The sequence below is a fragment of the Pseudarthrobacter cremeus genome, from assembly GCF_051857465.1.
Taxonomy (GTDB): Bacteria; Actinomycetota; Actinomycetes; order Actinomycetales; family Micrococcaceae; genus Arthrobacter.
Genome location: NZ_JBPZHC010000004.1, coordinates 1 through 57,671, shown reverse-complemented (window position 1 = coordinate 57,671; position 57,671 = coordinate 1). Strand labels below are relative to the sequence as shown.

Genomic DNA, 57,671 nt, shown 5'->3' with positions numbered 1-57,671 from the left:
GCGGCTCTCGCCGTCGGGAACCTGGAGTTCCTGGACCGGGTCGTGCGCCCCGGCCGAGGGTTGCCAGGCATCCCGGATGGTGGCCCGCAGGCGCCGCGGGCCGTTGTTGAACACGGTGAGGACGGAGACGGCTGACCCGTGCAGCGTGACATTGCCGGGGTCGGCACGCCGGACGGCAACCGTTCGAGGTGAAGCTGCCAGGGCGGCGTCCAGGCAAAGCAATGCGGCGAGGGCAGAGAGCACGGTCAGGACCGATCCCCAGCCTGGCAGCAGCAGGACAGGCACCAGCCCCACGAGGGCGAGCAACACGAAGCGTCCGGAGAGTGCCATGGCGGAGGCGGATCAGCGGGGGACGGGTACGGAGGCCAGGATGCTGCCCAGGACGTCGTCCACGCGGACACCGTCCATCTGGGCATCAGGCTGAAGGGCCACCCGGTGGCGCAGGCACGGCAGCGCGAGGGCCTTGACGTCGTCGGGGGTGACAAAACTTCGCCCTGACAGCCAGGCCCAGGCCCGGGACGTATTCAGCAGGGCCGTTGCGCCGCGGGGCGAGACGCCGAGCTGGAACGACGGTGCCTGCCGGGTGGCACGCACCAGGTCCACGATGTAGCCGATGATTTCCGGTTCGACGGCGACAGCCGCCACGGCCCGCCGCGCCCGTTCGAGGTCGTCGGCACCGGCCACGGGCCGGACGCCGGCCGCGTCCAGATCCCGCGGGTTGAAGCCGGCCGCATGCCGCCGGATCACCTCCACCTCGTCCGTCCGGCCGGGCAGGGGCATGGTCAGCTTGAGCAGGAAGCGGTCCAGCTGGGCCTCGGGCAGGGGATAGGTCCCCTCGTATTCAACGGGGTTCTGGGTGGCCGCCACCAGGAAAGGTGCCGGCAGCGGCCGGGACACACCGTCCACAGAGACCTGCCGCTCTTCCATCGCCTCCAGGAGGGAGGCCTGGGTCTTTGGCGGTGTGCGGTTGATCTCGTCAGCGAGCAGGATGTTCGTGAAGACCGGACCCTCCCGGAAGCTGAAAACCGAGGTGTGGGAGTCATAGACCAGGGAACCGGTAATGTCCCCGGGCATCAGGTCCGGTGTGAACTGCACCCGCTTGGTGTCCAGGCTCAGCGCAGCCGAAAGGGCGCGGACCAGCAAGGTCTTGGCGACGCCGGGCACGCCCTCGAGCAGCACATGCCCGTCGGAAAGCAGCGCTATGAGCATCCCCGTGACCGTTGCGTCCTGGCCCACCACGGCCTTTGCCACCTCGTGGCGGACGTCCAACAGTGCCTGGCGTGCAGGATCGTGCTCCCGTCCGGCCGTCTGGACCCGCGCGTCCGGAAATTGCCGCTCCGAATCGAGGATTTGCTGGGCACGGTGCTGTTCGTTCATCGGGTCCTGACCTCGTTCTCTAGTTTCTCCAGTGCCTGTGACCATTGCACCAGCCTTGCTTCATTCTTTGGCCGCTCGTTGACCAGGGCACTGATCTCGGCGGCCGGCCGGCCCAGCTGCCGGGCTGCTGCCATGGTGACGTCGTCGGCGGTGGCACCGGCGCCCAGCCGCAGAGCCTTGGCCAGCCTTACCAGCGTGCCCGCACGCAGGTTGTCCCGGGCCCGGTCAAGCGCGTGCGCATCCTGGTAAAGCCGCGCGCGGCCTTCGGCAGTTTCCGCCGCCTTGACCACCACCGGCAACGGTTCAAAAACAAGGGGACCCAGCCGCCGCCCACGCCACACCATGGCGAGAACGGCCACGAAGATCAGCCAGGGTCCCAGAAAGGCCACCCAATCGGGGGCGAGTTCGTCAAGAGTCTGCGGCGACTCCGATGCACCCGCGTCGGCGAGCCCCGGCAGGTACCAGACCAGATCGCGGGACGCGCCCAGCGTCCGCAGGACCAGCGCCGCGTGGCCGTTCTCTGCCAGCGCGCGGTTGCTGATGGCGGCGGCACTGCCCAGGACGGTCAGGGCACCACCGTCGGTGGAGGCAAGCAGCCCGGCGGTGCTGCCGGGTGGGCGGTAGCAGACCGTGCCGCCGTCGTACACGAAGCCGGCTTCACCCGAAACCGGCCCGGCCGCCGTCGCATCGGGAAGGCCGCAGCCGGGTTCGAGCAGCGGTGACGAATCCGGCACCACTCCTGCCTGGCGGATTCCGGCGTCGAGCGCCGTCAGGGTGCCCAGCCGGGGCGTCACCAGCACCACCCGTTCGGCTGCCGACGTCAGGGGGGCAAGCTGGGAGCCGTCCAGGAATCCGCCCCGGTCGTACAGAAGGAGCGTGGCTCCCGGCCTGTCGTCAAGTGCCTGAATGGCCTGATCGAAAGAACCCACGTCCTTCACGGACACTCCGTGTGAACCCAGGATCCGGCTTACCGCCTTCGCGCCGTCAGGACCCGCGTTATGCACCGACAAGGGGAAGGCGTCGCCCCGGGGAGCGAGCTGGCCGGCAATGATCACGGCCAGTCCGGCGGCGGCGGCCACTCCGGTGGCTGCCCAGCCACGGTGCCGCCGGACCCAGGAGCCCGCGCCCGCGCCCCGGCCAGTGCCCGCGCCCGCCTGAAGGGCCTGCGTCATCGCGAAGCCTCCGCATCATCGCTGCCGGCCATGCCGAAATCGGCAGGAACATTTTGGCTTTCCGGTTTGAGCGATCCCAACACCGTGTCCAGTTCCAGCATCGCGGCGTAGGCACTGCGGTCAGCGGACTCGTTGCCGTAACGGATTCCGTCGAACATCCGCGCAGCCTGGCCAAGACGCCGGGCCTCCGGGCTGAAGGGCGTGGCCAGTTCCCGTGCCACCTCGTCCGCGGTCCGGCCGGGCCTGGGGTCCAGGACATTCCTCTCTTCGGCGGTTCGCACCAGCGCCCGGAAGCAGTCGACGACGGCGGCATTCCAGTTCCCTGCGGAAGCTGCGGCCGCCGCCCGCCCGCGGTACGCCGTGGCAGTGACTGTTGGATCGGCGTCGAACATGTCCACGGACCGTTTGGCCTTTGCATTGAGGCGCGGGCGGGCAAGAATGATCGCCGTACCGATGAGGACGGCGATGGCCACGCCGATCCAGGGAGCCGCCACCGGGGTATCGGCCGCGGACCCGCCGTCCAGGGAGCGAAGCCAGTCCAGGAAACCTTGCCAGGCATCCTCCAGCCAGTCAGGGGAGGCGTCACGATATTCGGGCTTGGCCAGTTCTTCCTGGGCCCAACGGCGGGCCTCGTCCCGGCCGGGCAACACCGGGGGCTCAGCGGCCATTCGGCCATGCCCCGTATGGCGGCCGTGGACCATTCGCCACGCCCGGTCCTTGACCGTTCCCCGGTCCTTGACCGTTTCCCGGTCCTTGACCGTTTCCCGGTCCTGCCCGATATACCGGCAGGCCGCGGCCAGGAACGCCGTCGGGGTCCGCGCCCGATTCGAGCTGCCGCAGCAGGGCTATGTCCAGGCCGTCCCACCGCATCCTGAGATCCAGGTACAGCAGCGCCATGACCGAGGTCTGGAAGGCGAATCCCACGGCGCCGACGAGTGCGCCGATAACCGCCGTGGCCACGCCCGTGACGATCGCTGTCATCAATGCCTGCCCGGACCCGCCGTGAGGTGAAACCACCGTGGTGTAGAAACTGGAGAGAAGGGACACGGGAATCATGACCACCTGGGCAATGATTCCCACCATGAAGCTCACCACCAGGGTGATGCCCAGGAGCCGCCACCAGTTGTTGCGGGTGAGCTGCCAGGAGCGGCCCAGGCTGTCCAGCGCTCCGAGTTCCTCAACGACAACCACGGCCGGCGCAACCATCAGTTTGATGTAGATCCAGATGAAAAGCAGGATGTACAAGAAGCCAAGGGGGACAAGCACCAGAGCCCCCGCCGCGCCAACAGTTCTGATCAGCAGCACGGCCAAGGCCATGAAGAGGAGCACCGCGATCAGGCCGCCGGCGAACAACAGGGCGGCGAGGCGGATCAGGGGCCAGATGCGGGAGCGCGCCAGCCTCCACATCTGTCCGAAGCCGGTGGAGCGGTTAAGGACGGCCCGGGCCACTGGAACAACCATGGCACCCTGAAGCACGGCAGACAGGAAGAGCGTCAATACGGAAACCAGCAGGATTCCTCCGGCGAAGGACAGGACAAACGCGATGAGATCCTGATCTGTCAGCCCTGCCGCCCAGGTTTCGATCGACGCCGCCGACGTGGCCGTGAACGTTGTGAGGACCGCAGCCACCACGGCCGCAATGGACTGCACCAGCAGCGCGGCCCCGAGCATAGCCTTGGCATTGCCCCGGATGGCCTGGAACGAGCCGTCCAGGATTTCGCCGAACATCAAGGGGCGAAGCGGGACTATGCCGGGCTTGGGCGGCGCCACGTATCCGCGCTGGTTGTAAGGCGGGACGCCGGAGGGGTTCGGCGGCGGCGGTGCCCATGCGGGCTGGCCGCCCGACGGTGTACCCCAGACCGGCGCACCGCCCCACGGCGCCTCTGCAGGGCCACCGGACGGATTCTGCGGCGGAGGTCCCCAGGCGGGCTGTGGCCATGAAGGCTGTCCAGACGACGGCTGTCCCCATGAAGGCTGTCCCCACGGAGGCCGGCCGTCGCCCTGCGACGGCCGCATGTTCGGATCCTGGTGTGACAACCTGTTCCTTCCCCCGTTGCGGCACTGTCCGCGTCCTGTCAGCCTATAGTTCCGGCGTCGGGCGTCATAGTGTTTCGCCATGCCGTACAAGGCGTTGAGCAGGACAAAGCCTGTTCAATAAGGGAACATATAACTATGAAGGCACGCATTCTGGTAGTTGACGATGACGAGGCGCTGGCCGAGATGATTGGAATTGTTCTCCGCAATGACGGCTTTGAGCCGGTCTTCTGCGCTGACGGCGGCCAGGCGCTTGACATCTTCCGTTCGTCCAAGCCGGACCTCGTGCTGCTTGACCTCATGCTTCCCGGGGTGGACGGCATTGAGGTCTGCCGGCAGATCCGGTCCGAATCCGACGTGCCCATCGTGATGCTTACCGCCAAGTCAGACACCTCCGACGTCGTCCGCGGGCTCGAATCCGGGGCTGACGACTACGTGCCTAAGCCCTTCAAGCCTGCCGAACTTGTGGCCCGTGTACGTGCGCGCCTGCGCCCAGGCGACCAGAAGGCCCCCGAAACACTGCGGATCGCCGACATCACCATTGACGTGGCCGGCCACACCGTGAAACGGGCCGACGAGCGCATTTCCCTGACTCCTCTTGAATTCGACCTCCTGGTGGCCCTGGCCCGGAAGCCGTGGCAGGTGTTCACGCGGGAACTGCTGCTGGAGCAGGTGTGGGGCTACCGCCATGCGGCGGACACCCGGCTGGTCAACGTCCACGTACAACGCCTCCGGTCCAAGATAGAACGTGATCCGGAAGCCCCGGAAGTAGTATTGACGGTTCGTGGTGTCGGCTACAAAGCAGGTTCCTGAGCCTTCAGGACCGGGCGACGACCGTGAGCCGGGCGCGGCCGCAGTAAAGGGCCCCGAACATTCCGATGCCCTGGCCGCCGAACTGGCACGGCTGCCGTTCCGGGCAAGGATCTGGCGGCGCCGCAGCCTGATTGTGGGCCTGCGGGTGGCACGCCTTGTGCGGATTGGACTGAGCCGCTTTTTCCCGGCCGTCCGCTATCTGGTCCGGTCCGTGCAGCGCCGCTGGCGGCGGTCCCTGCAGTTCCGGACCGTATTGACCACCCTGCTGCTGGCCGTGACCTCGTTCGGGGCTGTGGGGGCGTACTTGTCGAACCAGATTGCCAACAACCTCTTCCAGGAGCGGCTGACCCAGGCTGAATCCGAGACACGTTACAACGTCAAGCAGGTCCAGGACACGTTCGACGGCGCCCAGGTCACGGACCAGTCCAGCGTGATCACCCTCGTCTACGACACCCTGAACGCGGTGGAGGGCCGGGGATCCGTCATCCAGCGCCGGTACGTCTTTGAGGCGATGCCGGAGCAGACCAAGCCACGGAACAGGTGGGTCGAGTCCAGGGCGTCGGACCAGTTGACGGTCAGTGTCATCCCGCCTGAACTCCGGAAGGCGGTCCAGGAGTCGGGCAAGGACCAGTACTGGGCATCCACCGTTATCCCGGTGGGGACCGAAGACCGGCCGGGCATCGCGGTGGGCAACAAGGTGACGTTCAACGGGACCGTGTATGAGCTTTACCTGATCTACGACCTCAACACCGCCCAGAAGACCCTGGACGAAATCCAGGGCGTCCTGCTGGCCGGCGGCGCGGTGCTGGTACTGATGATCGGCGCCATCGCCTGGTACGTCACGCGGAACGTGGTCAGCCCGGTCAGCCATGCTGCCCTGGTGTCGGAGAAGCTCGCGGCCGGCCAGCTGCAGGAGCGGATGGTGGTCAAAGGGGAGGACGAGGTTGCCCGCCTTGGCGCCTCGTTCAACCACATGGCTGCCAGCCTCCAGGAGCAGATCACCCAGCTGGCTACGCTGTCCCAGATGCAGCAGCGGTTTGTCTCCGATGTCTCCCACGAACTTCGCACACCGTTGACCACGGTCCGGATGGCCGCTGAAGTCCTTTACGACGCCCGCCATGACTTCGATCCCATCAACAAACGCTCGGCGGAACTCCTCTATAACCAGGTGGAAAGGTTCCAGTCCCTCCTGGCCGACCTTCTGGAAATCTCCCGCTTCGACGCCGGTGTGGCCATGCTTGACGCAGAGCCCGAGGACATCCTCCAGGTGATCAATCACGTCATTGACGGGGCGGCTCCCGTCGCCGCCGAGTACGGGTCCGAGATCATCCTCCGGGCGCCCGCCGAAGGCATCGTGGCGGAAATGGACGCCAGGAGGATCGACAGGATCCTGCGGAACCTCATTCTGAACGCGGTTGAGCACGGCGAAGGAAAACCGGTAACCGTCACTGTCGCGGCCAACCAGGGCGCGGTGGGCATCGCTGTCCGCGACCAGGGGATCGGCATGACTCCGGCCGAGGCTGCCCGGGTTTTTGACCGGTTCTGGCGCGCCGATCCTGCGCGGGCCCGGACCACCGGCGGCAGCGGCCTGGGTCTGTCCATCGCCATGGAGGACACCAAGCTCCACAACGGGTGGCTGCAGGCGTGGGGGAAGAAGGGCAGCGGATCCAATTTCCGGCTGACCATACCGTTGCGGCAGGGCGGGGAAATCGACCGCTCGCCCGTCCAGCTGGAACCGGAGGACATCTTCCTGCCCGGCGTGCCGCAAGAGAACAAAATGGTGGTGCTGGACCCCGGGCCGGCGGTGCCCGTCAGCGTTTCGGCCTCAAGAGGTGGCACCCGGACCGGGACGGCCGCGACATCGAAGGAGTCTCCATGACCGGACCTCAAGTGCGGGGACCGCTGAAGGCCGTTGTGCTGCTCGTCGTCGTCCTGCTCCTTGCTTCCTGCGCGCGCATCCCTACTTCCGGACCCGTCGGAAAAAGCGCAGAGGGCAGCGCAGGCAACCTTAATGCCCCGGTCTTCCTCCCGGCGGCGCCGCAGCCCGGGGCGACCCCGGAGAGCATCATCGATTACTTTTACCGCGCGGGTACCGGATATGAGGGCGACTACGCTGTGGCCCGGGAGTACCTGACCCAGGCGGCGTCAGTGGCGTGGAAGCCGGACCAGCGTGCCCTGGTGTACCGCGAAGCGCAGGTGGTAGGCACCGGCGTCGAAAATGTCTACAACTACCAGCTGGACGTTGCCTACACGGTGGACGTTGACGGAATCGCCACCCAGACCCCGGCCGGCACCATCGAAAACATTCCTGCCACCGTGACGCAGGTGGACGGCGAATGGCGGATTTCCGCCATTCCGGACGGGACCGCGATCCCGGAGGAAACCTTCAAGGTCATCTACGGCGCGTACCCCATCTACTTTTACGATCCCAGCTTCACCTATGCCGTGCCTGACGTCAGGTGGTTCATCAAGAACAAGACCGTCAAGGCGATGACCAGCGCCCTTCTCGCCGGCCCAGCCCCGTATCTCAGGGGCGCCGTGGTGAGCGCCTTCCCTTCCGGGATCAAACTTGCGCGCGAGTCGGTGCCCGTTGTTTCCGGGGCGGCGCAGGTGGACCTCAGCGCCAAGGAACTGACAGAGGCATCCACGGAGGACCGGCTCCGGATGCAGACCCAGCTGGCCCTGACGTTCCGCAGCCAGCCCGACGTCGTCAATGTCGAGCTGCGCGCCAACCAGGACCTCGTGCGGGTCGAGGACAACGGCTCGGTGCTGCCACCGGTGCGGGACAAGAACGTGCCCGGGCGGCAGATCGCCGTCAGCGGCAATGAGCTGGTGCGGTACGAGAACAACAGGGTGTCCCCGCTTCCGGAAATGCAGCCTGTTTCCTCGCTCGCGCCCCGTTACCCGGCTGAATCCCCGGTATCGCAGAGCGTCGCATTCCTCAACGAGAGCAGGACGACGCTCTACAGCATGTTGCCGGGACAGCCCGCGCGGGCGCTGACCACACGCAGCACCATCACTCACCCCTCCTTCAGCCTCTTTGACTGGGTGTGGGCCGCCGGGCCCGGCGCCAACGGAGGCACGGAGGTGGTGGCCTACCGTCCTGTCGGCGTGGCCGAGGGCGCGGCGGTTCCCACGGTGACGCTCTCGCCGTCCTGGCTGGCCGGACGGATCGTCAAGGATTTGAGGATCTCCCGCGAAGGCGTCCGGGCTTTGGTAGTTTCGGAGCAGAACGGCAAATCCAAGGTGCAGATTGCAGGGATCATCAGGAATGCCGACGGCACGCCCAAGGAACTGACGCCGCCAATGACGCTGGTGACGGCAGGTGACCCTGACCAGGGAGTCTGGGTCAACGACACCACCGTTGCCGTGATGAAGGGTTCGGCGGCTGAAAATGTCACTCCGGAGCTGCTGTCCCTGACCTCCGGGCAACCGCAGCAGCTTGCGCCATGGCCGGGGCTGGTCTGGCTCAGTGCGGGCAACGGCGTGGAAGAGATCTACGGCCAGTCGGCGGAAGGGGTCTTCCAGCGACTGGGCAACGGCTGGTCACCCCAGCTCAAGGGTCCCATCGATCCCTCGTTCGCCGGGTAGGACGTCGTGGTCCACGGCTCAAAACGTCGAACCCGGTTTCCACATAGTGCCTGCCCGGCCTTGCCGGGCGGATCAGGCAGGGCGACTCTGGTGGCGTGAGCAACGAACAGCAAGCGGTCCGCCCGTCCCGCAGTGAGGCATCTGTGGATCCGGACCTCCAGCCACCTTCCCTGGTATCCGCCAGGCACCGCAGTGGACACCGGCCGCGTTGGCTCAGGGGGGTTGAGAACCTGGCTGCCGCCGGCTCCGAACTATTGGCACTCGCCGTCCCGGTGGACTGCGTCTGCTGCGGTGCCGAGGACCTGGCGTTGTGCGTCGCCTGCGAACGCCAGGTCCGGCTCCTCACCCGGCACCCCTTCAGGGCCGAGGAGCAGGCACCGGCACTCATGAATGTCGACGGGGGCATCCTCCTCCCGGTAGTGGCCGCCGGGGTTTATCGCGAGGAGCTTGCCCAGGCCGTGCTCTCCTTCAAGAGCCACGGCCAGCACCAGCTCAAGTCCGTGCTGTCCAGGGGGCTGGAAAGGGGAATCGCCGCAGCAACTGCGGGCGTCGACGGCGTCTGCCTGGTGCCGGTGCCAAGCAGCGCCACTGCCTTCGTGAAGAGGGGCTTCAGCCCCGTCCACCTGCTGCTGGCGGCGCTGGGGCGGGGCACCACCGGTGCCCATGCTCCGGTGGTTGATGTCATCCGGAAGTCCCGCCGTCGCGCGGCCCTGGAAAAGCTGCCAGGGGGACAGAAGGGACTTGGCCGCGGAGCGAGGGCGCGGCGGGTCAGGGGCTCCATGACAGTGCCCGGGTACAAGCGCTCCCGGGTGGCGGGCCGCAGGTGCATCATCGTCGATGACGTCCTCACCACAGGCGCAACACTAGCGGAGGCGGCCCGCGCCCTCCACCTCAGCGGTGCCGTAGTAACGGGCGCTGTGGTGCTCGCGGCGACACGCCCGCCCGATTCAGCCGGCGGCGGATCTACATCCCCGCCAGCCCGCGCGAAGGTGCCCGTCTTAGAAAAAAATAAACGAATAAAGGATGAATAACGGGGGGCTATGAACTAACGTCGGTGGTGGGTACCAAGAACAAGTTGTACCTTTCGATAGCGGCTCGGAAAGGGGCTTGACTGTCAATCAGATCGGCTCCTGGGATGTTCCGCCGTCGTGTCACCGAAGTCATTTGGAGGGCACCATGGAGTTTATGATCAGCGGACGAAATCTGACGGTCTCAGACCGCTTCCGCGAATACGCCGGTGAAAAGATCTCGAAGATCGAGTCACTGGGCGACAAGGTCCAGCGCGTTGACGCGAAGGTTTCCAAGGAAACGAATGCACGCCAGACCGGTGACCAGCTCACCGTTGAAGTGACAGTTCTGGGCCGGGGACCTGTAATCCGTGCCGAAGCCAGCGCCGCAGATAAATTCGCTGCGTTCGATCTTGCCTACAACAAGCTCCTTGAGCGTCTCCGCCGCGCCAAGGACCGCAAGAAGGTCCACCACGGGCGGCATACACCCAAGGCCGTTAGGGAAGCCACAGCCGAACTGGAGCCCGCCAGCGCCAACGAACCCATCTACGTTGAGGCGAGCCATCGCCAGGAGCCGCAGGAATCGCCTGTTGAGCGCTCGCCCTATGAGGTTGAGAACGACATCCCTGCCGGAGATTCCCCGGTGCTGATCCGGCGCAAAGTCTTCCCCGCCGCCTCACTGACCCTCGATGACGCAGTGGACAACATGGAGCTTGTCGGCCACGATTTCTATCTCTTTGTGGACAAAGCCACGAATACACCCTCCGTCGTCTACCGCCGCCGTGGCTGGACCTACGGCGTGATCACCCTGGACCACGAGTGCGAACCAGGGGAAACGGCAATCGAAGAGAAAATCCTCGCCTACCGCTCCGGTGACGAGGCCTCACAGGTTCAAGGCGCCTGACGACCACAGGAAAGGACTGCAGTGCCAGCAACGCTGAGCCTTAACCAGGCCCGGCGGGTCGCCCTGGCAGCGCAGGGACTGGACAAAGGACGGCCCACCGGCCCCGTGACCTCACGGACGGTGGGCCGCACCTTTGCCCGGCTCCAGCTTGTCCAGATCGATTCCGTCAATGTGCTGTCCCGCAGCCACTTCCTGCCCTTCTACTCCCGGCTTGGCAACTACGACCGCTCGATCCTGCAGCGGATGTCCGGCTCACACCCCAGGCGCATGATGGAGTACTGGGCCCATGAAGCGAGCTTCATCAGGCCGGAGCACTTCCAGGACCTCCTTTTGTGGCAAAAACGGAAGTGGGTAGGAGCTTCCGCCATGGACCCGGAGGTCTTCGAAGCGGTGTCAGGCAAAGTCCTGGACACCCTTGCCCGCGGACGGGCCATGACGGCGGCCGAACTGACCGCCAGTATCGGGCATGTGGAGGCCAAACGGGATGCAAACTGGGGATGGAACTGGAATGCCGTTAAAAGGGTTCTGGAACACCTGTTCGAGGAAGGGCTCATTTCTTCAGCATCGAGAACCGACCAGTTCGAGCGAAGGTACGCGCTGACAGCCCGGGTGCTGCCGGACCCGGCGGCTTATACGGAAACCCCGGACCCGGTTCAGGCCATGAACCGGCTCATCGACGCCGCTGCCCGGGCCCATGGGATCGGAACGGTGAAGTGCTTCGCAGATTATTTCCGGACACCAGTCAAGGCCGCCGCACAGTCCGTTGAGTATCTGACCAGGACCGGCCGGCTGGAGCCGGTCACTGTCGCCGGCTGGGACAGGAAGGTGTTTCTGCATACCGATGCCAAAATGCCTCGCCGGGCCACGGGGCGGGCTTTGCTCAGCCCTTTTGATTCCCTGGTCTTTGAGCGGCGCAGGCTCGAAGAGCTCTTCGGGTTCCACTACCGGATCGAGATCTATACCCCGGAGCACCGCCGCCGCTTCGGGTACTACGTTCTGCCTTTCCTCCTGGGCGAAGCCTTCGTGGCCCGCGTTGACCTCAAAGCCGACCGGGCAGCCGGAAAACTGCTGGTCAGGTCCGCCTACGCTGAGCCGGATGCGCCGCCAGGTACCGCCGTCGAACTTGCCGCCGAGCTGGAACTGATGGCTGAATGGCTGGGGCTGGCGGACATCGTGGTCACCCCGGCCGGCGACCTGGCCCGGTCCCTCGCGGCCGCCCTGCGCCGGCCGCCATGGTCCGCTCCGCTCTCAGGGAACACCGGCCGCGTGGCCTGTGTCTCTCCCGTAGACTAAAAACGCCAGAATCGGCGGCATAAGACTGGGAGTATCTTCACGTGGCATCACTTATCGAAAAACTTCTCCGCACGGGCGACAAGAGAACCCTGCGGCAATTGCGGACTTATGCCGACTCGATCAATGCACTGGAAGACTCTTTTAAGACCTTCACGGATGCCGAACTCCGCGAGGAAACCGATCATCTCCGCGCCCGCTATCAGGGCGGGGAGCAGTTGGACGATCTCCTCCCGGAAGCCTTCGCCGCCGTGCGTGAGGCCTCGTCCCGCACGCTGGGGATGCGGCACTTTGACGTCCAGCTGATGGGCGGCGCCGCCCTGCACCTGGGCAACATCGCCGAAATGAAGACCGGTGAAGGAAAGACCCTCGTCGCCACGGCCCCGGCGTACCTCAATGCCCTCACGGGAAACGGTGTCCATGTCATCACGGTGAACGACTACCTGGCCGAGTACCAGTCGGACCTCATGGGCCGCGTCTACCGTTTCCTCGGCCTGACCAGCGGCTGCATCCTTTCCAACCAGGATCCCGCAGTGCGCCGCCAGCAGTACGCCGCGGACATCACCTACGGCACGAACAACGAGTTCGGCTTCGACTACCTGCGCGACAACATGGCATGGGACAAGTCGGAGCTGGTCCAGCGCGGCCACCACTTCGCCATCGTTGACGAAGTCGACTCCATCCTTATCGACGAGGCCCGCACGCCGCTGATCATTTCAGGCCCTGCCCAGGGTGATACCAACCGCTGGTACAGCGAATTCGCCAAGGTTGTGCAGCGCCTGAAGGCCGGTGAGGACTACGAAGCCGACGAGAAGAAGCGCACGGTCGGTGTCCTTGAGAGCGGCATCGAAAAAGTCGAGGACTACCTGGGCATCCAGAACCTCTACGAGTCCGCCAACACTCCTCTCATCGGATTCCTGAACAACGCCATCAAGGCCAAGGAACTGTTCAAGCGGGACAAGGACTACGTCATCCTCGACGGCGAGGTGCTGATCGTTGACGAACACACCGGCCGCATCCTTGCCGGGCGCCGGTACAACGAAGGCATGCACCAGGCCATCGAGGCCAAGGAAGCTGTGGAGATCAAGGCCGAAAACCAGACCCTGGCCACGGTGACGCTCCAGAACTACTTCCGCATGTACTCCAAGCTGTCGGGCATGACCGGTACGGCCGAGACTGAGGCCGCCGAGTTCATGGGCACGTACAAGCTTGGAGTGGTGGCTATCCCCACCAACCGGGACATGCAGCGGATCGACCAGTCCGACCTCGTGTTCAAGAACGAAAAAGTCAAGTTCGACGCCGTCGTGAAGGACATTGCCGAGCGTCACGAAAAGGGCCAGCCTATCCTGGTGGGCACCACCAGCGTTGAAAAGAGCGAATACCTCTCCGGGCTGCTCGCCAAGGAAGGCATCAGGCACGAAGTCCTGAACGCCAAGAACCACGCCCGTGAAGCGGCCATAGTTGCGCAGGCCGGCCGCAAGGGTGCGGTCACGGTTGCCACCAACATGGCTGGCCGAGGCACTGACATCATGCTGGGCGGCAACGCCGAGTTCACTGCGGTGGCCGAACTGGCCAAGCGGGGTCTGGATCCGGAAGAGAATTCCGAGGAATACGAGGCCGCGTGGCCTGCTGCTTTGGAGGCGGCGAAGCAGTCCGTGAAGGACGAGCACGAGCAGGTGCTCGAACTTGGCGGCCTGTACGTGCTGGGAACTGAACGGCACGAATCCCGCCGCATCGACAACCAGCTCCGCGGCCGTTCCGGACGCCAGGGCGACCCCGGCGAATCGCGCTTCTATCTCTCCCTGACCGATGACCTCATGCGGCTCTTCAACTCCGGTGCCGCCGAGCGGCTGATGAACAGTTCCGTTCCGGATGATGTGGCACTCGAGTCCAAGCTGGTTTCCCGGGCCATCGCGTCCGCGCAGGGCCAGGTCGAGGGGCGGAACGCCGAGCAGCGCAAGAACGTCCTGAAGTACGACGACGTGCTGAACCGCCAGCGCGAAGCCATCTACGGTGACCGGCGCCGGATCCTCGAAGGCGACGACCTGCACGAGAAAGTGCAGTTCTTTATCGAGGACACCATCACCGCACTCATCGACTCGGCCACGGCCGAGGGCAACGGGGATGACTGGGACTACACCCAGCTGTGGACCAACCTGAAGACCCTGTATCCCGTCAGCGTGACACCCGAAGAGATCATCGACGAAGCCGGCGGCAAGTCCAGGCTCACCGTTGAATTCCTCAAAGAGGAGCTGCTCTCCGACGCCCGCGTGGTTTACCAGGCCCGCGAAGAGGTTATCGGTTCCGAGAGCATGCGTGAGCTTGAACGCCGCGTGGTGCTGTCCGTCATCGGACGCAAATGGCAGGAACACCTTTACGAGATGGACTACCTGAAGGAAGGCATTGGCCTTCGGGCCATGGCCCAGCGCGACCCGCTGGTGGAATACCAGCGTGAAGGCTTCACCATGTTCCAGTCCATGATGGAAGCCATCCGTGAGGAAAGCGTGGGCTTCCTCTACAACCTTGAGGTAGAAGTGACTCCCGCCCAGGACGTGGTGGTGGCCGATGCCGCCGGTGGGCACACCGAGCACCTCGAACCGCAGATCCGCGCTGCCGGGCTCGAAGCGCCGGAGAAGCCGGCCCAGCTGCAGTACACGGCCCCGGGCGAAGACGGAGCCTCGCAGACCCGGGTGGAGGGCCGCTCCTCATCCAGGTCCGGCAACCCCGCCAAGGCCGCAGCGCAGGATGCCACGAAGCGTCCGCCGGCAAAGAAGAAGCGCCGCTGACCGGCGGTTTCGGGGGCCGGTCGGCCCTCAGCGACAGGGAACCCTGAAAGGTAGAGAACCCTGACTGACAGAGAAGTGCCCGGCGCGTCAGCTCCGGGCACTTCACCTTTTTTGTGCACGGACTTCCGTGTCAGCCAATCATGAATTCGGTTACCCGCCAGACCTGCTTGCTCCGCTCAAGCCGGACAGCCACTGCCCGGGCCCGCACATCGTCAACCACCACGGCGCTTGCCTCGTAAATGCCTGGGGCCACCTCGCACGCCCGGACAGAGCGGACCGTGGAGTTCTTATGCAATCTGGCCAACAACGGCGAGGCGGTACGGGATTGTTCGCGTCGGATGAGGGCTGCACGGTGCTGGAGCGCCGCCAGGCAGCGCGGATCCAGGCGCCGGGCGAGCTGGTGGACCGGACGGATCCCGGCCAGGACCTCCATGGCTGCCTGCACGGTGCTTCGGGTGATGGCCAGGATTTCGGAGTTCTCGTCTGCCGCCCGCAGCGGCGGGCCGGGCGCCGTTGTTGCCGGGAGGGGGACACAGCGGACTGCGGCCGCGGGGCCTGGGTTGGCCATGGTGGCTGAGCGGATTGGTGTGACGGCGTTCATGTGATTCCCCTTGAATGTGCGGACCTGCGGACGAGCGGATGTGCGGATGACGGGTGTGCGAATGAGCGCATGTGCTGTTCGCGCGTCCGCGGATAACCTGGAGCAGAGGCGTGGATGACCCAGTAGCGTATGACCGTTGACATGCCGGCTACGCCGTTGAGGGTGATTTCAGGATCTGTCCTGGCAACAGGACGTGGGGACTCTCCCCGATCTGGGCTTTGTTGGCTTCATACCAGCGCGGCCACTGGAGAGCGACGTCTACATCTGTTGCCGATGGACCTAACTGGCGGGATGCGATATCCCAAAGCGTGTCGCCTGCCAGTACCGTGACTTCCCGCGGCGGTGCCGGCAGGCCTTGCGCCGCGCGGACGGGCTGCGCCGCCAGCAGCCCGGGATCGGTGACCGGAGCGCTGGGACGCCATTCAGGGCGTACGGCTGGCGCCGGAACTGCCGAAGACTGCGGTTCGGCAGGATGCGTTTGCCTGGCTGCGGCCTGCGTATCCGGGATACCTGTTAGCGCGGCAGCCTCCGAGTCAGAGGTGGGTGCCCATTGCGCCTGGACGGCTACCTCCTGCGCTGGTAGCCAGGCCGGCCCGGCTGGCGGAATTGCCGCTTGAGCAAGCGGAGCGGACAGCAGTTGCACCGAGAAGGCGGCGAGAGCGAGTCGGCGCATAAAGGCCGGACAAAATCTGCCTGCCTTTGCTGCGGCCCGCTTTCGGCCGTATTTCTCCAGTACGGCCACAGTTGCGGCCAGCAGAACGGACATCATCCACCAGGTCACAATGGCAAGCCCGGCACAAACGGCTACGGCCCCGAGCAGGTCATCGATGTCTGGCCCTTGCCGGCGGGCGGCGGACTGTTGCCAGCGCTCCATCAAGCCCATGCCCGTGAGAAGCAAAAGTGATCCAAGTACCAGAACGGACACAGTCATGGCCGCATCAGCCCTGAGCCCCCGTGCGGTTGTAGTGGCCATACTGTTCCATCTCCCGTTTGATGCAGTTTGATGCTGTTTGATACATCTAAAGTCAGTTTGACCGAGGCGAACTCGTTTTGTCCATAGATTGGAAAGAACTCTTTTGCGATTGACCGCCAAGGAAGCGGCCGCTTACGCTTGGCCCCATGCGTTGGGATGCTCTGTTCAGTGACATGGAAGCGCAGTTTGCCGAGGGCAGCACGCTGGAGGTCGAAGCCGAGATCTCGGAGCGGGCAAGAATAGAAGCGTCGTCCGTTGCCCTGGCTGACAGGCTTCGGGGCTCAGTGAACAGCCATGTTGCCGTCCACCTGCTCTGCGGGAGGATCTTCGAGGGAACCCTGAGCCACGCCGCGGCAGATGCCCTGGTTCTTACTGAGGTGCGCCACCAAATCCTGATTCCGTACGGCGCCGTTGCACGCTATACGGGGCTGGGGCGCATCTCCCTCGCCGAGCCTTCACAGGTGCGGCGGCGGATCGGGTTATCGTCGGCGTTGCGTGGCCTCGCCCGGGACCGGTCTGAGTTGGTGGTGACGCTCCGTGGCGGGCCCGAAGGAGACCGCGGACTCAGCGGTGTCATCGACAGGGTGGGCAGTGACTTCTTTGATGTGGCGCTGGTCAGTCCTGGGGAAGCCCGGCGCGCATCGCAGGTCCGGCAGGTTGCGACCATACCGTTTGAGTCGCTGGGTGCCATCCGGTCACGGACCGGCACCGAGTTGTAGCAGTTATGGGGATGTGCCCGGCTGCCCAGGCGTGCTCAGGCCTGCTTTGCTTTCGCTTCCTGAATCATCCGGCTGGCCTCGGCGTAGCGCTCCTCGATGTATTGCTCCAGCATTTTTTCCTCAACCCGCCATTGTCCCCTGCCACCAACCTGGATGGCTTTGAGTTCGCCGCTGCGGACCAGTGCGTAGGCTGCCGGCGAGTTGATCTGGAGTTGTTCGGCAACGTCCGCAAGTGTGAGGAATCTGGGCATGCATTCATTTTGCCACCGAAGAAGCCATCTGGTGCTGTTATCCACAGTTTGACGTTGTTTGGGCTTTTGACTTTTGTTCCGGGGTGCATGCCGCAACAATGAGGTGTCCGGGATGCAGCAAGCTGTCCGGCGCGAGTCAGGGGGAGAAACGCATGAGCCATGATGCTGCAACCGCGGGAGCCAGGCTGAGGCCGCCGTCATGGAAGGATCCACGGCTGCTGGTCGGAGTATTGCTGGTCCTGGCATCAGTTGTGGGAGTGATCTCCCTTGTCGGCAGTGCTGACCAGACCACTGAGGTCTATGCGGCCAAAGACTCCATTGCCGTGGGCGAGAAGCTGACCACCGAAAACGTTGTCCGGGCGAAAGTCCGGCTCGGAGAAACTGAAGAGCACTACGTCACTGTCGAGGCAGGGCTTCCGGAAGGGCTGGTAGCAGTCCAGCGAATCGGAAAAAGCCAGCTGGTGCCCAAGGAAAGCCTCGCCAGTGTTGACGTCCTGGACCGCAAGCCGGTTGCGGTGACGATCGAGGAAAAACTCCCGCCGCAAGCCGTGGCCGGAACGCGTGTAGACGTCTGGGTTGCGTCCCCCGACGCACGGAACGGCTTCAGTGAGCCGAAACTGCTGCTCCCAGGCGCCGAAATCGCGCAGGTGACTGAAGGCTCCACTGCCTTGGGGTCATCCCGCAGCACAGTGCTGATGGTCCTCGTCGCGAACAGCCAGATGCCGGCCCTGTTGGGAGCCCAGGCGAACCAGGCCAAGATTTCTGTGGTGTGGAACCCGGGCGGCGGGCCGTCATGAGCATCCCCGTGGTGACTGTCGGGCAGGCCCAGGAGGACGTCGTCGGCGGTTTGGAAAGGCTGCACGGTCCTGTGACGGTGGTCAGACGGTGCACTGAACTGACCGAACTTCTGGCCGCCTGCCAAAGCGGTCTTGCCAGGGCGGCGGTAGTGGCCGACGGCTGCGAAGGCCTCACCGCTTCCCTTGTTGACAGGCTCGGCGCCGTCGGCGTGGCGATCATCGCACTCACGGACAATGCCGAGGAAGCTGCCCGGCTGCGGGGGATCGGCGTGGCGTCCGCCTTGGCCGGAGTCGAATCGGCCGCACTGGCTGGCAGGATTGCCGAGGCGGTTGCCCAACTGACCGGCACCACGCGGGACGTTGGCTATGGCAGCGGCGTGGGTGATACCGGTGCTGCGCTGCGCCCGCTGCCCGCGGAACAAGCGGATGTGCCTCCAGCCTCCGGTACCGGGAGGATCATTGCTGTCTGGGGTCCGGCCGGTTCCCCCGGAAGAACTTTTGTCGCCGCGAATGTTGCAGGGGAGCTGGCGGCAGAAGGCAAGTCCGTGCTCCTCGTTGACGCGGACAGCTACGGAGCCAGCATCGCGGCGGTCCTTGGGCTGCTCGATGAATCGGCCGGCCTTGCCCAGGCTTGCAGGCTGGCGGACCAGGGGTTGCTGGATGCCGATGCCCTGCTGAAGGTGGCCACACCAGTGACTACAAAACTGGGAACCTTCCGCGTCCTGACCGGCATCACGCGCGCCGACAGGTGGACTGAGCTGCGGGCCGCCGCCCTGTCGCTGGTGCTGGACCGCGCGAAGGAGATTGCCGACGTCGTGGTGGTGGATTCGGGGTTCTGCCTGGAAGCAGATGAGGAACTCAGCTTCGACACCATGGCACCGCGCCGGAACGCCGCCACCCTCCGGAGCCTGGAAGTGGCGGACACAGTCTTCGCCGTGGGGGCCGCTGATCCGGTGGGCGTTCCCCGGCTTGTCCGCGGGCTCGCTGACCTTGAAACGGCAGTACCCCACGTGTCGCCTGTTGTAGTGCTGAACAAGGTGCGGGCCTCGGCGGTGGGCAGATCGCCGGAACGTCAGCTGCGGGACGCCTGGCAGCGGTACGGCCCGTCGTCAGCCATCACTGCCTTCCTTCCGGCGGACAGCGCTGTGGCCGACGCAGCCCTGCTCGGCGGGTCATTGCTGCTGGAAACGGCCCCGGATTCGAAGCTGAGGCGGGCCATAGCTGATTTGGTTTGTGCACCTGTCCAGCGATCTTCCCGATCCTCTGTATTTTCTTCCACACCGAGGCGCCGCTCGAAGGATTAGGCTCACCATAGGAGCTGCAACGGGGCAGCAAAAAACTTCTTATGGAGGCGTTTGTCAATGTCGTCTGGATCCAGCGTGGAGGATCAGTCCCTGGCCATTGAAGACCGGGAGGGTTTCCTGGCGGACTATTACGAGCATCTGGCAGAGGAGGACGCCCGGAGCTATTCCCCGGATGTGCTGGCCACCCGGGCGGAAAGGCACCGCCAGGTTGCAGCAGGCCGGTTGCCGGGCCAGGCGAAGGTTTCCATCGTCAACGAGGCCGACAGCAGCGTCGTATACGTCGTCACCGACGATATGCCTTTCCTTGTTGACTCGGTCAATGCGGAGCTGGTCCGCCAGAAGGCAGCCATCCGCCTCGTCCTTCACCCCTTGTTTGTCGTGACCCGGAACCGGGAAACGGGGCAGCTGGTCAAAGTCGACCGCGTTCCTTCCCACATCGGCATCTCCAGCGGCGACACCGCGGCGATGCCCATCATGTCCCACCTGATCGCGCAGGGCGAGAATGCCTCCCACATGGAGTCGTGGATCGCTGTGGAGATCAACCGTGTTTCCCAGGGTACGCAGGCCTCAATTCTGGACGGCCTGGACCGGATCCTCGGCGATGTCCGCGCCGCCGTCGAAGACTGGCCCAAAATGCGGAACAAGGCCCTGCAAATTTCCGCCAGCCTGGACCAGGTTGCCAACCCCGCCCAGATCGCCGAACTCAGGCAGGCGCAGGAACTTCTGCGCTGGCTGGACGATGGCAACTTCACCTTCCTCGGCTACCGCGAGTACGACCTCATCACCGTGGACGGCGAGGACGTGCTGGAACTGCGCGAAGACAGCGGACTTGGCCTGCTCCGCGCCAAGCCGGACTCGCCGCACGTACAGCATCTGACGGAAGTGGGCCGCCGGAAGGCGCGGGAGAAGCGGGCGCTGGTGATTACCAAGGCGAACTCCCGGTCCACCGTCCACCGCGCGGCGTACCTGGACTACATAGGCGTCAAGAGCTTTGATTCGGCGGGCAACGTCAATGGCGAGCGCCGCTTCATCGGCCTGTTCGCTACGAGTGCCTACACAGGGTCCGTCCGTGACATCCCCGTCGTCCGGGAGAAAGTGGCGGCAGTCCTGGGCAGCGCAGGCTTCCCGCCGGACTCCCACTCCGGCAAGGACCTTTTGGGCATTCTCGAGACATACCCGCGTGACGAGCTGTTCCAGATCGAAACCGAAGATCTGGCCGCTACGGCTACCGGCATCCAGAAGCTGCAGGAGCGGCGGCGTACGCGGCTCTTCCTCCGCCCGGACATCTACGGCCGCTTTATGTCGGCCCTGGTGTATTTGCCGCGCGACCGGTACACCACCAACGTCCGGCTCCGCATCGAGGAAGAACTGCGGTCCACCTTCCAGGCCGAGTCCATCGACTACGAGGCCAGGATGACTGAATCCGCGCTTGCCCGACTCTTCTTCCGGATCCGCCTGCCCAAGGGTGCGGACGTCAGCCCTGTCAACACCGACGAACTCGAAAAACGGCTCGTCCGGGCCTCCCGCTCGTGGAGCGAGGGCATCGCCGAGGTCCTGCGGGAACGCGGCGCTGATGAGCATGCCAAAGAGCTCGCCAGCCTTTGGTCCGAAGCCTTTCCTGCCGGCTACCGTGTTGACTACGAGGTGGAGGACGCGCTCGAGGACATCACCCGGTTCGAGAAGTACGGGGCCCAGGCGGAGCGCGCAGACGGTGCAGCCCAGGAACGGCCCGGAGTCAACGTGTACCTGCCCCGGGGAGCGGGCGAGGTCCTGGAGGAGGACGCCCGCGTCAAGCTGTACATGCTGGAGCCCAAGAGCCTGAGCCAGATCCTGCCGTATTTCCACAACATGGGACTGGAGGTGCTGGATGAGCGGCCCTTCGAAATCGAGACTGCTGACCGGCGCGACTTCTTCCTTTATGACCTCGGGCTGAAGTACCCCGCGGGCATTGATCCTTTGGCCACGGGCCAGCTCCTGGCTGACTCGTTCGGCGCGGCGATCTCCGGCGCGGTGGAGTCGGACAGCTTTGACCGGCTGGTGCTGCGTGAGGGCATGCAATGGCGCCAGATCACGATTCTGCGGGCCTACGCGCGGTACATGCGTCAGATGGGGAACACCAACTCCGTGGGATTCATGGCCGACACGCTGCTCGCGAATCCCCAGGTCACCAAAGCCCTGACCGCACTGTTCGCTGCGCGGTTCGACCCGGAACTGGGCAACGACGAGCGCGTTGCAGCGCAGGCCAAGGTCCGCGCCGAACTGTCAGCTGCTATCGAGGAGGTGGAGACGCTCGACGCCGACCGCGTGCTGCGGACCTTCGCCAACCTGATCGAGGCCACCCTTCGCACCAACTACTACCAAAACAAGCCGCACCTGAGCTTCAAACTCGATCCTTCACGGATTGAGGGGCTCCCGTTCCCGCGCCCGAAGTTCGAAATCTGGGTCTATTCGCCCCGGGTCGAGGGCGTCCACCTCCGCTTCGGCAAGGTGGCGCGCGGCGGCCTTCGCTGGTCAGACCGCCGCGAAGACTTCCGGACGGAGATCCTTGGCCTGGTAAAGGCCCAGACCGTCAAGAATGCGGTCATTGTGCCCACCGGGGCGAAGGGCGGTTTCTTCGCCAAGCGGCTGCCTGACCCCACGGTGGACCGTTCGGCCTGGATGGCTGAAGGCATTGAAAGCTACAAGACGTTCATCCGCGGACTGCTGGACCTCACTGACAACCTCGTCACTGAAGCTGCCGGGGAGACTGTTGTTCCGCCGTCGGACGTTGTCAGGCACGACGACGACGACTCCTACCTCGTGGTCGCGGCCGACAAGGGGACGGCGACGTTCTCCGACATCGCCAACGGGCTCGCCGAAGAGTACGGATTCTGGCTCGGCGATGCCTTCGCTTCCGGCGGTTCGGTGGGCTACGACCACAAAGCCATGGGCATCACCGCCCGCGGCGCCTGGGAGTCGGTCAAACGCCACTTCAGCGAGCTCGACGTAGACACCCAGACCCAGCCCTTCACAGTGGTGGGCGTGGGCGACATGTCCGGTGACGTGTTCGGCAACGGCATGCTGCTCTCACGGCACATCCGTCTGCTGGCAGCCTTTGACCACCGGCATATTTTCCTTGATCCTGCCCCTGATGAGGAAGCATCATTCGGGGAACGGCAGCGGCTGTTTGACCTGCCCCGGTCCTCGTGGGATGACTACAACAAATCCCTGATCAGCGAAGGCGGCGGCGTCTATCCCCGCCAGGCCAAAGCCATTCCGGTCTCGCCGCAGGTCCGGAATGCCCTCGGCCTCCCCGAGGCAACCACGGAGTTGAGCCCGCCCGAACTGCTCCGCGCCATCCTGCTGGCCCCGGCGGATCTGCTGTACAACGGCGGAATCGGGACCTACGTCAAGGCGAGCACCGAAACCCACGCGTCCGTGGGCGACAAGGCGAACGATGCCATCCGCGTGGACGGCAAGGACCTGCGCGTCAAAGTTGTTGGCGAGGGCGGAAACCTCGGCATGACTCAACGGGGCCGCATCGAAGCCGCGCTCCAGGGTGTCATCCTGAACACCGATGCGATCGACAACTCTGCGGGTGTGGACTGCTCGGACCATGAAGTCAATATCAAGATCTTCGTGGACCGGATGGTTGCGGCCGGCAAGCTGTCCGCGGAGGAACGGGCAGGCTTCCTTGCATCCATGACGGATGAGGTGGGGCGGCTGGTCCTGGAGGACAACGTGGACCAGAACATCCTGCTCCTCAATGACCGGATGCGGGTGGCAGAGTGGAGCCCCAGCTACGAGCGCCTGATGGACTGGCTGGAGAAGTCGGCGGACCTGAAGCGTGACCTCGAAGCGCTGCCCAGCACCGAAACCCTGCGGGAGCGGCTTGGCCAGGGCCAGGGCCTGACATCGCCTGAGCTTTCGGTGCTGGCGGCCTACGCGAAGATCGAGCTCGCGACGGCGCTGCGGGAGAGCGACCTTGCCGACGATCCGTGGTTCCGCGGGACCCTGCGCGCCTACTTCCCGAAGCAGTTGCGTGAACGGTTCGACGCCGAACTGGACACGCACCCGCTGCGGCGCGAGATCATCGCCACGGTGGTGGCCAACGACATGATCAACATGGGCGGGATCACGTTCGCATTCCGCACCATGGAGGAGACTTCCGCCACGGAGGTGGCGGTAGCCAAAGCTTTCGTGGCACTTCGCGAAATCTACGAACTGGACACCATGGTGGGCGAGCTGAACGGACTGCCGGCATCGTTCCCCACCGAACACTGGAGCACTGTCCACCTGGACATCCGCCGCCTGCTGGACCGCGCCGTCCGCTGGCTGCTGAGCCAGGGCGGCACGTCGCGCCCCATCGCCGAGACCATCGAAGAGTTCAAGCCGCTGATGGATCCGATGCGGGCACGGCTGCTGGACTACCTGCGGGGCGATGACCGTGAGCGGGTGGCCGGCTGGCTGGAGAAGGCACGCGGGTGGGAACTTCCGGAGGACCTGGCGCTCCGCTGGGCTGAACTCTTTGAGAGCTTCGTCCTGCTGGACATTGCCAAGATCGGTCACGCCCGCAAGGAACCTGTGGAGGAGATCGCGGCCGTCTATTACACAGTGTTCAACCGCTTCCACATCGACTCCCTGCTGGAACGGATCACCGGCCTGCCGCGGCAGGACCGGTGGCAGGCTCTGGCGAGGGCAGCGCTGCGGGATGACCTCTATTCCACCGTTTCGGACATGACGACGGCGGTGCTTGAGTCGACGCCGTCGGACGGCTCTGCGGAGGACAGGCTGAAGGACTGGGAGGCCCAGAATGCGGAGCAGTTGGGACGGGCGAAGACCATGTTCGACGAGGTCAACTCCCTCGAGTCCGACGACATGGCCTCACTGTCGGTAGCATTGAGGCTCTTGAGGTCAATCGTCCGACGCTAGGAATCTGGCGTCGCAACTGGAGGTGCAGTGGCAATCTTTACGGACCCCATCAGGGAACATGCTGATTTCGGGCCGGGCGATGCCGAATGGCTGCACCTCCTGGTTGGCGACTGGCAGATGGTGGCGGACCTGGCGTTCGCTGACCTGGCCCTTTGGTTCCCGCACCCGGATTACGGGTATGTGGCGCTGGCGCACGTGAGGCCGTCGACAACCCACACCGTCTTCCATGGCGACTTCGTGGGGGAGCCGATCCGGTCGGACCTGAAGCCGCTGGTGGACAAGGCCTGGGGGAGCCGTGCGATAGAGAGGTCCAGCGAGACCAACTGGAGCACCGACATGGCGTTGCGTGTGGAGGCGGTTCCGATGGTCCGCAACGGCCGAACCCTGGCCGTGGTGACAACCCATATGGATCTGTCCAGTTCGCGGATGCCCTCCCGGCTCGAACTGACCTACCGGCAGTGCGCCTACGACCTCCTCCGGATGGGAACACTGGGGCTGTGGCCGGACTTTGCGTCGCCCACGGGTTCGCGCCGGGGCGCTCCGCGTGTTGGTGACGGGCTCATCAGACTCGATGCTGAGGGAATCGTGCAGTACGCGAGCCCCAACGGTGTGTCCGCATTCCGGCGCCTGGGCGACGGCGAGTCCCTGGAAGGCCGTTCACTGGCCGAAGTGACTGCCAGCCTGCTGCGGGACCGGCGCATGGTGGATGAGACCCTTCCCCTGGTTGTCACCGGGCGTATGCCCTGGCGCAGTGAGATCGAGTCGCGCGGCGTGAGCCTTTCGCTGCGCGCCATCCCGCTGCGGGACGAGCAGCAGCGCTTCGGCGCGCTGGTGCTGTGCCGCGACGTCTCCGAACTCCGGCGCAGGGAGATGGAACTCGTCACCAAGGACGCCACCATCCGCGAAATCCACCACCGGGTGAAAAACAACCTGCAGACAGTCGCCGCCCTGCTGCGCATGCAGTCCCGGCGCATGGTCAGCGATGAGGCCAAGCAGGGCCTTGAGCAGGCCATGCGCCGGGTGGCCACCATCGCGCTGGTCCACGAAACGCTGTCACAGGGCCTGGCGCAGAGCGTGGACTTTGATGAGCTCATCGGCCGCCAGTTCAGGCTGTCCGCCGAGGTGGCCTCGCCTTCGCAGCAGGTCAAGACCGAGCGTTCCGGGCTTTTTGGGGAACTGCCCAGCGACTTCGCCACGCCGCTGGCCCTGGTCATCAACGAGCTCGTGACCAACGCCGTCGAGCATGGCCTGGAAGGGCGCACCGGGACCGTGTGGCTGATGGCGGACCGTTCCGAGGAGGAGGACGGCGAGGAACTGTTGACCGTCACGGTCGCCGACGACGGGGTGGGGCTGCCTGATACGCCGCACGTCGAGGGGCTGGGGCTCCAGATTGTCCGCACCCTTGTCACCAGTGAGCTGGGCGGTTCCATCCAGTGGCGGCCCCGCGAGGGCGGCGGCACTGCTGTCCAGATCCGGCTCAGCCTGGCGACGAGGTAGGTCCCGGCGGGGTCGCTCCTGGGGGCCTCTGGTTCGCGGCCTGACCGCGACTTCCGGTGACCAGGGGCGGCGCTCGACGCCGCTCAGGCGCTTAAAGGGCAATGGCCGCGATTCCTCAAAGGATCGCGGCCATCACCGTCTGAATACGTTGGCGCCTCATCGGCGCCGGTTTGTCCTTGCTGTTGCCTAGGAGCTGTTGCCTAGGAGGCGCGGCGTGCGCGTGCTGCGCGGCGCTTAAGGGCGCGCCGCTCATCTTCGCTCATGCCGCCCCATACGCCGGCGTCCTGGCCGGACTCCAAAGCCCACTGGAGGCACGTGTCAACAACCGGGCAGCGGCGGCAAACACTCTTGGCTTCCTCGATCTGGAGGAGTGCCGGCCCCGTATTTCCGACAGGGAAAAACAGTTCCGGGTCCTTGTCGAGGCACGCCGCGCGGTTACGCCAATCCATGCTGATCAGTTGCTCCATTTCTGGGAAAAGCTCTTGTGAAATTATTCACGAGTGGCTACAAAGGAAAGGGGCCCTACGGGGCCCCCTTGTCATCTGAGTCAAGCCTGTCATGTTAACGCTGTGTAAACAAGGGGTAATACGGCTTGAAATCCCCGGATTGCTGAGCGATGCATCACATGTCTGCTGCCGACCCGCACCACTGTCCGACTATGTCCGGTAGGGTGCCAGTGTGTCAAGACCCCCCGTGAACCCTTCAGATCTGTCGCCCGAGCCTGATCCCGGCCGGCCTGGTCGTCCGGCCGGCACCGGAGCGTCGGCTGGATCCGGACAGGTGCCCGCGGTGAGGCGTCCGCGCGGCATTGCGGTGATAGCGCTGATTGTTGCCGCAGAGGCCACCGCCTTGTTCGTTGCCGCTGCCTGGTATGGCTACGAACTCCTGACCGGCGCGCCGGTTCTGTCCTTTGCCGGTGCCATCTTCACCTGGGGTCTGCTGCTCGCTTTTTCAGCCTGGCTGTATGCGGTCGCCAACTTCCTCTTCCGGGGGCGCCGCTGGACGCGGGCGGCCGCCCTGGTTGCCCAACTGTTTGTGCTGACCATCGGCTTTCCCACTCTCACCGGTGGTTTTGTACTGGCAGGGATTGCCATGCTGGTCCCTGCTGTGACGGCCCTGGTTCTCCTGTTCGACAAACGCGTCATCAGCTATGCCTCCCAGACCGGCGGCTTGCCGCCGGCGCTGTAGCCACCGCTGCCTGTCGGGCGGCCGGTGCTGCGGCCTCATCCGGTGGTAGCCAGCCCAGCTGGACAGGCATGGCGCGGCCGTTATGGATCAACACGCTGCGTCCCGGGGGAGGGTTTGGTTCCGCTTCGAACCGAATCCCAAAGAGGTCTCCGTCCAGGAAGGTCCTGGGCGCGATCAGCACTCCCGTGCCTGAGTTGCGGGCCTGCAGCGCCAAGGGAATCCGCTGCGAGAGAATCGGGCTGAACCCGGCCGTGAAAACCATGGTGACGCCGAGCGAATTCAGGTCAGCCAGATCGCGGTTCACTTCCTGCGGCAGCAGGTCGGCGTCGTCAATCAGGGCCACAGACCGCCGGTCAATTTCGCCGGCAGCCACCTGTCGCAGGACGTTGGGCCAGTAGACCGCGGGTTCGGCTGCCTCCTCACGCCCGAGCCAAGGTCCTGAACAGGGGTTGAGGCCAGGCAGGAGCCGGAGAAAGGATGACTTTCCGGAGGAGGGGCCGCCCAGTATGGCAAGTACCCCGCCGGACTGCAGCCTGACGGATACCGGCTCCAGTTCGTCGCCGCCGACACCGATCCGGACGAGGCGGTGCCCCGGGGTGGGCTTGGACAGGGTTGGCGCCGCCGGTATCTGACGCGCCCGGACCGTCTCCGGCAGTGGCTCTACGCGAAAGGGCCGGCTCAGCAGGAAAGGTTCCTGCGCTTGGCGGGCCGGGAATGCCGGAGCTTCGGGGCGGCGTGGCGCGTAGAACTGACAAACGGCGGTGTCGCTGGCAGAAAGCGACCCGGCGGCCACCAAGGCCCCTACCGCGATGCCCCGCCCGGGTGCCGACAAGGTAGATGGCAGTTTCGGCCAGGCAAGTCGACTGTCTTCGCTGGACGCGGCCGGGAAGTACACCCGGTTGGGAAGGGCTGCGAAGAATCTGGAAGTGACCAGTTCGCGCTGCCCTGAGATGACGACGGTGATGCCGGCCCGGACGCCGTCGCGGATCAGGTCATGGAGGAGTTCCTCGGCCCACCCCAACGGCCCGGCACGAAAGGCCGAGACCCAGGAACCCCAACCAGCGACAGCAAGTACGAGAGGGGTGTCGGGTGTATCGGGCGAGCGTCCGAGACGCCTGGACTGCTCCTGCGCCAGACGCTGCAGGATGCGGACGGCGCGCCGAAGCTCATGGAGACCGGCCCTGGCACCCACCCGGCAATGGGAAGCAAGGTCCTTGAACGAGCCGTCCGGGTCGAGAATGTACAGGTGTGATTCCACGGGGTGTGACGCCAGGCCCACTACTGCCAGCCGGATCGCCTCCGGCACTCCCGACTCGGCTGCGCCGACAAGCGCCAGGTGTCCGTTCCGGGCAGGTTCCCAGTTCAGGGGTGCTGTCCGTTGTTCAGAGGGGAGATCCATCAGTCCGAGGCTGACGGACCAGGCGTCGCTGTCCTCGCCTCCGGCTGCAGCAGCGGCAGCGTTAGCGGCAACCTCATGTGCACCCGCCGCAGAATCGGCGGCAGTCCGGGGGACAGGGGAGCCCTCGGGCTCGGGAAGAATAAGGGGGAGCGGCGAAGCTACTGGCCTCCGGATGGCTCCGCCGTCCAAAGATTTCCACAGTACGGACATTGCAGCCACCAGCGGAGCGGTTGCCATGGCGGGAGTCTGTTGTGTGCCAACAGCCGCGGAACGCGTTGGTTCCGTAGGAGCGCCAATGTACTCTACGGCCAACCGAACCGAGGTTCCGGAGGGTCCGGCAACCACGGCTCCTGCTGTCAGCGAACCGGCTTGGAACTCCAGCGGATCTTCCGTCCCGCGCGCCAGAAAGGCCCTGCCAGGCGTGTCCACGCTGATGCCGGCGGCGGCTTTGGAATTGATGATGTCCATGGACTCCATCTCGGACTGGACGCGCAGCGCGATGCTGGTGGTCACGTTGGCACGGATGTCCGCCGTCAACGCCCCTTGGGGGCGTTGCGTTGCCATGATGAGGTGAATCCCGAGCGAACGGCCGATTGCCGCGATCCTCATGAGCTCACCGAGGGCCTCGGGCGCATCCTCCACCAGCATGCGGAATTCGTCTATGACAATCACGAGGTGGGGGAATGGTGGGCGAGCAGCTGCTGAGGATCGGTAGGACGACAGATCAGGTGCTCGATCGTTGGCGAGGGCTTCCTCGCGGTATCTGATTTCGGCACGGAGGGACTGCAGGGTCCGGTCCAGCTCGTGGCTCGCGAGATCTGTGAGCATTCCCACGCAGTGCGGCAGCCCGGTCAATGGCCCGAGTCCCGAGCCTCCTTTGAAGTCGACGAAGAGCAAGTTGATACGATCCGGCGGGTAGCTGAGGGCCAGGGCAACAGTGAGGCTTCGCAGAAGTTCGGACTTGCCTGAACCGGTAGTGCCGGCGACCAGCAGGTGGGGCCCGTCGGCTTCAAGGTCGAGTGTGCGTGCACCGCCCGGGGCCACGCCGATGGGGACTGCAAGGCCCGGGCGGTTGCAGTTCTCTGACCACCTTTTCGAAGTTTCCGGAGTTGAGTGGGAGAGCAGGTCCTCAAGCCTGCACGACGCGGGGATGGTTTGGGCGGAGCGGCCGGGCTCAGTGGCATCATGCGCCAACCGACTGCACAACGTGTTGAAGACGTCCAAGGGAACCAGATCCGGCGCGAACCGGACGTCTTCATCACCTGCACGGAAAAGGGATTCCCTCTCACCGAGTTCAACGTCGGCCGGCATCGGGGCGCCGGTGCTGCTCATGAAACGAACGACTTGCCACGCCCCGGCCTGGGCCTTCCTGATGATCTGGTCATCAGACACTGCCGTGTCCAGGAGAATCAACACCGCACGACCCGGGCCGGGACCGCGCTGCAGCATGGTCTCCAGCCCGATTGCTGTGCTGGACAGTGTGAAGTCCTTCAAGTAGCGGGCGCCGAGGGGAAGCTTGTCCACGCCGCCATGAACCAGCACCCGCGTGCCGCGGCCCGAAGGGTAGCCGGCGAGCTGGATGACGAAGGACCGGACGAGTCCATCGACGGATGCCTGCGGCCCCCGGATTGTGGTCACCGGCCTGTCCGGGTTGAGGGCCAACGGAAGCATGCCGCCGGACGGAATGGGCCGGCCCGGATCAGGCGGCTCGAACCGTAGGTTGGCCGGCTGCACGGCCTGGCCCAGGCGCAGCCACATACCGTTGCCCTCGCCAGCACCGGTCGCGCGCATCCGCGCAAGACCGCCCCGGTTGCCACCGCCCCGGACTCTGACTGCGGCGGCCAGGTCGGACAGCGGCGGGGCGGCCCGCCGTCGTCGTTCCTGATCGGTGGCCACGGCGGCGCGGACCGCAGCAGCGAGTTCGCGGCGTTGCCGGCGCCCGGACACAAGAGGCACCACGATGGAGACCGCTGAGACGGCGGTGAAGGCGAGGAACATCCACATGCCGGTGACGACGGCCAGCCCGACCCCGATGACGAGCGGCAATACAGCCGTTACCAGCAGCGCCGTACGGTTGGCAGGATCGTCGCGCCGGCTGACAATCAGCGGCTCGTCGACAGCCAGCCCGGCTTCATCCAATGTGTTCCCGGGCTGTTCGAGGAAGACCAAAGACATGGTCGAATTGCCGCAGCGAATGGTGGATCCGGTCGAAATGATGGCGCTTCGCACGCGCTCGCCGTCCACCTCGGTGCCATTGGCGCTGTCCAGATCCACAATCGAGATAGCGGACTCGGTCACCACCAGGCTGGCATGTTCCCGGGAAAGATCCGCGTCGGGAATGAGGATCTCACCGTGGCTTCGGCCAATGGTGTACGTGCCCCGCCGGAGTGGCACAACGATGCCGGCCCCCGCGCCGCTCTGGACCGCCAGGGCAAGTGAGGCAGGAGGTTCCGGGGTGCGCTGCCTCGGCCTGAGGCCGCCATCCGACGCGGCGCCGTCAACAAGAACGGCTCCGTTGACGAGCGGACGCCGTCCGAAAGTGAGTGAAACCACATCCTGGCCGTCGACGCACACCCGCCCTGTCCCGAAACGCGCGGCCAGTTGTGCCTGCAGTTCCGTTCCGGGCTGCCCTTCCGGGCCCTCGATGGTCAGTTCCGCCGGTGGCTCCTGCAGAGCAGCGCCGGGGCTCCGGACGAGCGTGCAGTGCAACAACATGGTCTTCAGTTCCTCACGATCAGCTTTTCTCCAAGCTAGCCATCAGGTGGGCGTGTGTCGTGGGAGAGGTGTCCCTATGTGGATAAGGACGCGTGCTGGGATGGCGCCTGGGAGTGGGAGATAGGCCACCCGATTGGACGGTCACGACAGGGTCTCGGGTAGGCTTGACCCGCAGACTATGCGCGATCTTGCGCTGCCCGCATTCGAACCAGGAGATTTTGTGACCGCTGACCTCGTCATCGTAGGGTCTGGCTTTTTCGGCCTGACAATCGCAGAACAGGCCGCCACTGAACTCGGCCTGAAGGTAGCCGTCCTCGACCGCCGCCACCATATTGGTGGGAACGCGTACAGCGAAAAGGAAGAGCAGACCGGGATCGAGGTCCACCGCTATGGCGCACACCTGTTCCACACGTCCAACGAGCGTGTGTGGGACTACGTGAACCGGTTTACCACCTTCACGAACTACGTCCACAAGGTGTATGGCGTGCACAAGGGTGAGGTCTTCTCCCTGCCGATCAACCTTGCGACGATCAACCAGTTCTTCCGCGCCAACATGACCCCGGATGAGGCAAAGGCGCTGATCCAGGAGCAGGCCGGCGAACTGGCGGGGACGGATCCGCAGAACCTGAACGACAAGGGCATCCAGCTCATCGGCCGCCCGCTCTACGAGGCGTTCATCAAGCACTACACCGGCAAGCAGTGGCAGACCGATCCCAAGGATCTGCCCGCGGGGATCATCTCCCGGCTACCGGTGCGCTACAACTACGACAACCGGTACTTCAACGACAAGTACGAGGGCCTGCCCACCAACGGCTACACCGCGTGGATCGAGAAGATGGCGGAGGACCCAAACATCGAGGTCCGGCTCAACACCGACTTCTTTGAGGAGTCGCATGAGTACAGCAAGAACAAGGTTGTCGGCAACATCCCGGTCATCTACACGGGTCCCGTGGACCGCTACTTCGACTTCGCCGAAGGCGACCTTTCCTGGCGCACCATCGACTTCGAAGAAGAAGTGCTCGACGTCGGCGACTTCCAGGGAACATCGGTGGTCAACTACAACGATTCCGATGTTGCGTACACACGCATCATTGAACCCCGCCACTTCCACCCGGAGCGCGAGTACCAGACAGAGAAAACCGTTATCATGCGCGAGTTCTCCCGGGCCGCGGAGAAGGGCGATGAGCCGTATTACCCGATCAACACATCCGCGGACAGGGAGCGCCTGCTCAAGTACCGCGACTTGGCAGCAGCAGAGCAGGACGTCTTGTTCGGCGGCCGGCTCGGCACGTACAAGTACCTTGATATGCATATGGCCATCGGTTCTGCCCTGACCATGTTTGACAACCAGATTCGGCCGCACTTTGAAGCCGGAGCAAAGCTTGTAAGCGGAGGGGTGGACGCATGAGTGGAGACTTGCTTGCCGCACCCGACAGCGGCGGTGGGCTCATTGACGTCATTCGCCGCCGTGGTCTGCTCCGACTAATTGTCCGCAAAGAACTTAAAGTCAGGTACCGAAGTTCGGTTCTGGGCCTGCTTTGGTCCTACGTCCGCCCCGGTGTGCAATTTGTAGTCTTCTACTTCGCACTTGGTGTGTTCTTGGGGCTGAACAAACAGCCGAACTTCGTCATCTACATGTTCTCGGGGATTATCCTTGTGAACTTCTTCTCCGAAGCATTCGGCCAGGCCACGCGCTCTGTTGTGGCCAACGGTGCCTTGGTGAAAAAGATCTATCTTCCCCGCGAACTCTTTCCAGTTGCGTCCGTGTGGGTTGCCGTCGTGCATTTTCTCCCACAATTCCTGATATTAGTGGTGGCGTGTTTATTCTTCGGCTGGACGCCGAGCGTGATTCAGCTGATTGGTGCCGTGGGGGCTTTTGTCATGGTGACGATTCTATCGTTGGGATTAGGCCTTCTGTTTGCAGCAGCAAACGTGATGTTCCGGGATTCGGAGAATATCGTTGACCTCATGCTTATGATGGCCACATGGCTTTCGCCGGTCCTCTACGCTTGGTTTTTAGTGCGCGATACGCTAGGTGAAACGTTCTACTTCTTTTACCAGCTGAATCCCATGACCATTGCAGTAGAGATCTTCCACGCCGCTTTCTGGTCACCAACGGCCGCTGTAAAAATGGCCCCAGAAGGTGCCCGTCTACCCGACAACCTCCTGTCCATTTGGCTGCCCGTGGGCTTGTTAATTTCATTGTTGATTCTGGCCTTGGGGCAGTCAGTTTTTCGACGCCTTGAAGGCAGATTTGCGCAGGAATTGTGATGGTCGAAGCTATTGTTGTTGAAAATGTTTCCAAGCGGTTTAACCTCCGGCATACGCGTTCCCTAAAGGAAACTGTCGTTTGGCTTTTCAAAGGCCGCAGAGGCGACCTTTCTTCCACCTTTATGGCGCTCGATGGAGTCGACGTTACGGTGGAGTCGGGAGAGTCAGTTGCCCTGCTTGGATTCAACGGCTCAGGCAAATCTACGTTGTTGAAATTGATCTCGGGCGTGATGAGCTCAGACACTGGCAGAATTCGAACTCGGGGAAAAGTTGCCGGGCTGATTGAAGTCGGCGCCGGTTTCCACCCGGATCTTACCGGACGGGAGAATGTCTACCTTAACGGCGTGATCTTGGGAATGACGGAGCAGGAAACGGCCGATAGGTTTGATGAGATTGTCGAATTCTCTGAAATCGGAAAGTTTATAGACACTGAAGTGAAATTCTATTCCTCGGGTATGTTTCTCCGTTTGGCTTTCTCTGTGGCTGTCCACACCAAGCCTGACGTCTTCCTTATTGATGAAATCCTCTCAGTCGGCGATGAGCCCTTCCAAAAGAAGTGCCTTGAGCGGATTCAGGAACTTCGGGAGACCGGGACTACGTTGGTTGTGGTCAGCCACGACCTCGATATGGTGAGCAAGGTTTGCGACCGAGGCGTCGTTCTTCGCCACGGGATCAAAATCGCCGACGGTCCGATTGCCGAGGCCGTTCGCCTGCTGCGGGAGAACTAGTGGAGCCACTACGGATGGATACAATGACAACGGAAGAATCCTTGAACAGAGCCCTTAGGCTGTTCGAAATTGTCGATGACGGCGGATCCGGTCTTGCCGGGGGCCAGGGGCGCCTCTCGGAACGCGAAGTCGGTCTGCTGGTGGGGGCCTTGAATTATCATGCGCTTGTTCAGCCGGGTCGCGAGTTCAAAGCAGTTGTCCTGCGGGCCCCTGAAGGAGAATTCCCGAGTCTAACGGACGAAGCTTGTCATCGACTTGAGTGGAAATCTGACCGGACTGTGATTTGTGCCGTAGATGTCCGAAGCACAGTGTCAGGAGCCTTGCCGGGAAAGAGCGCAGTTCTGCCGTTGGTGATTGACTTGGGCGGTGAAAGATCAGAGGGCGGTACAACTTTCTACGACCGTGCCGGTTTGAAGGGCAAGGTGTTTAAACGAGCGAGGTTCGGGGCACCCATTGCCTTTGACGCCCTGCGACAAGGTCTCACTGACGTATACGAAAAGCACATTGTCCCCAAACGACGCCCGCAGCCTATGGCGCCCGCTCAGTCGACGCCTTCCTCAGTGATCCCGTGGGCTAGGGATAAGAGGCCAGCGATCATCTTTGGGATGCATTGGTTGGAAATGGGGGGTGCCGAGCGATGGGCCCTGGAGTCGATTCAATTGGCCAAGGAAGCGGGCTTTCTCCCTATTGTGCTGACGGACCGGGACTCCTCCCATCCGTGGATCGACCGGCCGGAACTCGATGGTGCGTTGGTCCTGCCATTTAGCGCCTCTATTCCTCGCAGAGAGGAAGCAGATCTCCTTTTGACATTAATGTCGGAGTTCTCCATCCGGGGCATTCATGTACACCACAACGGGTGGCTGTACCATCGGTTGGCGTGGTTTAAAGCCATGGACCCCTCGATTCACATTGTTGACACCCTGCACATCCTTGAGTGGCGGACTGGCGGCTTTGTTGAATATTCCGTTAAACTTTCCGCTACCATAGACGTTCACCACGTCATTTCCCCACAGCTTCGCGACTACATGTCACTCTTACGTGACGTGCCAAAGGGGCGGATCGCCCTTGCGCCTCTCTACGGACTCTCCAGCGACCTGTCCGTGCAGACCCGGGATACGAATTTGAATCGTCCGTTTACCATTGCCTTCGTGGGCCGCATGAGTCAGCAGAAACGACCCTTTCTCTTCATTCGATATGCGGCGGCTCTTAAGCGGGCTGTCCGCGGGGATGTGCGATTCATCGTCCACGGTGACGGAGCGCTCTTAGACGAAACGGAAAAGCTGGTGAGACAGTACGGCCTCTCAGACTGTGTCGAGCTTCGTCGTCCGCCCCATTCTGTGGCCGACACGTTGGCCGACTCGGACCTTCTGGTCATTTCGTCGGACAACGAAGGGTTGACGTTGACGACTTTTGAGGCCACAGCTATGGATGTCGCCGTTCTGTCGACCGATGTCGGGTCACAGGCTTCCCTCGTTTCAGGGAAGGCGCTACTCCCTCGGCAACCCTTCCCATTCGTAAAGAGCGCCGTGAAGCTCACAAAGGCGATCATGGCTTCGGAGACTCTCCGCAAGGAGATACTTGCTGATCAACAAGAAAAGATAACGTCCTTGAAAGAATTGCCCGAAGCCCGGGTCTGGACGAAGGCACTGTACGAAGGATGGAAAGTATGACCGACAAGGTAGCGGCCGTTGTCGTGACCTACAACAGGGTGGACAAGCTGGGGCGGGTGCTGGATTCGATTCTGGCTCAGTCCCGCTCCGTCGACCTGGTGATTGTGGTCGACAACGCGAGCACTGATTCCACGCCGACCCTCCTCGCCGATTACCAAGGTGACCCGAGGGTGGAGATCGTCCGCCTCGGGACGAACACCGGTGGCGCCGGTGGATTCGCGGCTGGCATGGAAAGGGCCTATGAGCGTGGCGCCGACTGGGTATGGATAATGGACGACGACTGCTACACCGACGAAGTAGCGCTTGAGAAGCTTCTTGACGGCCATTCCGCGGCGGAGGTCGAACTGGGACGTCCTGTTCCCTACAGTTGCTCGCTTGTCCGATACACCGACGGCTCAATCTGCGAGATGAACAATCCTGGAACGGCGTGGGACTGGGGCCGCCTGATTGCCAAGGGCCACAATACCGTTCTCATTACAAACTGCTCTTTCGTTTCAGTGCTGATCGCCCGCCGTACTATTGCCAAGTACGGCCTCCCGTTGGCTGAGTACTTCATCTGGTTTGACGACCAGGAGTACACGCTGCGGATCAGTGCTGAGGGCCCCGGGGTGCAGGTTCTGGATAGCGTGGTTACCCACGATATGCCGGACAACCGAGGAGTGAACTTCGGAGACCTGAATTCGGGAAATGCTTGGAAGTTTTTCTATGGTGCTCGAAACGAATCCTCATACCTCTGGCACCATGACAACAAACTCGAATGGCTTACGTTCGTCCTTGGCACCTACGTCAGGATGGCCAGGGGTGGCGTCGGCCGCAGACTTCAGGTCAGTGTGGCGCGGAAGATCCTAGAGGGTATCAAGTTCAATCCGATCCCGCAGTTCCCACGTACCGTCCGCTAACCTAGCCCCGGGGGCGTCGCGCTGGCAGGGCAGGCTTGCCCTGACTGGCCGCAAGGGCAGAGCTACTGACTCCCCACCAGCGTCCGGTATTCTGGAAAGACTGCCCCTTTAGGAGCTCGACAAGAGGGCTAGGGGATTCCCCCGCCTCAACGACAAAGAGGAACTGCATGCCCGAAAATCTGATGCTACAGACAGCGCCCAAAGTGGCGCAGCGTGCAGTGCAACAGGTTCACGCCCTGACCGGCGTTCGCATCATTGCAGCAATGTGGGTGGTGCTGTTTCACGTTCGAGGCAACATAGCTTCCGAATTTCCCTGGTTGGATGACATCATCGGGCCAGTAGTGGCTCACGGCGAACTAGGAGTAGACCTGTTCTTCGCTCTTAGCGGCTATGTGTTGGCGTTGAACTATGGCGAGCGTATGGGGTGGCGGCTGGACCATAAGGCCACTGTCAAGTTCTGGTGGGCGCGACTTGCGCGCGTCTGGCCGGCGTACGCTTTCATGCTGGTGTTCGCCGCCATATGGCACGGACTGCTCCTCGCCCGGCAAAGTGACGATCCCGTCGATGTGCGGGACTACGGTGTCGGTAGTTTCATGCGCCAACTGACCCTTGTGGTGCAGTGGACGGAACCCGGCTTTGACCGGCTGACTTGGAATGGTGCCGCGTGGTCAGTGTCGGCCGAAGCATTTGCCTACCTGCTGTTTCCTGTCATGATTCTTCTCGTTTTCCGCCTGAACAGGTCCCTTAGCGGCCGTTCCCTGGTGGTGATGGCCGGAGTGCTCCTGTTTCCTGTGGTGTTTTTCTCCTACGTGCTGGGACTTTATGCCCCCTGGATGTGGCTGCTCCGGATCCTGTGTTGTTTTATGGCCGGCGCTCTCATGTTCTACATCGTCCGCAGGGTGCCGGATACGGCGCGCAACCGACTGATGGCCAGCCACATCATTGTCCTTGCGGCTGCCGTCGTTATCGCCGGGTGCTACTGGATGGATCTTACGGCACGCCCCCGTTACATAGGACTGCTCATTCCGGTTCTCGTGGTGATTGTTGGAACACTGGGGATGGCGGACCGACACGTCGCAAAAATTCTCGGCAGCAAAGCGCTGGTGGTGGGTGGAATGGCGTCCTACAGTATCTACCTCGTCCACATGCCGCTGATCGAGATCTTCTGGAAGCTACAAATGGCTTACCCCGATACCCTCGGCGCTGGTACGGTAGGGGCCAAACTTGGCTTCATCGTCATACCAGTCGTAGTCTCAGTGCTTGGCTATTGCTTGTGGCGGTTTTTCGAAGAGCCTGCCCGCCGCAAGATGCGTGTGATGTCGACACAGCAAATCCCGGAACGGGCCGTTGACGATCCCGTGGTTCGCCACGGACACATCCATGGCGCGTCCGACCGAAAACCGTCCTAGCCTCGATTGTTCATGATGCTGGGTGACGGTCATTGATTTACGCCAGTTGCTGATCGGCCAATATTTTCTGTTTTCGGGCAGTCGGGTGTGGCCTGTTGGGTTGCCTGGTTTGGCGGCTTTTCACGGTTCGTGGGGAAATGGATTCCCGAATGAGTGTCATGCCGCCGTCCGGACGGCACTTCTCATGAGAAATAACCGATTTGTAATTGCCGGGGTTCCGGTAGCCGCGGGCGGTGCGTTTGATGTGCTTGATGCCGGTGTTGTTTGCCTCGACCTTGCCCGTTGTTGCGCCCGTGACCTGACTTGGCTCATTTCGTTAGTGCGTGAGTTTTGGGTTGCGGATGGCGTCGAGAATGGCCTGCTGCTCGGCGGCAATATCGGGGGCGAATGTCTGCGTGGTGCCGTTGATGGCGCTGGTCGCTGAGCGCAAGGGCCGGAGTTGTCGGATGACGTTACGCATCGCCAGCCCTGTCCTGTTCTGGACAGTCCGGGAGACCGCAAGCGCGGTGAACACGATGGTCAGGTGCGCCTCGATCGCGTCACGGGTGCGGTGAAACATGGGCCTGGCGCGTAGGTCAGTTTTGCTCATCCGGAACGACTGCTCGACATGCCACAGGTCGTGGTAGGAGCCGATTACTTCCCCTGCGGGCATGATGTTTGCAGGGATATTTGTCACGTAGCCTTTCAGTCCGACGAGTTGCCGGGCACGCGCTATCGAGGCCTCGTCCAGGCTCGGTTTGCCGCCGGCGGTCTTGACGAACTGTGGGGTCCGGGCTGATTTCTGTCCCTCGATGACCTCCCGTGCCCGGTTCTCCTGGGCCGTGAGCGTTGTGTTGTCATGAACAGCTCTCTTGCGTGAGTAGGCCCACACCGCCCGCCAGGATCCCGGGTGCGCGGCAGGGTCCCAGACGGGTTCGGCACGCAGATCAGGGTTGTTCTCGTTCGTGTGGCCGGTCCTGGGGGTGACCGTATTGATCAGCTGCCCGTCGCTGAACGCGTCACCGTGCCAGCGGAAATGCGAGGCCAGATCGTTCGGCGCTTTCGTCATCCGGGACCCGACAATGAACCGCAGGTTCGCCTCATCCAGCTCGCGCAGATTGCCGGCTGAAAGCATGCCTGCGTCGGCGACGACGACCATGTCGGCCAAGCCGTGGCGGACCTGGAACTGCTTGATAATCGGGATCATGGTTGCCGTCTCGGCCTTGTTGCCTTCGAAGCGTCCGATCTCCAACGGAAACCCACCGCGATCCACCAGCAGACCGACAACGATCTGGGGATCAACGCGGCGTTCCTTGGAGTACCCGACTTTCCGCAGCTCGTCTTCCTTCTCCGCCTCGAAATACAAGGTGGTCACGTCATAGAGCACCAGTGAGACGTCCCCGTCGGTCCTGGCGTGCTCGAAGCACCAGGTCGCGACCCGGTCGCGGTACTTACCCGCAGCTGCCCGGGCAAGGGTCCGCTTCATAGTCGCGTAGCTGGCAGGACTCTGGCCGAGGCCCCGCAGGACTCTGCCGGCATCCAGAAGTGAAGTTGATTCCACGACCCGGGCGATCACCAGATCCCGGAACACCTCGTCACCGAGGCCATCGAACTTCAACGACGTGAACGCCCAGGCCAACGCATTGAACAGCAACCGGGAGTCGGTGCCCACCACGCGGGCAGGGCCCTTGCACCCAGGAATTGCTGCCGGGCGGGCAATATCGAACAGGCCCGGATTATCAGCAGGGGCAACCAGATTCTTCACTGGAGGCGTGCGCTCGACACCAAGCTCAAGGACGCCCTGCGCCGGATTCTCCAGCAACTCGCGCGCACGCTCCAGCAGGACACCGAGTTCGGCTTCCGTATGCGCCGAACCGACGTGCTCCACTATCCGCTGACGGCCCCGCACATACTCCGCGATCTGCACACCGGTCGCCCCCGAGGCCGTCCGCACCCTCCCGAAATATCCTGGCCCGTGAGCCAAGTCAGGTGGGTGAGACGGACGGAATCGCCGCTGGTCTGGCAGACATGTGCGTGGTGCAGCAACCGGTCAACGGTCGCGGTCGCGAAGGTCTTGGGCATGAGCTCGTCGAAGCCTGCGGGGTGGAGGTTGGAGCTGATCGCGACGGACCGTTTTTCGTAGGCTGCGTCCACGACCCGGTAGAGGCCTTCGGCAGCGTCGGTGGCCACCGGTAACAGGCCGATGTCGTCGATCTATGCGGATGTCCGCATAGATCGATCTATGCCGAGCCCGCCACTATGCCGAAGTTGCCGCCGTCCCGGGATGGTGTGCGCGGTTCCCGCGGTTTGTGGCTCGGCATAGTTACAGGCTCTCAAGGAACGCGAGGACCTTGTCGGTTGGGTGGCCGCGACCAGGGCTCGCGGATGCCGGCGTGGTCAGCGCGAGGGCTTTCTCCTTAATGATGATGTCTGCATGGACGTACGCGTCGGTGGACCGGACTCCGGCGTGGCCGAGCCAGAGGGCGATCACGGACGTGTCTACCCCTGCTTGGAGCAAAGTCATCGCGCAACTGTGACGAAACACGTGAGGGTGGATTTTCTTGCCCAATAGGGATGGACATGTTCGGGCCGCGGTCGCTGCGTGTGTGCTCACCCGCTGCGCGACGGCGTCGCGGGAGAGCCGCCGCCCTGTTCGAGTCGGGAACACTGGTTCGTGTGGTTGTCCGGCTCGTTCGGCCAGCCAGTAACGCAGCAGTCCCTCGACGGGAATGGAGAGTGGAACAGCGCGTTGTTTGCGTCCCTTGCCTTCGCAGCGGACGTTCGCGCCAGTGCCCAGCGTGACATCGGCGCAATTCAGGCCCGTCAGTTCAGAGACCCGCAGACCCGTCTGGATGGCGAGGAGCATCAGGGCCCTGTCGCGCCGGCCCTCCCATCTGGATTGGTCCGGGGCCGCGACGATGGCGTCGATTTCAGGCCGGGTCAGGAACGTCACGATGCGCTTGTCGAACCGCTTCGGCGGGATGGCGAGAACACACTGGATCAGCAGCGCATGCTCCGGATGACGCAACGCGGCGTAGGCGAACAGGGAGCGGATGGCTGTCAGGCGGACGTTTCGGGTCCTGATGCTGTTGCCCCGCGTGGTCTCCAGATGATTGAGGAATCTAGAGATCATGGTCGCGTCCAGCTCGTCCCAATCCAGCTTTGAAGGCAACTTGCCGGTCCGTGCGTGGATGAACTCGAGGAGCAGCTTCAGGGCGTCCCGGTAGGCGGCGATGGTCCGCGGGCTGGCTTGGCGCTGTTGGGCGAGCCTGTCGGTGAAGAATATCTGCAGAGTCGGTGCGATCAGCGTCATGATCGCACCGCCGTCCAGCGGGTAATTTGGCGTGCCGCGGCCAGGGCCAGCAATTCCGGCGCAGCCGAAAGATACCAGTAGGTCGACGCCGGTTCACGGTGGCCCAGGTAAGTCGATAGCCATGGAAGCTTCGCCTCCACGTCCTCACCAGTCCGATACCAGCTGAGCAGCGTGCGGACCGCGAAAGTGTGCCGCAGATCGTGAAGCCTCGGGGCCGAGGGTGCCCCGTGCCCGACTCCGGCGGCATCGACCAGTTGACGGAATGTCTGGCATACGACAGCGCAGCAAAGGCGTCTGTGCGTCTGGGACACGAAGAAGCTTTGCTCCTCTGGTCGGGGTTCGAGCTCGTCGCGGAGTTGGGCGTATGCGCTAAGTGCCTGCATGGCCGTGCTGTGAAGTGGAACCAGCCGGGATTTGCCGAATTTGGATTCGCGGATCAGCAGCAGGCTTTCGGACCAGTCGATGTCGCTGCGGTCCAGCGTGATTGCCTCGCCGTTAGCGCAGCCGCGGAAGGGATCCAGAGCCGCGGTCTTGATCCCGGCGGTGAACCCAGGGCCACGGTCTTTGAGCCAGTCGGCGTAGGCCTTCCCGGACCGGCCCGGAACCAAGTCAAGCAGCCGGGCGTGCACCACGCCGTGGTCATCGCGGGTGTGGTCCACGATTCCGGTGACCATGCCGGATCCCGGGGGCCGGTGTGTGACTAGACGTGCTCATCAACACCGAGCGCCTCAACACCGGCGAGCCGATCGGAGTTCCTGATCGGCGGGTGGCTTCTGCTCTGATGGCGTCCCAGACGGTGTGCCAAGAAACCCCGAGCTGGTGGGCCAGGGCCGAGAACCGAGGTGTCGAACCGCTGCAGCGCGTCGGTCGCCCAGTGGGCGGCTCGGGCGGTGAGTTTCGCCCATGGTCCGGCCAGCGGGTGTTCTTCGCTGAATGTTGTTTTTGGGCAGTCCGGGTCCGGGCATCGCCAAACACGTTTGGCCCACAGCAGCCCCACCGGCTGGCCGAAACAGGGAATGTTATGGAGCCGGACCTGGCGGCGTCCGTGGCCGACCGCGACGACGCCGCACTTCGGGCAACCCGCGAGGTCCACACCGGTTTCGACGCCCAGTACGAGGCCGGTCCCGGTTGCGCCCCGCCAGCGCCGTGGACCCCGGCAGCGCGCCCGGTTTGGTCTTGAGGACCTCCAAGATAGTGATCCAACTGGACCGACAGCCCACCTTGGCAACGATCCGCTGATGCCTGACTGCCACGGCACGGCCGTCGAACACCACGACCTCGGATGCCCGCAAGGACACCCGGACTTTCCGGCCAATGAACTGGGCCGGGACGAAGTACTTCACCATCCGCACGGTGATCATCGAAGACCTATCCACCCGCGGCGTCAGCACCAGCCCCGGATCAAACTCATCTGCTGGTAGCGGCGACAAGAACGGCTGCTCGGCGGCGAAGTCTTGGCCGGTGGTGCGGATCCTGTCATTGATCCGCCGGGCATCGTCCAGGACTTCCCAAGCCCGGATCCGGTCGTTGAGCTCATCCAGAGACTCAGCAACGGGCATGGGCGAGAGTCGGTTCCGGCGGAACCACACCACCTCGCCCTCAACACCGCCCTTCTCATGCGCCCCCGGCGATGCCGGGCTGGCAGTAGAAGGGATCGAAGCCATAGTGCGAGCGGAACAGAACCCACCGGTCGTCTTCCTGGCGCTGCCGGCCCTGTCATCCGGACCTCCCAACGCTGTTTTCATCAGATGAAAACAACAATGGGAGTGGTCATGACTTAAACCGTCACTAGCAACCGGCGAGTCGTGGGTGGTCTTGGTTCAAGCCGTCACACCGGTCCTGAACCAAACTGCCTTAGTGCGTTGGAGCCAGCGACTGGCCGGTGAAGCTGACCGGCAGGGGAGGAGAACGGAGGTAGATTTTGCATCGAAAAGGTGCTCCCTCGGTCGGCAAATAAGGGTCTGGACAACCACTATTTTCCCAATTCAGAGCACCCATTCCCTGAAACGCCAACCTGAGAGAGCAGCCATGAAATCCCAAGGCTAGACAGTACTTTCCACTGCGTGCTCATGGCCCATACGTTTGCGAAGCCGCATGTAAGCCAGCCGGCGGGCATAGGACATGGCCACGGCCTTCAGGTTGCCCGTCAGCAGGTCGAATCGGCTGAGTACACCTGGGTGCGTTAACGCTATGTCTTTGTGGAATGCGATGGCTTGGTCTGACTGCTGCCTCGCCAGCCGCACGCTCCATTGGCTGGCACTGATGCGGAAGTGGGCAAGGCTGCGGCGAATTGCGACGACGTCACCATGGAAGCAGATGCGGGCGTAAGTTGCCTCATCGATGAGGTACGGATGGGTGTTGTCCCAGCCGCCTTCCTTCTCCAACAGGTCCCGGCGGAACATGACGCAAGCCGGTTCCCCGAAGATGTTGGCTCCGGCGATCACCGTCGCGCGTACAGCCTTGGTGCCGCTGACCAGTCCTGAAATCCCTTGGAGTCCACGGTTCTTCATGAAAATGCCACCGCTGGAGTCGACCAGATCTCGCTGGCTAGCGACCAGCACCGCTGACGGATTCGCCTCGAACGCTGCGACCTGCTCTGCAAGTGCTGTGGGTGAAATGATGTCGTCGCCGCAGACCAGCTTGAGGTAGGTGCCTCTAGCTTCAGAGCTGACTCTGTTCCAGTTAGCCTGTGCACCGCCGCCTGCAGGCGTCGGGCTCAGGATGCGGAGCCTCGGGTGGCCCCTGTAGCCGTCGATGACGTCCTTGGTTCCGTCAACTGAGGAGTGGTCGGCTATGACCACCTCGTAGTCGTCATAGCTCTGTTTCAGAACCGAATCAAGCGTCTCAGCAATGTACTGGACATTGTTGTATGCGGGTATGACTATGGAGACTTTCGGGGTCATGCCGTCTCTTCCTCTTTGGGGCCTTTGATCGGTGCTGTTTGCGGTTGTTCCGGCGGATGCTTCCGACGGAATGAAAAGTGGCGGTGACCGAAGTAGCTTATGATCACGGACAACAGAGTGATCGCCAACTGGGTGGGGATTCTTGGAAACTGCAGCAGGTCGGCGAACAGCGAAAGTAATCCGATGTTTACCAGCAGCGATGTGAGGTTGACCAGCGCGAATCGGCCGAGGTCGAGCCAGACGTGTCCTTTGACCCGGAATACCAACGTCCGGTAAACGAAGAAGACGGCGACGAGCGAAACAGTCCACGACACTGACAGGAGGATGAACGACGGTGCGTGGGGAAAAGTTAAGGCCAACACGATGAAGAGACCGGTGCTGAAGGCGGTGTTGGCGCCCCCAACGAGCAGAAACGCTATGCGCTGATCCTTGACGATCTTAATCAGTGGGCCTGGCGGTCCGGAATGGATGCCGCGCACAGGCTCGTCCGCTGTCGGCGGATGGACAGCCACTATTTGGCCTCTTTTCTCATGGCGTATATCTGCTTTGCCTCGCCGGAGCGGGGCCCAGGAGTAACTAGGGGGCGGGGGACGGAAGTTACGGTGCCGCGGGTAGTCCACGAGGACGGCTCATCAGGGGAGCTGGTCCGGCGTCGGCCGCGCAGCGAATGCATAAGGGACCAGACGACTCCGAGAAGCAGTGCGGCGGCGAGGGATGCGATTTCAATGGTCCAGCCGGGCGGCTCGAACGAGACGGTTACGGTCTTGCCAGCCATGTTAGGAGCCACGTTGACCGTCAGGAGGTAACCGCGTAGAGGATCGCCGATGCTGGCGCCGTCGGCGGTATAGCCTGGCCAGGCGATGCGGCTCAGCGTAACGGTTCCGCCGGACGAAGGGACCTCGTTTACCTTGAAAGTGACCTGGGTGCTGGAATTGGATATCGGAGCGATGTCAGTTCCCTCAGAGGCGTGTACGGGCGCACCTACTGAACCAAGGGCGACGTCCCGCGTCCACATCACCGTGTTAGGAGTGCGGGACGCAACGGACCACCCCGACGGCGGCACGGCGGCGAGTTCGGCACCGGCGGCGTCGGCCGCGTCGCGGACTATCTGAACAGTGTCCACGCGAAGGAGGTCTGCGAGCGGCTTGCCCGATGTCGGATCGATCTCAAACAGCTTGGTGCTGAGCTCTTTACAGGTCTCGCCACGGGAGGCGATGCAGAGGTCCTGCGAGTAGGCCGCGTTCTGGATGGGGCTGTAGAGGTTGTGCACTGATCCAGGGTTCAGATACCACATGTTGCCCACAAGGGACTCGTTCCAGATCGACGGGTCAAGGGCGGACGGCGTACCCACAACGACCGCCTGGCCCTTGGCGCCGGAGAGCTGTGTGGAGTATTTCGACGTGTCCGCTGGCAGTTTGAAGTCTTGAACCGGCGGGTTGGGGAAGTAGTAATGCTGCGGGAAGGCCAGCGCCAAAGAAGTCGCGACCAGGACGGCGGCGACCAGGCGGTCGGCCCTGATTTTGGAATGCATCGCCCGCAGTGCCAAGGCAGTCAGTGCAAAACCGATCGCCATGATCAGTATCATGCGTGCGCTGACGCTCCACAATTCCGGTTTGCCCGTCCACCCCAGGTATACGCTCGCTAGGAACACGGCCATGGTGCTGAGCCAGCGCGTTCGGGAGACCACGAGGACCCTTGCCAGCGACAGCGCCACGCACAGGAGGACAATGGCGGCGAGGCAGACATACGGCATCAATCGGACAGGAGTCCGGAGCGGCCCAAGGTCGCTGGGAGCAAGCGTAAGCACCAGGGACAACAGCAGGAATACCGTGACACTCGCTATCCCTGGCGTAAGGCGCCTCAACTGCTGGAAGTTGACCAAGGCAAACAGCGGGAGGAACCAACCAATGTACGTCAGCGGTGCAGGAGCGAATGGCCCCCACCACCAGGATGCAACCTGGGGAAGATTGCTTGGAAGCGCTGACCCGGCCAGACCGGTTAGGTCAACAGTCAGAAAGTTGGTGTTTGCCACACCCTGTGAGCGCGCGGTGCTATGCAGGGTAAGGACTCCGGGCAGGTAGACGGCCAATGCCACTAAGCCAAGAAGGGCGCCGGAAGACACCGTCTTCAACAGGGACTTAAAGTCCCGGCGAACCAGCAATTCAAAAATGACGGCGACAAAGAGAAGAACCATCATGATAGTGCCATGGACATACCCGACGGTGACGAGGCAGTAGCCGGAGATAAGGACGGTCAGTGGCGACTTCTGCTGGTAGCACATCCTGCGCAGAGACCACCAGACAAAGGGCAGGAACGCCCAAACCATCAGGCCGGTCACCCAGGACGAGGAGTCGAGATAAACGGTAAATCCAGCCAGTGTGGAGGTTACCCCGGCCACGAACGCCCACGGGGCCCGCGCGCCGAGGTTTCGGCTGACCAGGTAAATGCCAACGCTGGCAACGGCCAAAAGGGCCACCTTGACCAAGGTGGAGAAAATTAGGGCGTTGGAAAAAAACGTGGATGCCAAGCCTATGCCCAGCGTTACGGGGCTGAAAATTCCCCACTGGCCCTCGGCGGCGTAGTTGCCGGCCTGCCAGCCTTCGGCGCTGAAAAACGGCCACTGGCCGGAGCGGAGCAGTTCTCCGATTTCGCGCCAAATGGGATATGCGCCGATCTGGGTGTCATCGTAGAAGTAGAAGCGGTGGTTGAAAATGACCGGCACCAACGCAGCCAAGATGGAGACCACCGGCGTGGCAAGGGCCCACAGCCATCCAGGACTTGCTGTCCGGACCACTCTGGGTCGTTCTTGAATATTCAAATCGGCACAGTCTCTTTCTGTTGCTAACGCTCCATCTAGGGTACCGAACGAGCGCACGACCCTAGAGTTCGCTGTGCACGCGGACGGCGGCGCCGCATCGCTATAAGGACCCTGAAGCGCTTCGTAAAGTCTGCATGTCGCGGACGGTTGCATCGATTCCGACGGGTAGGGGAGTGAACTGGCGGTTGTCGAGTTCAGTCCACACGACCGACCTGAGCCTGAGATCGTGCGCCTGCGCCTTCGCGAAGGGAGACGCTCCAAGCACAATTCGCGGTCGCCGTTTGAAGACTGTCTTGCACGCGCCAATCAGCGCGCCGATGGTGTCCGCCCGCTGGGTGGCGATGATCTTTGTCACGGCCTGCCCGGCGACGACGTCGGGTCCGGAGAGCCGCTCCAGGCAATCGGCTATCAGGGCTGCGGCGTCGTCTATAAAGATGTAGTCGCGGAGGGTGTCCAGCGAAACGTAGACGGAAACCGGCTGGCCGGTCAGGTGGGCCTTGGCGAAGACTGAAATGAGGCCCTGGGGCTTGGCGAGGTTTTGTCCCGGCCCGTAAAGATTGGCGACCCGGCCAATCAACATGCGGGTGCCTGACACCGCCGCGAACTCGGCGGCGGCGCTTTCCGCGGCAAGTTTGGCAAATCCATAAGGAGCCAACGGCTGCGGGATGCTCTCTTCCGAAAACGGAGGGTCCGGGGCGCCAGCATAAACGCCGCCCGCAGATGAAGCGAGAAAAAACCGGCCAGGAGCGGAACCGGGCGTGCACAGGACCCCGGCAACAGAACCCAGAGCGGACTTGAAGACCTCGAGTTCGGAGTCCAGTTCCGCCTGGGATGTTCCTGTGACTCCAGCACCGGCGCACCACGCGATCAACCAGGGCCTGCCGTCAGCCAGGATTCTCAACTGCTCGGCGCCAGCGGCCAAGGCAGCCTTGGCCGCCGCAGCATCATGCCAAGGAATTGAGGACGTCAATACTGCATGGCCCCTCGATTTGAGAACTGAGACGAGACCGCGCCCCAGCAAGCCGCCTGCACCGACGACCCATACCGGATCAGGCATTGGGCGTGTGTCCCCCGGATGCTGGGGCTGTTCCACGGTCCACAGCAGACGCCACGCTAGGGGTCCTCCCTAGGGGACCCACCGCTGGATCGCTCACAATCAGGTAGGCGGGCTTACCCATGGCCATATTGACGTTAACGCCGACATACTCGGCGATGACCCCTAACGAGAACAGAATTGCCCCGGTGCTGATGAGAATCACGATCATGGTGGACGTCCAGCCCTGTTGTCCCGCGCCGTGTCCGGTGAGGTATGAAATAAAGAGGTAGATGGCCAGACAAATGCCAAGGAACGCGAACATAGCCCCGATCAGGCTCACCAGGCGCAATCCCCGGGTACCGCTGGAGATGACCATCCGCCAGAAGTGGGACAACAGCGTTCGCAGCCGGTAGCCGGAGGCACGGTCGCCTTCTTCGCGCAACGCGACCGGGCATGTGGCGACGTTTGAAGCAATCCAACCCAGAGCGACGTCGAGGTACACGGCGTTTCCGGCATAGGCAGCAACAGAGCGTGCAACTTCACCAGTGACCAGCCGGAAGCTCTGATAGTTGGGGGCGTCATTGCTGGACAGGAGTGCAGACACTACCTTCTTCGCACCCTTTGAGGCGGCATTGCGAAGGAATCCATGCGGGGGTTTGTTGCTGGGGAGGGCATAGACCAACGTTGACTGCCGGGCCATGGCGGTGTCCAGCATGTCGCCAATTGCGGCGGGATCGTGCTGGCCGTCCTCGTCCATCGTGACAACCCAGTCGCCTCCGGCGGATGCCATGCCGGCTAGCGTGGCGGGATGCTGTCCAAAATTCCGGCTCAACCACACACCGCGGACGATGTCGTAGCGGGCTATGAGGTCACGGATGACCTGAGCGGAACCGTCGGGGCCATGATCGAATACGAGGAGGACTTCTGCAATGACAAAACTGTGGCCAGCGGTCGAAATTTGCGGTGCCGCCAGTTCCATGAGTTCCGCGACGACCGACGGCAGGGTCTTCTCACCTTGGTAAACAGGGACGACGACGGAAATACGGTGGGTGCCGGCCGAAGAGCCTGTCACTGCGTTGGTCATGTGCACAGAGTCTACCGGTTTGACGACAATGCAGTGTGACGCGTGGCCAGGCGTGGAGGCTGGCCCGGGCGACCGCAGGCCTTAGAATCTTTACTTGTAACCGAGCAGCCTCCGGGAAGCTGCTTAGAAAATCAACGGAAAATGTCGGGGTATCCAGCGGAATGACACAGCAGATAGCTGCCAAAAACTGTCGGAGGCGCTGGCAGTATGTGACCTCGGCAGCCGCCATAGCACTGTCTGGCCTTATGTACTGGGTACTTCAGGTCCGCCCGCTGACTACGAGCACAGGATTCAGCTGGAACAACTTCCGCCAGTATTTCCCCTATGACCAGTACTCCTACCTGGCCATCGCAGTGAACGTCAAGAACGGCAACATGGCAGCCGTCGAACCGTTCACCGAAACTGGAACTAACCATTATCCCCGGCTCTACTATGTATTCCTTGGCCTCTTGGCCCGCCTTTTTAACACCGATCTCATTGGTACGTGGCAAATTGCGGGCCTCGCGTTTCAGTTCGTCATGGTGGCGGCCATCAGCTGGTTGCTGATTCGGCTGACCGGCCTGCCCGTGCTGGGCGTCCTGGGGTTCGTGCCCAGCATCATCGGCACATTTGCCGTGGCAGCTACCGGCAACTGGCACCACTCGCTGGACAATCACGGTGTTCTCTGGGGCACGTTTGGCGTGCTGTTCACGCTCAACGGTGAATCCGCCGCACTGTCCATTGCCGTTACCGCCATCTGTCTCCTCATCGGCGTCACGTTTCCTTTGTTGGACGGCAGGGCGCAGGCTGGCGCGAAGACCCGTACTGCCGTCGTGATCATTGCCGCTGCTGCTGTCGGTGCGCTGGCAAATGTGCAAACGTACTCGTTCCTCACGGCCGTCTACCTCCTCGTCTATGCAACCGGCGCGTACGGCTTGCTGAAATACGGTCGGAAGTGGCACGCTGCGGTGAGCCTAGTGCTGTTGGTGGCAGTTCTCCTGTGCGGTACCACTATCGCCGCCGAGGCAGGACCTCTCGTAACGCTTATGGCAGGTCTCCTTGCCGCCGCTCCCGGATTTATCCTGGTCCTTCTGAACTACAGAGCCCCCGTCATTGGCGCCTGTGTGGCCCTCGCGTTGGCTGCGTCGCCAACGATCCTCGGAACCCTGCTCGGGCTGGCCGACAAGGATGACTTCCTGACCTACCGGGAACTGTCATCCAATGCCCTGGGAGTGCCGCTCGGGACCGGTCTGTTGGGCGCGCTGATACCGTTGCTCATGCTGGCGCTGATCTTCTGGGCGGGATTGGTGCGGCGAAACAAAGCCTGGCTGGCATTCGCGCTCGGATCCGTACTTGCCTGGCCACTGGTTGCCAGCAATGACCTGTGGGGTGCGAACCAGGAGCCGTACCGGTTCTGGATTGACAGCTTCACCATGGTCACTGCGGCCGCTCTTCCTGTGTTCTGCCAGGTTGTTGTCCGCAGTTGGCGGCTGTGGAGCTCGGTCCGGAAGCAGCAGCCACGAGGGTCTGAATCACCCGATCCAATGGATTCTGCGGCGCCGGTAGCTGCCGGCTCCGGACGAACATCCGCGATTGTTGTGGCGGCCGCATGTGTTGCGGTGGTGGTTGCCTTTACTGTGAGCCTTTCGGACTATTCGAAATTCTCGGACTATGTCCATGAATATGGCACGGCCAGCTTTAACGATCCGCAGGCTCTTGCGATAAAGTCCGCAGCGACGCCGCTGACTGAACCTGGCTCAGACCTGCATGTTGCGGTGGACGCGGAGGGTCAAGCTGGCGAACTCGTGATGTTTGATCCGTGCATCAGCCCGTTCCGCGTGAAAGCCCTGACCGGCCTGCCGACCGCCTTCTACAACCTTGGCCTGGCCTGGCCAGAGAATGAAGAAGACATCCGTGAGATTCTCGTGCAGCGTTCGAAGGGCTCTTTTGCCCAGAATGCAGCGGAAAAGGTGGCCATCCACTACGTACTGACGGACTCGGGATGCCCCGACGGCTGGGACGGCCAGGTCAACGGAACGAAATTATCGGATGCCAGTTATAGCAACGGCGGCCAGGCGGCCACGATTACGCTCTGGAAGGTAGCGGGCTGAGTACCTGCGGCCTCCCGGATCCGGATCGCGAGACTCGAGGCCGGGATAGCTGTCGCCGGAACAAAGGACAGGGAAGTAATGCACGACAGTAAAGACGCCCCGGCGCGCTCTCTTCCTTGGGTCCTCACCACCGCAGTCAGTGTTTTGGTCCTTAGTCTGATTCCGCTGATCTGGACACCGCGGTTCTATTTTTGGGACGACACCGAGAATGGCGCATATGGAGTCTGGTACCACCTGGGTGAGTCGTTGCTCTCCGGCACTGTGCCTATCCTCAATCCCCAAGTCTGGTCGAGCGGGAACTATGCGGCTGAAGGGCAGTGGGGAACATGGAATCCGCTGATCATGCTTATTGGGGTGATTGTCTACCTCGCCCCTGATGCGGTTGCTGTAACAACCAGCCTGAAAATCGCGTTCCTGGTGATCGGCGGGGTGGGCTGCTACTTGTTGAGCAGGTCGTTCAACGTTCCACCCGCCCTTGCTCTTGTGGCAGGTGTCGCCTCGCCCTTGAACGGCTTCACCATGTTCTTCGATGCACCTTCGTGGGTCACGGGACAACTCGCGTGGGCTGTTGTCCCTTATTTCTGGATGCTGCTGAAGACGGCCAGTGACGGCCGGCGGAGCCCGCTTTGGGCTTTTCTGGCAGGTTATATCGTGGTCACCATAGGGTATGTCGCAGGAACAGTGGCGGTGGGCTTCGTCCTGTTAGCCGTAGGCGTGGATGCCCTGCTAAAGCGCCGATGGGGGACCGCGTGGCGCACTGCGGCGATCGGACTCAGTCTGGTCTTGGTCGCAGTCGTGGTCTACCTTCCAGGTGTCCTGACAGCGGCGGTAACCACGCGCAGCACCACCGCCATCGCCAACGACGACTACATGGGAGTGGACCTCAGTGGTCTCCTGAGCTCAACAATTGCCACGGCCTACCCCCTTATGCCGTCCTGGTGGTGGGGTGGCTTCTCCGCACCAGCGCCGGCGCTTTATATAGCCTGGTTCCTGCCACTTGTCGCATTCCTGAGCTGGCGCCGGATTCGGGGGCACTCATCGCAGATCAGGGACATCCTGTTCTTTGCAGCGCTTTCTCTGATGTTCGTGCTGCTGCCCTCTACGGTTGGTCCACTCCGCTACCCAGCCCGCTTTATGCCCTACCTTGCTCTGGTTTGCATCCTTCTTTGTGTTGTCTTGCTCTCTCACACTGTGGCTAAGCATCCCTCGAAGCTGTCCCTGCTGGGAGCAACTGGCGGCATCGCGTTCGGTGTCTACGGGGGCTGGGCTCAGTACCCTGACCACTACCTCGCGATCTTTTTGGCTGGCATCCTTGCCATAGCCCCAATATGCGTCCTGTGGTGGCGGATGCGGGGAAACACCCTGCCGTTGAGTCAATGGTCGGTGGCCTCGTCCGTCGCCGTCGTCTGTCTCGCCGTGACGTTTGGGACCACTCTGTTGCAGTACCGAATAACACCTGCGAGCCCGTTATCCGATTCGGCTATGCCTTCTGACACGGCGATTCCCAAGGCTGTGCTGGCGGATGTCAGGGGGGAGATTCTGGTTGTTGGGGACCCTCTCGACTACCCGCAGGATGAGTCGACCTGGTCCAGAACCCTGATGGCCAATACTTGGTACCTCAGCCCTGCGTCCGTCCTGAACAGGTACCAGCTTATCGGGCACACGCAGTACAATTCGGCTTTATGCCTTCGCTACCTGGGCGGCACGTGCGCTGAGCTCCTGGACCGTCTCTTCGACGAGCGTGAGGAGACCGGCATGCTGCTGGCAGACGAACTTGGGATCGACAACATTCAAATCCTGAAGAAGTCGTTCGAGGGAAACCAGCCTCCCACTGCTTCAAACAACTACGTTGGCCGCCAGGAACCCGTGGGCATCAGGTCAGTTCCGGCCGGGTGGCGCAAGGTGAGTGACGACGGTGAAATCGCGCTCTGGAGCCGCGATGTCCCAATAGAGTCATCCGGGGGCCTGGTTTGGACATCGGCAGGCACCAAGCTCACAGAGACCGGACGCACTGCCACAGAGGTCACGCTCCGCGTGGATCAGGTTGCCTCCGGCGGCGGTCGGGCGGCGCTTGGCCGGTTGGCGTGGCCAGGGTATCAGGCCGTCGGAGCCGACATCAGTTCCCCTGTCGACGGTTTCCTGCTGACCCTTGACGTTCCGGAGAGTGCTGCCGGTTCTACTGTGTCAGTCAGTTTTACCCCGCCTGGCTGGGCCGTAGGCGTGGCTTTGTGGTGCATCGGCGTGGGTGGCTTGGTGTTGTGGACGCTGTACGACCTCGTCCAATCCCGCAGGCGAAGCAGCTAGACAGGAACTCCGGGAAAGCCAATTGAAAAGCCGGGCGCCGTCCGTTTGGACAGTGCCCGGCAACTTCCTTTTACCGGATCTTAGATGGATGCCTGGGTCGTGCTGAGATACTGGGTGAGGGCCATTTTGGCGTTCCTTGGGCTGAATCCTGCGGCCTTGATTTTGCCAAGATCCAGGACGCTGTTCAGCGGCCGCGGGGCGGCAGCTTTGTCCTTGAAGTACTCGGCGGTGCTGATGCCGGTGACGAACGACCGTTCGGCGCCGGTGATCTCAAAGACATCGGCGGCGATCTCAGCCCAGGACTGGGCCGATCCGTCGTTGCTTAAGTTGTAGGTTCCGAACGGGGCCTTGGTCTGGAGCAGGTGTTGGATGCCTTCGGCGACGTCATCGGCGAAGGTTAGGCGGCCGATCTGGTCGTCGACGACAGCAGGGTGGATGCCGCGACCAGCCAGGGCGGCCATGGTGCGGACGAAGTTATTGCCTTCGCCGATGACCCAACTGGTGCGGACTACGTAGTGCCGGGGGACCGTGCTGACGATGGCGTCGCCCGCGGCTTTGCTTTGGCCGTAAACACCTAATGGCGTGAGCGGTTCGTCCTCGGTGTGTACAGTCCGGCTCCCGTCAAAGACGTAGTCGCTGGAGACATGCACGAGTGTAAGCGAATGTTCCGCTGCAACCCGGGCCAACCGGCTGACTGCGGTCGCGTTGATTGCCCACGCGGCCTCTCGTCCCGCCTCTGTCTCAGCGGCGTCCACCGCCGTGTAGGCTGCGGCATTGATGATGGTGCTGTAGCTTCCCCAGTGCCGGGTCGTGTAAGACTCCGGATCCAAGACGTCGAATTCCTGGCGGCCGGCGAACTCCACGGAGTCGTCGCCCTCGTATTTCGAGCGTAAGGCCCGTCCGAGTTGCCCGTCCGCGCCCAGGATCAGGGTCTTGCGGGGGCCCATGGGCTTGACGTCGGCCAGGCGCGGGTGGCGAAGGTCCTTGTCTGACACTTCCGCTTCGTTGAGAGGGATGGGCCACTGGATGTTTGTAGTCTCGTCGGCCAGGTTCACGAAGGTGTAATCGGCGTCCGCTGACCAGTGGTCGTTGACCAAGTAAACGTAGGAGGTGTTATCTTCCAGTGTCTGGTAAGAATTGGCGACGCCCCGGGGGATAAAGATGGCCTTGCTGGGGTCAATTTCCGTTGTGAAAACCGACCCGAAGGACGGGCCTTCGCGGAGGTCCACCCAGGCGCCAAAGATCCGTCCGGTGGCCACCGAAATGAACTTGTCCCAGGGTTCGGCGTGGATGCCGCGGGTGGTTCCGACTTTATCGTTGAACGAGATGTTGTTTTGGACGGGTCTGAAATCCGGCAGGCCAGCGGCAATCATTTTCTCCCGCTGCCAGTTCTCCTTGAACCAGCCGCGGTTGTCGCCGTAGACCGGAAGGTCGTAGACAACGACGCCGGGAATCGGCGTTTCGGCGCCTGCGAGTTTCTTTTGAAACTCCATGCTTATTGGCCCTGCTCCTTGTATTTGGCTTCTGTGGCGGCCTTTTGCGGGCGCCACCAATCCTGGTTGTTGCGGTACCAGGCGATGGTGTCTTCGATGCCGGCGTCGAAGTTAGAGAATTCGGGCTTCCAACCGAGCTCCTTGCGGAGCTTGGTGGAGTCGATGGCATAGCGCAAGTCGTGGCCGGGGCGGTCCACAACGTGATCATACGCGTCACGGGCCTGGCCCATGTGTTCAAGGATGAGTTCGACGACTTCCTTGTTGTTCTTTTCGCCGTCGGCACCAATCAAGTAGGTCTCTCCAATGACGCCCTTTTCTATGATCGCCAGCACGGCGGAGGAGTGGTCATTCGCGTGGATCCAGTCCCGGACGTTCTCACCCTTGCCATAGAGCTTGGGCCGGATCCCGTCGATCACGTTGGTGATCTGGCGCGGAATGAACTTTTCCACGTGTTGGTAGGGGCCGTAGTTGTTCGAGCAGTTGCTGATGGTGGCCTGCAGCCCAAAGGACCGCACCCAGGCGCGGACCAGGAGATCTGAGCCTGCTTTAGTGGAGGAGTAGGGGCTGGAGGGGTTGTACGGGGTGTCCTCGGTGAACCGCTGTGAGTCATCCAGTTCCAGATCACCGTAGACCTCATCGGTGGAGATGTGATGGAAGCGCTTATTGTGCTTTCGAGCGGCTTCGATCAGCGTGTAGGTTCCAATGATGTTCGTGTCCAGGAAGGGGCGGGGGTCGTGCAAGGAGTTGTCGTTATGGGACTCGGCTGCGTAGTGGACTACAACGTCAGCGGAGGCCACAAGGCCGTCCACGACCACGGCGTCGGTGATGTCACCCTCGACGAAAGCGAAACGGTCCTCGGGCAGGTGCGCTAGTGACTCCCGATTGCCGGCGTAGGTGAGCTTGTCCAGTACGGTGACATAGTTGTCCGTATTGGTCATTACATAATGGACAAAATTCGAACCTATGAACCCGGCGCCGCCGGTTACGAGAAGTCGCTGCATAGTTTCATAGGTTACCGGATTTGGCGGGACTCCGAATCAAAGGGAAAGATGGGTTGCATGCGCGGAATTATCCTTGCCGGCGGTACCGGCTCCAGACTCCATCCCATTACGTTGGGCATCAGCAAGCAGCTGGTGCCGGTCTATGACAAGCCGATGATCTACTATCCGCTTTCCACACTCATACTGGCTGGCATCCGCGACATCCTGATCATCACCACCCCCCACGATGCGGACCAGTTCCAGCGACTCCTTGGCGATGGCTCGCAGTTCGGTGTGAATATTACATACACACAGCAACCTTCTCCTGATGGGCTGGCCCAAGCCTTCATCCTCGGCTCCGAGCACATCGGCAACGGACCGGTAGCCCTGGTGCTGGGGGACAATATTTTTTACGGGCGCGGCATGGGCACGCAGTTGCGCCGGTTCTCGGATATTGACGGCGGCGCGGTCTTCGGATATTGGGTTGCTGATCCCTCAGCCTACGGTGTAGTGGAATTCGATGCCGAAGGCAAAGCCGTCTCCCTGGAAGAAAAGCCTGCCAAGCCTAAGAGCCACTATGCGGTTCCCGGCCTCTATTTCTATGATAACGATGTTTTGCAGATTGCGAAGGACCTCAAGCCCTCGCCGCGGGGCGAACTGGAAATCACGGACGTGAACCGCGTGTACTTGGAACGGGGCAAACTCCAAGTGGAAATTCTGCCTCGCGGAACCGCATGGCTGGATACCGGAACCTTCGATTCCCTGAACGAGGCATCAGAATTTATCCACACCGTGCAGAAGCGCCAGGGCTTGTCCATCGGCTGCCCTGAGGAAATCTCGTGGCGCCTGGGGTTTCTGAGCGACGCCGAGCTGCAGGAACGGGCGGAACCCCTGGTGAAGAGCGGCTACGGGAAATATTTGCTTGAATTGCTGGATCAAAGCGCGGGCTGATACCGAATGTAGAAAGGCGCATGGACGGAAAATTTACCGTCCACCGCCTTTTTGCTTATATTTGGCAGCGCACTCTTGGGTTTGAACTGGTCCCGAGAAGTTGGACTGGCTAAATGAGATCCTAAGCTGCGAGGGCTTGGGCCCGGTATTGCACCGGGCTCAGGCCTTCGAGCTTTGTCTAGATTCTAGTGGATGTAGTCCTTGATTGCAGCGGCCAGTTCGTCGGTGTTGAGGAATCGGACGCGGTGGAAGAGTTCTTCCTTGAGGTGACCGAAGAAGTTCTCCATGACCGCGTTGTCGTAGCATTATCCGGCTAATATGCCGGGATGCCGGGGATTGGCCGGTTAAGGATTTAGCTGTTTCGGGTGGTCAGTTTCCGGAGCTGTTCTTCGTGGCGCCTCACGCTGGTGGCGA

44 protein-coding genes and 3 pseudogenes (1 of these 47 running past the window's edge) are annotated in these 57,671 nt (G+C 62.7%); 22 read left to right on the top strand and 25 right to left on the bottom strand.

All coding sequences use genetic code 11. From position 1 onward, the window contains the following. The 5 genes in view from ACS5PJ_RS08805 to ACS5PJ_RS08785 are tightly spaced (at most 12 nt apart) and all read right to left on the bottom strand, a layout consistent with a single transcriptional unit that may run on beyond the window. Positions 1-330, bottom strand: the start of a protein-coding gene (locus tag ACS5PJ_RS08805; protein ID WP_439434532.1) for a DUF58 domain-containing protein. 963 nt of this gene lie to the left of the window's left edge; the window shows 330 of its 1,293 coding nt (coding positions 1-330); the start codon lies at positions 328-330; its stop codon lies beyond the left edge, outside the window. A gap of 12 nt (positions 331-342) precedes the next feature. Continuing rightward, on the bottom strand, positions 343-1,377 hold the full coding sequence (locus tag ACS5PJ_RS08800) for an AAA family ATPase (RefSeq protein WP_439434531.1): 1,035 nt from the start codon (positions 1,375-1,377) through the stop codon (positions 343-345). Beyond that, a complete protein-coding gene (locus tag ACS5PJ_RS08795) occupies positions 1,374-2,549 on the bottom strand; it encodes a DUF4350 domain-containing protein (RefSeq protein ID WP_439434530.1) in 1,176 nt (391 codons plus the stop codon). Before ACS5PJ_RS08795 ends, ACS5PJ_RS08800 begins: the two co-directional genes overlap by 4 nt. Beyond that, positions 2,546-3,217, bottom strand: a complete 672-nt coding sequence (locus ACS5PJ_RS08790) for a DUF4129 domain-containing protein (RefSeq protein WP_439434529.1) — start codon at positions 3,215-3,217, stop codon at positions 2,546-2,548. The genes ACS5PJ_RS08795 and ACS5PJ_RS08790 overlap by 4 nt, the downstream gene beginning before the upstream one ends. After that, positions 3,207-4,319, bottom strand: a complete 1,113-nt coding sequence (locus ACS5PJ_RS08785) for a DUF7847 domain-containing protein (RefSeq protein WP_439434528.1) — start codon at positions 4,317-4,319, stop codon at positions 3,207-3,209. Before ACS5PJ_RS08785 ends, ACS5PJ_RS08790 begins: the two co-directional genes overlap by 11 nt. A gap of 402 nt (positions 4,320-4,721) precedes the next feature. On the opposite strand from ACS5PJ_RS08785, the gene mtrA reads away from it, so the two are divergent. The 7 genes from mtrA to secA all read left to right on the top strand — a co-directional run bounded on the left by mtrA (position 4,722) and on the right by secA (position 14,974). Beyond that, positions 4,722-5,396, top strand: a complete 675-nt coding sequence (gene mtrA / locus ACS5PJ_RS08780; protein ID WP_354146011.1) for an MtrAB system response regulator MtrA — start codon at positions 4,722-4,724, stop codon at positions 5,394-5,396. 133 nt (positions 5,397-5,529) lie between these two features. After that, positions 5,530-7,275, top strand: a complete 1,746-nt coding sequence (mtrB, locus tag ACS5PJ_RS08775) for an MtrAB system histidine kinase MtrB (protein WP_439434791.1) — start codon at positions 5,530-5,532, stop codon at positions 7,273-7,275. Then, entirely contained in the window at positions 7,272-8,987 is a 1,716-nt protein-coding gene (locus tag ACS5PJ_RS08770; RefSeq protein ID WP_439434527.1) for an LpqB family beta-propeller domain-containing protein, read from the top strand. The genes mtrB and ACS5PJ_RS08770 overlap by 4 nt, the downstream gene beginning before the upstream one ends. A gap of 95 nt (positions 8,988-9,082) precedes the next feature. Further along, positions 9,083-10,018 (top strand): ComF family protein, encoded by a 936-nt coding sequence (locus ACS5PJ_RS08765; protein ID WP_439434526.1) that lies wholly within the window; start codon positions 9,083-9,085, stop codon positions 10,016-10,018. A gap of 145 nt (positions 10,019-10,163) precedes the next feature. Further along, the gene (hpf, locus tag ACS5PJ_RS08760; RefSeq protein ID WP_439434525.1) at positions 10,164-10,898 is read left to right on the top strand and encodes a ribosome hibernation-promoting factor, HPF/YfiA family; all 735 of its coding nucleotides are present in this window, start codon (positions 10,164-10,166) and stop codon (positions 10,896-10,898) included. Between the two features lie 21 nt (positions 10,899-10,919). Beyond that, a complete protein-coding gene (locus tag ACS5PJ_RS08755; protein ID WP_439434524.1) occupies positions 10,920-12,191 on the top strand; it encodes a winged helix-turn-helix domain-containing protein in 1,272 nt (423 codons plus the stop codon). A gap of 41 nt (positions 12,192-12,232) precedes the next feature. Next, positions 12,233-14,974, top strand: coding sequence for a preprotein translocase subunit SecA (secA, locus tag ACS5PJ_RS08750; protein ID WP_439434523.1), 2,742 nt, complete (start codon positions 12,233-12,235; stop codon positions 14,972-14,974). A gap of 130 nt (positions 14,975-15,104) precedes the next feature. On the opposite strand, the gene ACS5PJ_RS08745 is transcribed toward secA, so the two are convergent. Together ACS5PJ_RS08745 and ACS5PJ_RS08740 are read right to left on the bottom strand one after the other, a co-directional pair. Then, entirely contained in the window at positions 15,105-15,575 is a 471-nt protein-coding gene (locus ACS5PJ_RS08745; RefSeq protein ID WP_439434522.1) for an Rv3235 family protein, read from the bottom strand. Positions 15,576-15,723: 148 nt separating this feature from the next. Beyond that, positions 15,724-16,548, bottom strand: coding sequence for a LysM peptidoglycan-binding domain-containing protein (locus ACS5PJ_RS08740; RefSeq protein ID WP_439434521.1), 825 nt, complete (start codon positions 16,546-16,548; stop codon positions 15,724-15,726). A 146-nt stretch (positions 16,549-16,694) separates the two neighbouring features. Here ACS5PJ_RS08740 and ACS5PJ_RS08735 point away from each other — a divergent pair, with 146 nt between their 5' ends. Continuing rightward, positions 16,695-17,267 (top strand): hypothetical protein, encoded by a 573-nt coding sequence (locus ACS5PJ_RS08735; RefSeq protein WP_439434520.1) that lies wholly within the window; start codon positions 16,695-16,697, stop codon positions 17,265-17,267. Positions 17,268-17,302: 35 nt separating this feature from the next. On the opposite strand, the gene ACS5PJ_RS08730 is transcribed toward ACS5PJ_RS08735, so the two are convergent. Further along, complete coding sequence (locus tag ACS5PJ_RS08730; RefSeq protein ID WP_309811174.1) at positions 17,303-17,518, bottom strand: helix-turn-helix domain-containing protein; 216 nt, start codon at positions 17,516-17,518, stop codon at positions 17,303-17,305. Between the two features lie 152 nt (positions 17,519-17,670). On the opposite strand from ACS5PJ_RS08730, the gene ACS5PJ_RS08725 reads away from it, so the two are divergent. The 4 genes from ACS5PJ_RS08725 to ACS5PJ_RS08710 are packed head-to-tail and all read left to right on the top strand — an operon-like array spanning position 17,671 to position 26,027. Beyond that, complete coding sequence (locus ACS5PJ_RS08725) at positions 17,671-18,315, top strand: hypothetical protein (protein ID WP_439434519.1); 645 nt, start codon at positions 17,671-17,673, stop codon at positions 18,313-18,315. Further along, positions 18,312-19,619, top strand: coding sequence for a CpaE/TadZ family protein (locus tag ACS5PJ_RS08720; RefSeq protein ID WP_439434518.1), 1,308 nt, complete (start codon positions 18,312-18,314; stop codon positions 19,617-19,619). Before ACS5PJ_RS08725 ends, ACS5PJ_RS08720 begins: the two co-directional genes overlap by 4 nt. A gap of 57 nt (positions 19,620-19,676) precedes the next feature. After that, positions 19,677-24,530, top strand: coding sequence for an NAD-glutamate dehydrogenase (locus ACS5PJ_RS08715; RefSeq protein WP_439434517.1), 4,854 nt, complete (start codon positions 19,677-19,679; stop codon positions 24,528-24,530). A 27-nt stretch (positions 24,531-24,557) separates the two neighbouring features. Then, positions 24,558-26,027 carry a sensor histidine kinase gene (locus ACS5PJ_RS08710; RefSeq protein ID WP_439434516.1) on the top strand — a complete coding sequence of 490 codons (1,470 nt, stop codon included), beginning with the start codon at positions 24,558-24,560 and terminating at the stop codon, positions 26,025-26,027. A gap of 200 nt (positions 26,028-26,227) precedes the next feature. On the opposite strand, the gene ACS5PJ_RS08705 is transcribed toward ACS5PJ_RS08710, so the two are convergent. Further along, complete coding sequence (locus ACS5PJ_RS08705; RefSeq protein ID WP_003804966.1) at positions 26,228-26,476, bottom strand: WhiB family transcriptional regulator; 249 nt, start codon at positions 26,474-26,476, stop codon at positions 26,228-26,230. Positions 26,477-26,816: 340 nt separating this feature from the next. Here ACS5PJ_RS08705 and ACS5PJ_RS08700 point away from each other — a divergent pair, with 340 nt between their 5' ends. Beyond that, a complete protein-coding gene (locus ACS5PJ_RS08700; protein ID WP_439434515.1) occupies positions 26,817-27,215 on the top strand; it encodes a hypothetical protein in 399 nt (132 codons plus the stop codon). On the opposite strand, the gene ACS5PJ_RS08695 is transcribed toward ACS5PJ_RS08700, so the two are convergent. After that, positions 27,172-31,329 carry an FtsK/SpoIIIE domain-containing protein gene (locus tag ACS5PJ_RS08695; protein WP_439434514.1) on the bottom strand — a complete coding sequence of 1,386 codons (4,158 nt, stop codon included), beginning with the start codon at positions 31,327-31,329 and terminating at the stop codon, positions 27,172-27,174. The genes ACS5PJ_RS08700 and ACS5PJ_RS08695 overlap by 44 nt on opposite strands. 220 nt (positions 31,330-31,549) lie before the next feature. Here ACS5PJ_RS08695 and glf point away from each other — a divergent pair, with 220 nt between their 5' ends. The 6 genes from glf (at position 31,550) to ACS5PJ_RS08665 (ending at position 38,306) form a co-directional block, all read left to right on the top strand. Further along, positions 31,550-32,737, top strand: coding sequence for a UDP-galactopyranose mutase (gene glf / locus ACS5PJ_RS08690; protein WP_439434513.1), 1,188 nt, complete (start codon positions 31,550-31,552; stop codon positions 32,735-32,737). Further along, entirely contained in the window at positions 32,734-33,600 is an 867-nt protein-coding gene (locus ACS5PJ_RS08685) for an ABC transporter permease (protein ID WP_439434512.1), read from the top strand. The genes glf and ACS5PJ_RS08685 overlap by 4 nt, the downstream gene beginning before the upstream one ends. Then, a complete protein-coding gene (locus ACS5PJ_RS08680) occupies positions 33,600-34,328 on the top strand; it encodes an ABC transporter ATP-binding protein (protein ID WP_439434511.1) in 729 nt (242 codons plus the stop codon). Before ACS5PJ_RS08685 ends, ACS5PJ_RS08680 begins: the two co-directional genes overlap by 1 nt. Before the next feature lie 23 nt (positions 34,329-34,351). Beyond that, entirely contained in the window at positions 34,352-35,998 is a 1,647-nt protein-coding gene (locus tag ACS5PJ_RS08675) for a glycosyltransferase (RefSeq protein ID WP_439434510.1), read from the top strand. Beyond that, positions 35,995-36,897: a glycosyltransferase gene (locus ACS5PJ_RS08670; protein ID WP_439434509.1), complete on the top strand. Its 903-nt coding sequence runs from the start codon at positions 35,995-35,997 to the stop codon at positions 36,895-36,897. The genes ACS5PJ_RS08675 and ACS5PJ_RS08670 overlap by 4 nt, the downstream gene beginning before the upstream one ends. 167 nt (positions 36,898-37,064) lie before the next feature. Next, positions 37,065-38,306, top strand: coding sequence for an acyltransferase family protein (locus tag ACS5PJ_RS08665; RefSeq protein WP_439434508.1), 1,242 nt, complete (start codon positions 37,065-37,067; stop codon positions 38,304-38,306). Positions 38,307-38,462: 156 nt separating this feature from the next. Here ACS5PJ_RS08665 and ACS5PJ_RS08660 read toward each other — a convergent pair. The 12 genes and pseudogenes from ACS5PJ_RS08660 to ACS5PJ_RS08605 all read right to left on the bottom strand — a co-directional run. Next, positions 38,463-38,604, bottom strand: a pseudogene (locus ACS5PJ_RS08660) (transposase); the annotation flags it as partial. 18 nt (positions 38,605-38,622) lie between these two features. Further along, positions 38,623-40,269 carry an IS1634 family transposase gene (locus ACS5PJ_RS08655; RefSeq protein WP_439434507.1) on the bottom strand — a complete coding sequence of 549 codons (1,647 nt, stop codon included), beginning with the start codon at positions 40,267-40,269 and terminating at the stop codon, positions 38,623-38,625. After that, positions 40,173-40,490, bottom strand: a complete 318-nt coding sequence (locus ACS5PJ_RS08650; protein WP_439434790.1) for an ATP-binding protein — start codon at positions 40,488-40,490, stop codon at positions 40,173-40,175. The genes ACS5PJ_RS08655 and ACS5PJ_RS08650 overlap by 97 nt, the downstream gene beginning before the upstream one ends. A 118-nt stretch (positions 40,491-40,608) precedes the next feature. Then, the gene (locus tag ACS5PJ_RS08645; protein ID WP_439434506.1) at positions 40,609-41,598 is read right to left on the bottom strand and encodes a tyrosine-type recombinase/integrase; all 990 of its coding nucleotides are present in this window, start codon (positions 41,596-41,598) and stop codon (positions 40,609-40,611) included. Next, a complete protein-coding gene (locus tag ACS5PJ_RS08640) occupies positions 41,595-42,272 on the bottom strand; it encodes a tyrosine-type recombinase/integrase (RefSeq protein ID WP_439434505.1) in 678 nt (225 codons plus the stop codon). The genes ACS5PJ_RS08645 and ACS5PJ_RS08640 overlap by 4 nt, the downstream gene beginning before the upstream one ends. Positions 42,273-42,298: 26 nt before the next feature. Further along, complete coding sequence (locus ACS5PJ_RS08635; RefSeq protein WP_439434504.1) at positions 42,299-42,691, bottom strand: transposase family protein; 393 nt, start codon at positions 42,689-42,691, stop codon at positions 42,299-42,301. Positions 42,692-42,734: 43 nt separating this feature from the next. After that, a pseudogene (locus tag ACS5PJ_RS08630) lies at positions 42,735-43,314 on the bottom strand (Mu transposase domain-containing protein); the annotation flags it as partial. A 326-nt stretch (positions 43,315-43,640) separates the two neighbouring features. Next, complete coding sequence (locus ACS5PJ_RS08625) at positions 43,641-44,501, bottom strand: glycosyltransferase family 2 protein (RefSeq protein WP_439434503.1); 861 nt, start codon at positions 44,499-44,501, stop codon at positions 43,641-43,643. Continuing rightward, positions 44,498-45,013, bottom strand: a complete 516-nt coding sequence (locus tag ACS5PJ_RS08620) for a GtrA family protein (RefSeq protein WP_439434502.1) — start codon at positions 45,011-45,013, stop codon at positions 44,498-44,500. The genes ACS5PJ_RS08625 and ACS5PJ_RS08620 overlap by 4 nt, the downstream gene beginning before the upstream one ends. Beyond that, the gene (locus tag ACS5PJ_RS08615) at positions 45,013-47,295 is read right to left on the bottom strand and encodes a hypothetical protein (protein WP_439434501.1); all 2,283 of its coding nucleotides are present in this window, start codon (positions 47,293-47,295) and stop codon (positions 45,013-45,015) included. Before ACS5PJ_RS08615 ends, ACS5PJ_RS08620 begins: the two co-directional genes overlap by 1 nt. A gap of 124 nt (positions 47,296-47,419) precedes the next feature. After that, positions 47,420-48,376, bottom strand: coding sequence for an NAD-dependent epimerase/dehydratase family protein (locus ACS5PJ_RS08610; RefSeq protein WP_439434500.1), 957 nt, complete (start codon positions 48,374-48,376; stop codon positions 47,420-47,422). Further along, positions 48,369-49,439: a glycosyltransferase gene (locus ACS5PJ_RS08605; RefSeq protein ID WP_439434499.1), complete on the bottom strand. Its 1,071-nt coding sequence runs from the start codon at positions 49,437-49,439 to the stop codon at positions 48,369-48,371. The genes ACS5PJ_RS08610 and ACS5PJ_RS08605 overlap by 8 nt, the downstream gene beginning before the upstream one ends. A 374-nt stretch (positions 49,440-49,813) precedes the next feature. On the opposite strand from ACS5PJ_RS08605, the gene ACS5PJ_RS08600 reads away from it, so the two are divergent. Both ACS5PJ_RS08600 and ACS5PJ_RS08595 read left to right on the top strand, forming a co-directional pair. Beyond that, positions 49,814-51,529 (top strand): hypothetical protein, encoded by a 1,716-nt coding sequence (locus ACS5PJ_RS08600; RefSeq protein WP_439434498.1) that lies wholly within the window; start codon positions 49,814-49,816, stop codon positions 51,527-51,529. Positions 51,530-51,607: 78 nt separating this feature from the next. Then, positions 51,608-53,833: a glycosyltransferase family protein gene (locus tag ACS5PJ_RS08595; protein ID WP_439434497.1), complete on the top strand. Its 2,226-nt coding sequence runs from the start codon at positions 51,608-51,610 to the stop codon at positions 53,831-53,833. A gap of 80 nt (positions 53,834-53,913) precedes the next feature. Here the strand turns inward: ACS5PJ_RS08595 and ACS5PJ_RS08590 are convergent, their stop codons facing one another. Both ACS5PJ_RS08590 and rfbB read right to left on the bottom strand, forming a co-directional pair. Then, positions 53,914-55,332 carry a sugar nucleotide-binding protein gene (locus ACS5PJ_RS08590; protein ID WP_439434789.1) on the bottom strand — a complete coding sequence of 473 codons (1,419 nt, stop codon included), beginning with the start codon at positions 55,330-55,332 and terminating at the stop codon, positions 53,914-53,916. After that, on the bottom strand, positions 55,329-56,327 hold the full coding sequence (rfbB, locus tag ACS5PJ_RS08585; protein ID WP_439434496.1) for a dTDP-glucose 4,6-dehydratase: 999 nt from the start codon (positions 56,325-56,327) through the stop codon (positions 55,329-55,331). The genes ACS5PJ_RS08590 and rfbB overlap by 4 nt, the downstream gene beginning before the upstream one ends. Before the next feature lie 57 nt (positions 56,328-56,384). On the opposite strand from rfbB, the gene rfbA reads away from it, so the two are divergent. Beyond that, the gene (rfbA, locus tag ACS5PJ_RS08580; RefSeq protein WP_439434495.1) at positions 56,385-57,257 is read left to right on the top strand and encodes a glucose-1-phosphate thymidylyltransferase RfbA; all 873 of its coding nucleotides are present in this window, start codon (positions 56,385-56,387) and stop codon (positions 57,255-57,257) included. Positions 57,258-57,435: 178 nt separating this feature from the next. Here the strand turns inward: rfbA and ACS5PJ_RS08575 are convergent. Continuing rightward, a pseudogene (locus ACS5PJ_RS08575) lies at positions 57,436-57,562 on the bottom strand (IS3 family transposase); the annotation flags it as partial. Positions 57,563-57,671: the final 109 nt, after the last annotated feature.

Excerpts from the sequence above, each read along its gene's own strand:
- ACS5PJ_RS08695 (WP_439434514.1), bottom strand. The coding sequence starts at position 31,329 with ATGTTGTTGCACTGCACGCTCGTCCGGAGCCCCGGCGCTGCTCTGCAG.
- ACS5PJ_RS08625 (WP_439434503.1), bottom strand. The coding sequence starts at position 44,501 with ATGACCCCGAAAGTCTCCATAGTCATACCCGCATACAACAATGTCCAG.
- ACS5PJ_RS08670 (WP_439434509.1), top strand. The coding sequence starts at position 35,995 with ATGACCGACAAGGTAGCGGCCGTTGTCGTGACCTACAACAGGGTGGAC.
- ACS5PJ_RS08735 (WP_439434520.1), top strand. The coding sequence starts at position 16,695 with ATGCGTTGGGATGCTCTGTTCAGTGACATGGAAGCGCAGTTTGCCGAG.
- ACS5PJ_RS08740 (WP_439434521.1), bottom strand. The coding sequence starts at position 16,548 with ATGGCCACTACAACCGCACGGGGGCTCAGGGCTGATGCGGCCATGACT.
- rfbB (WP_439434496.1), bottom strand. The coding sequence starts at position 56,327 with ATGCAGCGACTTCTCGTAACCGGCGGCGCCGGGTTCATAGGTTCGAAT.
- ACS5PJ_RS08715 (WP_439434517.1), top strand. The coding sequence starts at position 19,677 with ATGTCGTCTGGATCCAGCGTGGAGGATCAGTCCCTGGCCATTGAAGAC.
- ACS5PJ_RS08770 (WP_439434527.1), top strand. The coding sequence starts at position 7,272 with ATGACCGGACCTCAAGTGCGGGGACCGCTGAAGGCCGTTGTGCTGCTC.
- ACS5PJ_RS08610 (WP_439434500.1), bottom strand. The coding sequence starts at position 48,376 with ATGCCTGATCCGGTATGGGTCGTCGGTGCAGGCGGCTTGCTGGGGCGC.
- ACS5PJ_RS08665 (WP_439434508.1), top strand. The coding sequence starts at position 37,065 with ATGCCCGAAAATCTGATGCTACAGACAGCGCCCAAAGTGGCGCAGCGT.
- mtrA (WP_354146011.1), top strand. The coding sequence starts at position 4,722 with ATGAAGGCACGCATTCTGGTAGTTGACGATGACGAGGCGCTGGCCGAG.
- ACS5PJ_RS08730 (WP_309811174.1), bottom strand. The coding sequence starts at position 17,518 with ATGCCCAGATTCCTCACACTTGCGGACGTTGCCGAACAACTCCAGATC.
- ACS5PJ_RS08680 (WP_439434511.1), top strand. The coding sequence starts at position 33,600 with ATGGTCGAAGCTATTGTTGTTGAAAATGTTTCCAAGCGGTTTAACCTC.
- ACS5PJ_RS08725 (WP_439434519.1), top strand. The coding sequence starts at position 17,671 with ATGAGCCATGATGCTGCAACCGCGGGAGCCAGGCTGAGGCCGCCGTCA.
- ACS5PJ_RS08600 (WP_439434498.1), top strand. The coding sequence starts at position 49,814 with ATGGCAGCCGTCGAACCGTTCACCGAAACTGGAACTAACCATTATCCC.
- ACS5PJ_RS08675 (WP_439434510.1), top strand. The coding sequence starts at position 34,352 with ATGACAACGGAAGAATCCTTGAACAGAGCCCTTAGGCTGTTCGAAATT.
- ACS5PJ_RS08645 (WP_439434506.1), bottom strand. The coding sequence starts at position 41,598 with ATGACGCTGATCGCACCGACTCTGCAGATATTCTTCACCGACAGGCTC.
- ACS5PJ_RS08790 (WP_439434529.1), bottom strand. The coding sequence starts at position 3,217 with ATGGCCGCTGAGCCCCCGGTGTTGCCCGGCCGGGACGAGGCCCGCCGT.
- ACS5PJ_RS08595 (WP_439434497.1), top strand. The coding sequence starts at position 51,608 with ATGCACGACAGTAAAGACGCCCCGGCGCGCTCTCTTCCTTGGGTCCTC.
- rfbA (WP_439434495.1), top strand. The coding sequence starts at position 56,385 with ATGCGCGGAATTATCCTTGCCGGCGGTACCGGCTCCAGACTCCATCCC.
- ACS5PJ_RS08720 (WP_439434518.1), top strand. The coding sequence starts at position 18,312 with ATGAGCATCCCCGTGGTGACTGTCGGGCAGGCCCAGGAGGACGTCGTC.
- ACS5PJ_RS08705 (WP_003804966.1), bottom strand. The coding sequence starts at position 26,476 with ATGGATTGGCGTAACCGCGCGGCGTGCCTCGACAAGGACCCGGAACTG.
- ACS5PJ_RS08605 (WP_439434499.1), bottom strand. The coding sequence starts at position 49,439 with ATGACCAACGCAGTGACAGGCTCTTCGGCCGGCACCCACCGTATTTCC.
- hpf (WP_439434525.1), top strand. The coding sequence starts at position 10,164 with ATGGAGTTTATGATCAGCGGACGAAATCTGACGGTCTCAGACCGCTTC.
- ACS5PJ_RS08745 (WP_439434522.1), bottom strand. The coding sequence starts at position 15,575 with ATGAACGCCGTCACACCAATCCGCTCAGCCACCATGGCCAACCCAGGC.
- ACS5PJ_RS08685 (WP_439434512.1), top strand. The coding sequence starts at position 32,734 with ATGAGTGGAGACTTGCTTGCCGCACCCGACAGCGGCGGTGGGCTCATT.
- ACS5PJ_RS08795 (WP_439434530.1), bottom strand. The coding sequence starts at position 2,549 with ATGACGCAGGCCCTTCAGGCGGGCGCGGGCACTGGCCGGGGCGCGGGC.
- ACS5PJ_RS08640 (WP_439434505.1), bottom strand. The coding sequence starts at position 42,272 with ATGGTCACCGGAATCGTGGACCACACCCGCGATGACCACGGCGTGGTG.
- ACS5PJ_RS08800 (WP_439434531.1), bottom strand. The coding sequence starts at position 1,377 with ATGAACGAACAGCACCGTGCCCAGCAAATCCTCGATTCGGAGCGGCAA.